Consider the following 43,614-nt stretch of genomic DNA (forward strand, 5'->3'; position numbering starts at 1 on the left):
CTGGCAAGATGAGCATCGAGAGGTTCTGCGTCAGGCTGCAGCAGGCCACCCACCAGGCGATTCACGGTGGTGGAAACTGGAAGCTGGGACGCGAATGGCCCGGTGAATGGAACCGGATGACCATGGAGGCGCTGTTCGAGGCTGAGGCCGAAGCTGGCCGGATGTTGACGCGGAACACGATCCTGGAGATCGTCGCGGCGCGTATGAGGTTCTACGACATCCCGATGAACTTCGTCCGCTGTCGAGGGAAGTGAGCGATGACCGACGGACGATCCTGGGAGGGTCACTGGAGGGTGCGCTTGTACGAGCGGGTCCGCGAGCGGGGCTACGACTCGCTCACCGCCTTCGCCGAGGCACGCCCCACCGCTTCGCTGGTGGCGCTGGCCGAGGAACTGGGGCCGGACGACATCGCGGGCGTGCAGGTGTTCGGCGGACTGCTGGCCGAAGCGGAGCGGCGCAAGCAGGTCACGCGCCTGGTGCGCGGCCTGCTCGTGCGCGAACTGGCTGAGGCACTCCCCAACGGCTGGCCGGCCGTGCTGGACGACGACAAGCGCCTCAAGGTTGCCGTCGCGCTCGGCACGTGGACCGCCTACACGCCAGAAACGCATAAGGGGCGCGTCAAGCAGGCCCGGGCAGCGCTCCGCGCTGCGCCACCGCCGCCCGGCTGGCTCCCACGTGGCCCTGACGATGAGCTGCTGCTGACGCTCCTGCCCGACGAAGAAGCCTGAGCTTCACCCCCAGAGAGGACCATGACCGACGGACGTGCCTGGCAGGGCAACGCCCGCGCAGGGCGGCTCGCTCAGTGCCAGCGATGGACGGCGAGCGCCGGCAGCGTCCGGCCCGGAATGACGGCGCCGTCCTTGGAACCGTGCGTGCGCACGAGACTCACGACGGCACGGCGTTGTACCCGGCATCCCCGTAGGGGCGCAGCCGATCCAACCAGAGGGACAGCAACACCTGCAAATCCTCCTTGGGGTCCGTGCCCGGCTCCTTCGGAGGAGGCAGGACGTCGAGCACCTCGAAGGAGAAGCTGTCGGCGCCGTACCGGTCCCAGTCCTCCTGCAGCGCGGGGTACGTGCGGTGGATGCGGGTGGTCAGCTCGAAGCGGGTGCGATTGAGCATCCCATCGAGGTTGAGGCTCGAGCCCATCAGCACCTTGCCATTGGCGCGGTTGCGCACCACGAACACTCCCATGGGAGGAGGGTTCTCCTTGTAGGCCTGCTTCAACTCCGAGCGGCGCGAGGACATGTGTGTCGTCTCCTGGTCGTGAAACGTGAAGGAAGAGCGAGCGCGTCAGCCCGTGTAGCCGAGCGCGATGAGCTTCCGCTCGAGCCGATCCCGTGCGGCCGGGTCGATCGGCTCCACCCAGTCGAAGCCCATCCGCGCCCAGTCGGAATCGGACGGGTCCACCCCGAGCGCGGCGAGGAAGCCCGCGTCGGTGATGAAGAACTGCTCGCGGAAGGGGAACAGGTAGCCCCCTCTCTCCCGGAGCGAGGCGAGCGCTTCCTCGTACGAGGCGAACCAGCGGTTGAGGAAGGCGCCCCGGTTCCTCGCGAAGAAGGCCTCCGTGTCGAGCCTCGGAGGTGCCTCCTCGCCCCGTGCCTGCTTGAGCTCCGCCCAGGAGCCATGGCCCTGCTCGTGGGCGATGACGGCCAGCGCGTGCTTGCGTTGCACCGAGTCCCGGCGGGCGAGCAGCTCGCCGGGAGACAGACGCGAGAAGGCGGGCAGGGCACGCAGCCGCTCGGCGGCCCTCGTGGCGCGTGCCGGCTCGGAGGACTCCAGGTCCTTGAGCAGGAGGGATGCCCGGACCTTGCACTCGCGGAGGTGGGGAGGCGTCACAGCGCGGGGCTCGGTTCCCATGACAAATCCCTCATCGGCGGCCGCTCCCCGTTCATGGGCCGTGGAAGGAACTCATCGAGAACATGTCGAACCGCGGGGACAAACGAGGGTGACGTCGTCTTTTCGGGCAGGCGCCCCTCGGCACCTGAAGCAAGAAATAAACGCCTGGAGGCCCGCTGGCAAGGTCCTGTCGACAGACCTGCCTTCAACTGCTAGCCGGGGCCGCATGCGCTCGAGCTCCCAGGCCCTCCTCTTCCTGCCCGCCCTCATGCTCTCCACGGGCTGCGTGACCTCCCAGGCCGCCCGCTCCACCGACACCTATGTCCAGGCCGTCCTGGAGAAGAACCATGTCCCCGGCGCGGCCGTGGCCGTCGTCCGCGACGGACACCTCGAGCAGCTCTCCACGTACGGCCTCGCGGACCTGGAAGACGGGGCGAGGAGTGAACCGGACACCGCGTTCCAGATCGCCTCCGCCACGAAGGTCTTCACCGGCACGCTGGTGATGCTGCTGGTGCAGGAGGGGAAGCTCGGCCTGGACGAGCCGCTCTCGAAGTACCTGCCCGACGCACCCGAGACGTGGAAGGACATCACCGTGCGGCACCTCGCCGCCCACACGTCGGGCGTGACCTCGGGCCTGAAGGAAGGCTCCGAGGAGCAGACGAACAGCAACGCCTCGGTCGCCGAGCGGTACGAAGCCGCCCGGAAGGGGCCCCTCGAGTACACGCCCGGTGAGCGCAGCGCGTATGGCCTCACGGACTTCGTCGTGCTCACCCATGTCCTGGAGAAGGTGACGGGCCAGGGCTTCGAGGAGCTGCTGCGCAGCCGCCTCTTCGAGCCGCTCGGCTTCACGTGCACGCGCTACGAGCACGCGCGGCAGCAGGGGGCGGTCCGCATCGCCGATGTCATCCCGCGCCGGGCCACCACCTACCGTTACGTGGACGGAACGCATCGTCGCGCCTGGTTCCTCTACCCGCCCCACACCTATTCCGCGGGCGGAGTGTTCTCCTGTGTGAAGGATCTCACCCGCTGGGCAGTGGCCATGGATCAAGGCACGCTGCTGAGCCCCGAGTCGCAGCACGAGGCCGCCACGGCCTTCAAGCTGAACGACGGCGGCGAGGGCGGCTTCGGCGTGGCCTTCACCCACGGCACGCTGCGGGGATTGAAGATGTTCGGGCATTCCGGGGGCGGTGCGTTGGGAGACGTGCTGCGCGTTCCGGAGAAGAAGCTGACGGTCATCGTCCTGACGAACGCGATGGGATTGCTGCCCATGCTGGCGCCCGTCGTCGCGAGCCACTACCTGCCGCCGCTGCCGGAGCTGGACGCACCGGGCATCCCGGACGCGGAGCCGGCCCTGACGGCGGTGCACCGCGGCGCCATGGAAGGCCTGTTCAACGGCACGCTCGACGCCGCCGCCTTCGCGCCGAGCGCCCAGCAGGAGCTGCTGCCCATCCTCCAGGGCTTCGGAAGCCCGGGCAACGCGCTCCTGCCGCCGCTGCGCCGATTGACGCTGCTCGAGGACCAGAAGGACGGCGACGAGCGCAAGCGCGTCTATCGCGCGGTGTACGGCACGGATGTCTCGCTGAAGTGGACCTTCCGCCTGGAGCCGGCGGGGAAGATTCTCGACCTGGAGTACGCGTGGGAATGACGGACGGCCGCGTCACTTCCCGCGCAACGGCTTCAACGCCCCACCCCAGGCGATGACCTGGTCGAGCATGGCCTGGACGGACTTCTCGTGGTGGGGCGCGGGCGTGAAGGTGGTGTAGTTCTCGAAGTCGGTGCGCAGCGAGAGCATGACCTGGGCGCGCACGTCGGCGACCTGTAGCTCGCCCATGACCAGGCGCAGCTGCTCCACGGCGCGCGTGCCCCCGGCGCTGCCGTAGCTGACGAAGCCGGCCGCCTTGTTGTTCCACTCGCGGTACAGGAAGTCGATGGCGTTCTTGAGCGCGCCGGACGTGCCGTGGTTGTACTCGGGGGTCACGAAGACGTAGGCGTCGAAGGAGTCGATCTTCGCGGCCCACGCCAGGGTGTGCGACTTCGAGTACTGCCCCAGGGAGGGCGGTACCGGCTCGTCGAGCAGCGGCAGGTGGAAGTCCTGGATGTCCACGAGCTCGAAGCCGGCGTCGGTGCGCTTCCGCGCGAGCTCGAGGACCCAGCGGGCCACGGCCTCGGCCTTGCGGCCCGGCCGCGTGCTTCCAACGATGATGGCCACCTTGAGCATGGTTCGCTGTCCTCCTGGAGAAGGTTGGGTTCAGCGCGTCCCCGGGTGCATACACCGCCGCGGGAGACGGGACGAAATCCACCCGGTGACGGGACCGATGAGTTTGTGTGCTTGCGCACGTCTCATGCTCGAAACCGCCGATGGACCACCTTTTCGGAGGAGCATCGGCCCTTTCGCACGGAGGCAGTGCTCCATGAATCGACCCATCCTGAAATCATTCGCTCTGCTGCTGACGCTGCTCGGAGCCGCCGCGACGGGCTCCCCCGCCTGGGCGGCGGAAGAAGCCAAGGGCGCCGCGGGCCCCCTTCCCACCCGGAGCGGACATCTGCCCATCCATGGCCTCCAGCTCTACTACGAGGTCCATGGAGAGCTCGGGAAGGGGAAGACCCCGCCCCTCCTGCTGATCCCCGGGGCCTTCGGCTCGACCGAGGCCATGAAGCCCCTGGTGGCGGAGTTCGTGAAGAAACGGCCAGTCATCGTGTTCGACCAGCAGGGCCACGGCCGCACGGCGGACACCTCCCGGAAGATGTCCTACGAACAGTTCGGAGACGACGCGGCGGCCCTCTTGCGTGCGCTCAAGGTCGAACGGGCGGACGTGCTGGGCTACTCCCAGGGCGGCGGCGCCGCGCTTCAGCTCGCCATCCGCCACCCGAAGCTCGTCAACAAGCTCGTCTCGCTCGCCGCCACGTACCGCAAGGAGGGGTGGTACCCCTCGGTGTTCAAGGCAATCGAGAGCCTCGACGCGAAGATGTTCGCTGGTTCCCCCATCGAGGCGGCGTTCAAGAAGATGAATCCCGACCCGAAGGCCTTCGAGGCCTACATCGAGAAGATGAAGACCTTGAACATCAATGACCAGAACATCAGCGACGCCCAGATGCGTGCGATTCCCGCCAGGACGATGGTCATCATCGGCGACGCCGACGGAGTGAAGCCCGAGCACGCGGTGGCGATGTTCAAGCTGCGCGGCGGAGGCAGTGAGGAGGCCGCCGCGTCGGGCCAGCTGACGACGCTCCCCAACGCGCGCCTCGCCATCCTCCCCGCGACGTCTCACCTCGCGGTGGCCGCGGACCCCACGCTCCTGTCCTCCCTCGTCACGCCGTTTCTCGACGACGTACCGCCCCTCCAGCCGGCCTGGTAGCCTGTCTGACAATCATTGATTGGCGCCACGGGAAGGCCTGAGTCCCTCGCGCCCTCCCCGGCCCGGGGGAGTGTCCGTACCGTGGACGCAAGCCCTGCCCTCGAGTTCAGCCCGCCTCCCGGGCGCGCTCTTCACGAACTTGTCCGACTGTTGGACAACTTTGGCGAGACCGTGCCCGGAGGGCTCCCTCTTGCTCTCGAGCTGAGGGCAGACCCTCGCGGCGTCAACGCACGCCCAGCATGACGGAGCGGGACTCCTCGAAGCACTCGGCGAGGAAGCCCATCAACGCGCGCACCCGTGGCACCTTCCGGGCCTCACGCGAGGCCACCAACCACACGTCCTCCAGGGGCAGTTCCACCTCTGGGAGCACGGGCCTCAACTCCGGATGGAGGCTGGCCAGCGCGCACGGCAGCGCCGCCACACCCTGGTGGGCCGCCACCGCGCCCGCGACGGCCATGGCCGCGTTGCTGCGAAAGACGAAGCGTCCCGCGCCCCACTCCTCCAGCGCGCGGAACTGCGGCATGCGCGAGAGCATCGCGTCGAAGCCCACCAGCGCATGTCCCGCCAGGTCCCCCGCCGAGCGCAGGGGCACGGCACGCTCCAGGTAGCGGGCGCTGGCGTAGAGCCTCCAGGCGAGCTGCCCCACCTTGCGCGCCACCAGCGAGTCCCCCTTGGGACGCACCGTCCGCACGCCCAGGTCCGCCTCCTGGCGCGCCAGGTCCAACACCCGCGCCTCGGAGGACAGCTCCACGCGCACCCCCGGGTGCCGCTCCCGGAAGCGCGCCAGCCAGGGATTGAGGAACGCGACGAAACCGTCCCCCGCCGTCACACGCACCGGGCCCTCGAGCTCCCCCTCCTCCCGCTTCAGCCCACGCTCGGCGCTGTGGAGCTGGGACTCGATGGCCGCGGCGGTGCGCACCAACGCACGGCCCTCGGGCGTCAGCCGGACTCCCTCGGGAACCCGGGCGAGCAGCCGCGTGCCCAGGCGCCGCTCCAGCGCCGTCATCCTCCGGCCCACCGTGGACGTGACGACGCCCAGCGCCCGCGCCGCCGCGGACAGCGAGCCGGAGCGCTCCACGGTGAGCAGATAGCGGAGGTCATCCCAGTTCATTCGAGGCCCCTTGCATGGATGCAACACCACTTTGCCCGGGTGGCGTCTGATGCAACAGGGGGTGCATACCCGGAGAGTCAACGCGGGCGGCCCCCTCCGGCTTCCCGCATGCTCGGAGGTACCTCTCATGAAGACCGCATTCGTCACCGGCTCCACCGGACTGCTCGGCAACAACCTCGTCCGCCTGCTCACGTCCCGCGGCGTGCGCGTGAAGGCCCTGGTCCGCTCACCCGAGCGGGCCCGGAAGCTGCTGGCCGGTGTGTCCGTGGAGCTCGTCCAGGGCGACCTGGAGAACGTGGCGTCCTTCGCTCCCGCCCTGCGCGACGCCGATGTGCTCTTCCACTCCGCCGCCTATTTCCGGGACAGCTACAAGGGCGGCAGCCACGCCTCGGGGCTCCTGCGCATCAACGTGGAGGGCACGCGCGACCTGCTGGAAGCGGCGTACCAGCAGGGCGTGCGGCGGGTGGTCCACACCAGCTCCATCGCCGTGCTGGCTCCCCGCCCCGGCCACCCGCTCACCGATGAGACCATGCGGCGTGACGCGGAGGGCGAGCCGGACGCCTACTACCGCTCGAAGATCCTCGCGGACCGCGAGGTGGACGCCGCCCTGGCGCGCCACCCGGACCTGCATGCCTCGCTGGTGCTCCCGGGCTTCATGAATGGGCCGGGAGACTCGGGCCCCACGACGGCGGGACAGCTCGTCCTGGACTTCCTGCACGGCCGGCTGCCCGGTGTCATCGACACACGCTTCGCCTACGTGGACGCGCGGGACGTGGCCGCCACGCTGGTGGCCGCCGCCGACAAGGGCCTGCGCGGCGAGCGCTACCTGGCCGCGGGAAGGGACCTGCACGTGGGCGAGGCCCTCGCGGTGCTCTCGTCGGTGACGGGCCTGCCCGCACCGAAGCGGCGGGTACCGGACGCGCTGCTGGGAACGCTCGCGCTGCTGAACGAGGCCTGGGCCCGGCTCTCCCGGCGCCCCGTGCTGGTGAGCTGGCAGGGCTTCCGCACCCTGCGCCGCGAGCGCACGAACACCGCCTTCGACTCGTCCAAGGCCGAGCGGATGCTGGGCCTCCGCTTCCGGCCCTTCGAGGAGACCTTCCGGGATGCGGTGGAATGGTTCGCCACGCACGGGTACGTGGACCGGGCGCGCCTTCCTCGGACCGGGGGGACCCTGTCCGCCCCGCCCATGCCCCGGGTGTCTTGAGAGGACACCTGGATCTCCTGAGCCCACCGAAGCCGCCACTGGATATGCTGTGAGCCACTCATGGAAAGAGCGGCGGAAGCCCCGGTGTCCAGGGAGCGCACAGTGGCGGGGTGGACCTTGCTGGGAACCCTGCTCCTGACGGCCATCCTGGTGCCCTTCTTCCTCTGGGAAGAGCGCCTCCTCGCGGCCACCACGGCCTTCCTCCAGATGCCCCACTCACGGGGGTTGAGTGCCGTGGCCCTGGCGGGGCTGCTGGCCGCGGACATCGTGCTGCCAGTGCCCTCCAGCCTCGTCAACCTGGCCGCGGGCAGCCTGCTCGGGTCTTGGGTTGGCACGGCGGTGTCGTGGACGGGCCTGATGGTGAGCGCCGTGGTGGGCTACCTCCTCGGCCAGGGCGCCAGCGCCACCGCGCTCCGGCGGCTGGTGGGGAACAGCGAGGGGCGAGCCGCCGCGGTCATCGCGACCCATGGCCATTGGGGGCTGATGGTGTGCCGGGGCGTGCCCGTCCTCGCGGAGGCCTCGGTGGTGCTCGCTGGCTTCCATCGCATGCCCTTCCGGCGATTCCTCGCCGTCTGCGCGCTGTCGAATCTGGGCATCGCCACCGCGTACTCGGCCCTCGGGGCATACGCGGTGGATACCGGCTCGTTCCTCGTGGCCTTCGCCGGCGCCGTCTGCGTGCCCGCCCTGGGTCTGTTCCTCACCCGGAAGCTCCGGGCCGAGCGTTAGAAGCCTCCGCCCACCGTCAGGCTCACCGCCGGCTGGAACTCCGCCTGCGGTGTCGCCAGCAGCGGTGCGTACCGCAACCACGCCATGCTGAAACTCAGCTCGCCCACCAGCTCGAAGCCCCCGATGACCGGATAGAGCCCCCGGATGCCGAGCGACGCCTCCGGCCCCGCCGTCTCCATCCCCCGTGGCCCCACCCCCAAGAACTGGAAGCCCGGGTCGTCCCGGCCCAGTTGCAACTCGGTGAAGCCCAGGCCGACTCGCGGCTGGAGCCAGCCAATCTCCGTCCTCCAATTCGCCAGCGTGTACTTGCCCCGGAAATGGGCCAGCTCGGGCGAGTCCGCGCGATGCAGGATTTCGCTCCCGGTGCCACACGCCTCCAGCGCCCAGGCCTCCAGCGGGGAGACCTCCAGGCACATCTCCATTCGATTGGTGCCGGTGCTCGCCCCAAAGCGGAGATTGATGAAGTCCCGGGTGGGAATGTCCCCGGCTCGCGCCGTCACCTCTTGGTCGGTGGACCAGGCCACCGTGGACCCGAGCACCCATGACACCCCCACGAGCGCGGCGATTCGCCTTCCCTGAAGTCTTCCCGGCTGACCCATGTGGCCCTCCTCGGCTGGCCTCGCTCGCTAGGCTACGCAGGTGTCAGATGATTCGTCGGGCACTGCGCAGGGACCTGTCCGGTTCTCTCCAACTCGGGGAACCCTGAACGCATGGCAGACCCTCACCCCAGCCCTCTCCCAGAGGGAGAGGGGGCATGCACGGGTTCAACCTGGGAAACGTGGCACCCTCACCCCGTCCCTCTCCCGGTGGGCGAGGGGAGATTGGCTCAGTGGCCCACCGGTCTCGTGGTGGCTGGACGTTTCGGCTCCAGTTCTTCGTTGATTCCGTTCGGTCTCGCCATCTGGATCCGTGTCATCGCCTCCAGCAACGACAAGCCCAGCAGCAACCCCAGGAACAGCGCCGATACCGGGAGCACGACACGCCTCGTTCCCCGCTGCTCCACCAGGTGCATGAAGAACATCGCCACCAGCACCGTCTTCACCACCGCGATTCCCATCGACGCCGGCAACGAGTACGGGCCCAGTTTCAGCTTCGTCCCCAGTACCCACGTCACCACCGTCAACACCACCAACACCACCCAGACGCCCACGTATCCCCAAGTGGATTTCTTCTTCGCCATCTCGCTCCCCCCTTCACTCCACCAGGTACAGCAGCGGATAGATGAACAGCCAGAAGACATCCACCAGGTGCCAGTACAGCCCTCCCACCTCCACCGGGATGTGGTACTCGGCCGTGTATTTCCCAGACACCGCCCCCCATACCAGCCACCCCAACAGCCCCAACGCCACCAGCATGTGCACCGCGTGCAACCCCGTGAGCAGGAAATAGAGCGTGAAGAACAGGCTCCCTCCCCTCACCGGTAGCTCTTCCAGCCGGTAGTACTCCCCGGGCAGCGCGCCCTCCGTCCAGTGCTTCCAGTACTCCCACCCCTTGATGCCCAGGAACCCCAACCCCATCCCCATCCCCACCAGCAACACCAGCGCCGTCAGGAATTGTCTCCCCTGCCGGATGTAATGCACCGCCAACGCCACGAAGAGGCTGCTCGTCACCAGCAGCAGCGTCTGCACCGTCGCCCACCCCGCCTCCAGGTGCTTGCTCCCCTCCACGAAGATGTCCGGGTAGTAGTAGCGGTACACGCCGTACCCCACGAACAGGTTCGTGAAGAGCAACACCTCCGAGCCCAGGAAGATCCACATCCCCAGCTGCGCCGCCTTGTTCTGGTTCTCGCGGCTCCCGAAGTGCTCCTCCCACGGACTCGTTTCAGTAGACACGGGGCGCCTCGGGCACGGTGTAGTCGTGGACCTCGCGCTCGAAGCGCGGGGCTTCCGTGAAGTTGTGCGGCGCCGGCGGTGAACCGCTGTACCACTCGTATCCGCTCGAGCCCCATGGGTTCGCCGTGCTCACCCGCCCGTACCTCAGCGACCACAGCAGATACACCCCGATCAGCGTGAACCCGAACGCCAACAGCGACGCTCCCGCCGTGCTCAAGACGTTCAGCCACTGCAGCTCCGCCGGGTATTGGTAGTACCGCCTCGGCATCCCCAGGTTCCCCAACAGGAACTGCGGCAGGAACGTCACGATGAAACCAAAGATGATCGTGCTCGCCGCCAGGAACGACCAGCGCTCCGGGTACACACGCCCGAACATCTTCGGCCACCAGTAGTGCAGCGCCGCCAGGAACGCCATCAGCACCGCCCCCACCATGATGTAGTGGAAGTGCGCCACGATGAAGTACGTGTCGTGCCAGTGCACGTCCAGCGACGTCGTCGCCACCGCCACCCCCGTCATCCCCCCGAACACCAACAGGAAGATGAACCCCAACACGTAGAGCAACGGCACCCTCAGGTCGATGCTCCCCCCATACATCGTCGCCACCCAGTTGAAGATCTTGATGGCCGTGAAGATGGCCACCAGCATGCTCAACACCCCGAACACCCCCGAGCCGAACGTCGACTGCCCCGACACGAACATGTGGTGTCCCCACGAGAAGAACCCCACGAACGCAATCCCAAACGTCGACGCGGCGATCATCTTGTAGCCGAAGATGTTCTTCCGGCTGAACGCACACACCACCTCCGTAATCACCCCCATCGCCGGCAACACCATGATGTAGACCGCCGGGTGCGAGTAGAACCAGAACATGTGCTGGAACAGCACCGGGTCTCCTCCCCTCGCCGGGTCGAAGAGCCCCACTCCGAATACCCGCTCGAAGAACACCAGCAGCAGCACCATCCCCAGCACCGGCGTGGCCACCACCTGGATCACCGACGTCCCGTAGAGCGCCCACACGAACAGCGGAATGCGGCTCCAGTGCATCCCCGGCGCTCGCAGCGTGTGCACCGTGGTGATGAAGTTCAGCCCCGTGATGATGGTGGAGAACCCGATGATGAATACCCCCAGCAGGATGGGCGCCACCGCCGTCGGCGAGGTCGTGCTGTACGGCGTGTAGAACGTCCACCCCGTGTCCGCCCCGCTCCACAGCATCCCGAACAGCGTCAGCCCCGCCCCCGCCACGTAGATGTACACCGATGCCAGGTTCAGCCTCGGGAATGCCACGTCCTTCGCCCCCAACATGATCGGCAACACGAAGTTCCCGAACGCCGACGGAATCGCCGGAATCATGAACAGCCACACCATCGTCACCCCGTGCAGGGTGAACATCCGGTTGTACGTCATCGCGCTGATGATCGTCGGCCCCGGCGTCAGCAGCTCGATTCGCAGCACCATCGCGAACACGCCCCCCAAGAGCAGCGCCAGGATGACCAGCACCAGGAACATCACCCCGATGCGTTTGTGGTCTCGCGTCAGCAGCCACGAGCCCACCGTCGTCTCGTGGTTCAGATACGTGATGGCCGGCTGACTACTTCCCGCCGATGGGTTCATACACGGGCCCCTCCGACCGGATGGTCTCCAGCCGCGCACCGCGCAGCGTCTTGATGTACTCCACCAACGCCGCCACCTCCGCCGCCTCCAGCTCCCCCAGGTACGACGGCATCACCGGCTCGAAGCCCTCTACCAGCCTCGCCCCCGGCTTCATCATCGACTCCGTCAGGTACGCCTCGTCCGCCACCACCGTCTCGCCCGTCGTCAGCCGCTCCCGCCTCCCGTACAGCCCCAGCCACGTCGGCCCGATGTGCGCCGTCCCATCCACCGTGTGGCACTTCAGGCATCCCCTCTCCGCCGCCACCCGCTCGCCCCGCTCCGCCAACGTCCCCCGCTCGCCGTACATCACCTCGCCGTGCGGATTCTGTGCGTCGTAGCTCGCCGCCTGTCTCGCGGGTTTGTGGGGCTCCTCCCGCTCGGGGGCACTCGGGCTCGCGTCCCGGCGGGAGACGAGCCCACGGCGCTGCTCCTGCATCCACGCCTCGTAGTCCTCCGGTGAGAGCGCCTGGACCTCCGCCCACATCTCCGAGTGCTTCAGCCCGCAGTACTCCGCGCACATCACCCGGTAGCTCCCCGGCTTCGTCACCTCGAACCACGTCTGCGTATAGGCCCCCGGCAACGCGTCCTGCTTGATGCGGAACGCCGGCACATAGAACGAATGGATGACGTCCCGGCTCGTCAGCAGCAGCCGCACGGGCTTGCCCACTGGCACCCGGAGCACGCCTATCGAGTTGGGGCCCTCGGGATGCGTGAACTGCCACATCCACTGCTTGCCCACCACGTACACGTCCATCGCGTCCGGCGGCGGCGTCTGCATCCGGATGAAGTCGTGGTACCCCACGAAGAACCACACCAGGAACGTGCTCAGCGGCACCCCCACGAAGAGCACCTCCCAGACGAGCGTCCCCTCCACCCTCCTCGTCACCTCCGTCTCCGAGCGCCTCCGGAACCGGATGAGGAAGTACGCCGCCGTCCCGAAGATGACCGTCGCCGCCACCATCGCCGTCGTGATGATGACGTAGTGCAGATGGTCCACGTCCTTCGCCACCGTCGACGCCTGCTCCGGTAGGAACAGCACCCGCCGGAACAGCTCCTCCACCGTCCCCGCGAGCGAGTCTTCTCCGGGTGTCATCGCCCGCCTCCGTCCCGCCGCTGCTCCACCACCCGCTCGATGGCCCGCTCGATGGGGATGTGCACCACCCCCGCGTCACGGTCCACCCAGCCGTATCCGTGCAGCCGTTTCCGCTGCTCCGCCTTCTCGTCCTCCGCCCGGGTGTCCAGCTCGATGAGCCCCGTGTTGACGATGTTGATCTCCGCCTTGCCCAACTCTCGTGGCTGCGTGGACCCCGCGGGGCTCAGGTTCTTCTCGCGCCGCTGGAGCTGCGCCCACGTGCCCACCACGAAGAACGTGAAGATGATCAGCGCCCCCGCGAGCACCCCGCTCACACGCCACCCACTCACCGGCCGCTGCTCGCGCTCGGGCGTCTTCCACTCCACCTTGGACCCGTCCTCGCCGCTCATCCGCCGTACCTCAGCGACTCGCGCAGATACGGGTCTCCCACCGGCACCGTCGCGTGCCCCCTCAGCCTCCACAGCGTGAAGGCCACCGCCGCTCCTCCCACTCCCAGGAACGCCGATACGTCCGCCCAGTGCACCCTCGGCCCCTCCGGACTCACCACCGGCACCACCAGCCACCACGTGTCCACCACGTGCGCCAGCAGCAGCCACCCCGCCGTCACCGCCAGCGTCCTCCGGTGCTCCTTGAAGGGCCTCGACAGCAGCACGAAGAACGGCAGCAGGAAGCGCGCGTTCACGATGAACAGCGCCACCGGCTCCCATGCGCCTTTCGCTCGCAGCACGTACCAGGGCACCTCGTGCGGCAGGTTCGCTATCCAGATGAGGAAGAACTGGCTGAACGCCATGTAGGCCCAGAAAACGCTGAAGGCGAACAGGAACTTGCCCAGGCTCGCCCGGTGCGAGTCATTCACCAGCTCGCCATACAGGTTCGGCCCCCGCGCCAGCGTCGTCGCCAGCGTCAGCATCGCCAGCGCCCCCACGAACGCCCCCGAGAACCAATACAGCCCGTACACCGTCGAGACGAACAGCGGCTCCAGCGACATCAGCCAGTCCAGCGACGCGAAGGACATCGCCAGCCCCACCAGCGGCAGCGCTCCCGCTCCCAGCCACCACTGCCATTGGGTGAGTTTGAGTTCTCCCGTGTCGTCCTGTCTGCGGGACCAGCGCAGCAGGAATTCGCCCACCCCGCTCCACACCGCGAAGTACAGCACCGAGCGCACCACCCAGAAGGGTTGGTTCAGCCAGGCCCGCTTGTGCTCGAGCTTCTTCAAGTCCTTCTCGGACAGCGGCGGGGGTTCTCCGAGCCAGGGGTACAGGTGGCTCGCTCCCACGAGGATCGGCAGGAAGAGCAGCGCGAACAGGGGCAGTGTCGCAGCCATCGTCTCCAGCATGCGCCTCAGCACCACCGGCCAGCGCGCCCTCGAGGCGTGCCACGCCCCCAACAGCAGCAGCGACGCCACCGCGATTCCCGCCCAGTACGCGAAGGCGAACAGGTACCCGAAGAGCGCTCGCCTCGTGTCCACCGCGAAGCCCACCGCCGTCACGCCCAGCCCCACCGCGCCCACCGCCGCGGCGGCCAGCATCGGCCCTCGCCCTCCCGTGAAACGCTCCATCACCTTCATGGGGGGCCCTCCTTCATGAGTTGCGGCCGAGCCTCGGGCGGCACGTCCTCCAGTCCCGCTCGCTGGCTCTCCTGGAGCGCTCGCACGTACGCCACCACCGCCCAGCGCTGCTCGGGCGTCAGTTTTTCCGCGTACGCCGGCATCAGCCCGTACCCCTGGGTAATCACGTCGTAGTAGTAGCCGTCCGGGTACTCGGGCAGGTCCACCAGCGACGGCGGCTCGCGCAACCCCATGTTCCTCGCCACCCGCGACACCCCGTCCCCCAGCACCCCGTGGCACGCCGCGCAGTAGATCTCGAAGGACTTCCCCCCGCTCTCGACCACCTCTCTCGTCAGCGTGAGAGGGATTGACTCCACGTACCCGCCATCCGGCGTGTCCTTCCCCGTGAGGAAGAAACGGTCCTGGCCTCGCCTGCTTCTCGGCACCGTGCCCGCCGGGGGCTGGCGCATGACCCGCTCGTCCGCGAAGAAGGTGCTCTCCCGGTAGGGCAGCGCCTTGGGCTGCTGCTTCATCCCTCCCCATCCCTGGAAGTCCACCGGGCAGCCGGCCAGCAGCCACGCCATCGGCAGGAGGAGCAGGTGTCTCATTCCTTCTCCTCCACCACCGCCGTGTTCCTCGCCGCCAACCCACGCAGGTGGGCCAGTACCGGCTCCGCCTCCTCCCGCCGCTTCGTCGTGACGCTCACCCAGAAGCCTCCCGTCGACGCCGTGCGGAAGGACTCCAGCTCGAACAGCGGATGGTGCGGCCTCGGGAAGCGCAGCAGCCACATGAGCCCGAAGAAGAGCGTCAGCGCCGCGAACAGCACCAGCGTCTCGAACGTGATGGGCACGAACGCCGGACCCGCGTGCGGCGGGCGATTGCCCACGTTCAGCGGGTAGTCCACCGCGTTCGTCCACCACTGCAGCGCGTACGCCCCCGCCGCCCCCGTCAGCCCCGCCACGAAGGCCCATCCCCTCAGCGGCGAGGGCTTCAACGCCAACACCTCCTCGAGCCCCTCCACCGGGTACGGCGAGAAGGCATCCAGTGTGTCCTTCGCGTAGCCGAGCTCGCCCAGCCGCCGCAGGGCCGCCTTCACCTCTTCCCCCGAGCCGAACTCCCCCACCACCCAGTAGCGCATGGCTCAGGCCTCCTTCTCGCGCAGGGCGTGGTCCAGCTCGTGGTGCAATTCCTTCACCTCGCTGATGGGCACCGGCGGGATGAACTTCAGGAAGAGCAGGAACAGGAGGCCGAAGAACCCCATCGAGCCGAACAGCAGCCCGAAGTCCACCCACGTGGGCGAGTAGTGCTCCCAGCTCTTCGGCAGGAAGTCATGCGCCAGCGATGGCACGATGATGGTGAAGCGCTCCAGCCACATGCCCATGTCCACCGCCAGCGCCGCGAACCACACCACCACCCCGTTTCCGCGCAGCTTCGGGAACCAGAAGAGCTGTGGCACCAGCACGTTCGTGCACATCTGAATCCAGAAGAGCCACCCCCACGTGCCCGTGCGCTTGAAGGCATACGCGGCCAGCTCGTACTCGTCGCCGCTGTACCAGGCGAAGAAGTGCTCCTGCAGATAGCCGTACGAGACCATCAGCCCCGTGGCCAGCAGCAGCTTCGTCAGGATGTCCACGTGCTTGTTCGTGATGACGTGGTGCAGTCCCAGCGGCCCGCGCACCGGCAACAGCAGCGTCAGCACCAGCGCCAGCCCCGAGAAGATGGCCCCCGCCACGAAGTACGGCGGGAAGATGGTCGAGTGCCACCCCGGCACCTGGGCAATCGCGAAGTCGAAGCTGACGATCGTGTGCACACTGAGCACCAGCGGTGTGGCCAGCCCCGCCAGCAGCAGGTACGCCGTGCGCCAGTGGTGCCAGTGTCTCGCCGAGCCCGTCCACCCCAGCGAGAACAGCCCGTACCAGAACTGTCTCCGTGGTGTCTTCGCCCTGTCTCGCGCCGATGCCAGGTCCGGCAACAGCCCCAGGTACCAGAACAGCAGCGACACCAGGAAGTACGTGGTGATGGCCACCATGTCCCACGGCAGCGCGCTCTTGAACTGCGGCCATATGTCCATGGTGCTCGGGTAGGGCACCAGCCAGTAGAAGAGCCATGGCCTCCCCAGGTGCAGCAGGGGGAAGAGCCCCGCCTGCATCACCGCGAAGAGCGTCATCGCCTCGGCGAAGCGGTTCACCGACGCCCGCCACTTCTGCTGGAAGAGCACCAGGATGGCGGAGATCAACGTCCCCGCGTGCCCGAAGCCAATCCACCACACGAAGTCGATGATGCCGAACGCCCACCCCACCGGGATGTTGTTGCCCCACGCCCCGATTCCCCTCACCAGCGTCACCGCGATGGCCAGCCCGAAGAGACCCGTCCCTCCCAACGTCAGGAAGAACAGCGCCCACCACACCCGGCCCGCCTTCCGCTCGATGGGGGCCAGCAGCGAGCCCGTCAGGCTCTCCGCGCTCTGCGCCCCCTCGATGAGCGGCAGGGGGGACAGTGCGTCCCTCGTGGGTGTCTCCGAAACCCGCCCCTCAGCCATGCTCGAGCTCCGGGTTCGGGTTCTTGATGCGCGCCAGGTACGCCGTGCGCGGTTTCGTCCCCAGCTCGTGCAGCACCGCGTAGTGCCTCGGGTCCGCGTGGCGCCGGGCCACCTCCGAGTCCTTCTCGTGCAACGAGCCGAAGACAATCGCTTCCGTGGGGCACACCTGCTCGCACGCGGACTGGAGCGCCTCCGTGTCGATGGGCCTCCGCTCCTTGCGTGACTCGATGCGGGCCCGCTCAATCCGTTGCACGCAGTACGTGCACTTCTCCATCACCCCCCGCATCCGCACCGTGACGTCCGGGTTGAACCCCAGCTTCTCCACCTCCGTCACCTTCGGCCGATAGTCGAGGTAGTTGAACCGGCGCACCTTGTACGGGCAGTTGTTGCTGCAATACCGCGTGCCGATGCACCGGTTGTAGACCATCTCGTTCAGGCCCTCGTCCGAGTGCACCGTCGCGTTCACCGGGCACACGTACTCGCAGGGCGCCTTCTCGCAGTGCTGGCACATCATCGGTTGGGGAATGGCCCGTGGTTCGTCTGGCGAGCCCTCGAAGTACCGGTCCACCCTCAGCCAGTACATCTCCCGCCCCCGCTCCACCTGCTCCCGCCCCACCACCGGAATGTTGTTCTCCGCCTGGCACGCCACCACGCACGCCCCACACCCGATGCACCGGCTCAGATCCACCGCCATCGCCCACTGGTAGCCCTCCTCGTACTTGAAGGGCTCGTAGAGTTCCTCCACCGGGCCCTTCAGGTGCTTCAGGTACTCGGGCCGTTTCTTCTCGAAGGCCCCCAGCGTGTCCTGGATGGCCACCTCGCGGCCCTCCATCGCCCAGTGGTCCTGCGAGGTCGCGTACCGTCCGCGCTCGTCTAACTTCTCCACCTGGAGGCCATCCGCGAACCACGGCGCATCCGCGTGCCGCAGCAGGTACGCGTTGACTCCCAGCACCTCGGGCGCGTCCGCGTCCCCACTCCACTCGCGCCCCCAACCGAGCTCCAGCGACACCGTGTCGTCCGCGTGCCCGGGCAGTACGTACACCGGCGCTTCCACCCAGCGCCCCCGGAACGTCAGCTTCACCTTGTCTCGCGGCTTCAATGACAGACGCTCGGCCGTGGCCGGACTGAGCAGCGCCGCGTTGCTCCAGGAGAGCATCGTCAACGGGTCCGGCATCTCCTGCAGCCATGCGTTGTGGAAGTACCGCCCGTCCCTCATCTTGTAACCGGGCAGCAGGTTCAGCTCGAGCCCCTGTGAGGGTTCGCGCGCGAAGTTGCGTACGCTCGACTCCACCGCGCTCGCGTCCACCGTGGCCCGCGTGCCCTGCGTCTGGGTTCCGGGAATCGTCCCCACCGCCAGCCACTGGTCCCACGTGTCATCGAAGGCCGCGCCCGATGCCCCCGTCTGGCGCTGCCAGTGGGATTTCACCAGTTGGTAGGGCGTTTGAGCCGCCACTCCCGCGAACGGGGAGAGGACGTCCAGCTCCGTCAGCCCCTGGAAGAGGGGCTCGATGAGCGGCTGGAGGATGCTCGCCGTCCCGTCCACCGCCCGCGTGTCTCCCCAGCTCTCCATCACGTGCGCCGCCGGGAGCACCCACGTGCTGTGCTTCGACGTCTCGTCCTCTCGGAACGCCAGGTACACCGCGTTCGGCACCGCGCTCAGCGCCGCTCCCAGCGTCACCCCCACCGGCGCCGTGTACACCGGGTTGAAGGCCGTCATCACCAGCGTGTCCACCCGGCCCGCGCTCGCCGCCTCGGAGAGTTCGCGCAGGACCTCCGGGCCGCTTCGCACGGCTTCGACTCCGGGCTCGTACAGGGTGATGAGCCGATTCTGGCTCCCGAGCACGGCGTTGAGCAGGTGCGCCACCGCGTGGACTCTCGGCGGTTGCCGCTCGCCCGCGACCACCACCGCGCGCTCCCCGTTCCTCGCCAGATCTCCCGCCACCGCTCGCACCTCGCGCGCCTTCTCCGGCCACGCGAGCTCCAGCTCCCGGTAGCGCTCGAGTCCCCCCAGGCCGTGCGTCTTCGCCAGCTCGCCCAGCACCGCCAACACGAAGCGCTCCACCTCCGAGGGCTTCATCCTCAGATGGTGGTCCGCGTTCATTCCCGTCACGCCGTGGTGCGCCTCCACCACGTACAGCCGGCTCATCGCCCCCCGCTCGGGCAACCTCGCGCGGGAGAACTCGCGGGCCTCGCGCAACGCGTCGGGCCCCTGCGTGAGGAAGTCCGCGTCCAGCGCCAGCACCGCTCGCGCCTCGTCGTAGCGCACCCGCGTCTCCAGCGGCCTCCCGAACGCGAGCCTCGCTCCCTCGTACACGTTGTCCCGCGACAGCGCGTGGTACGTCTCCACCCGCGCCCTCGGGAATCGCTGGCGGATGCGCTCCACCAGCTCGCGCCTCGTGGGTGAGGCCGAGGGCTCCAACAGCAGCCACAATCCCTCGCCCCCGTTCGCCTCCAGCCGGCTCGCCCGCTCCGTCTGCTCCTGGAGGTACCCCTTGAAGGCGCGCGGCGTGCCTCGCTGTTTCACTCCGCGCACCCGCGTCGTGTCGTAGAGGTCCACCAGCAGCGCCTGCGCTACGTGGTTCGTGGCCCCGAGGCTCGCGGGATGGTCCGGGTTGCCCTCCACCTTCGTCGGCCGGCCTTCCCAGCTCGTCACCACCAGTCCCGCCGCGTAGCCCTCCGGCTCCCAGGCCGTCGCGTAGGCGTTGGGAATGCCCGGCTTCACGTCCGGCGGCTGGACCGTGTACGGCATCACCTTCTCCGCCGGCTTCCTGCACGCCGCCAGCCCCGCCAACGCCGCCGTCGTCCCCGCCAGTTGCAGGAAGCGGCGCCGATCCAGGCCTCGGGGGGGCTCGGCCGCTCCCGGTGGGAATTCCCGCTCGGCCGCCCTCGCCAGCTCCGGCGAGCCCTGGAGCTCCTCCAGGCTGCGCCACGTGCGCGGACGCTCGCCTCCCGCACCCGGCGGGTCCTGGAGCACGGGCAGTGGGTAGCGGTCGGTCAGCGGTGGCATGTCGTGCAATGGGTTCGGGGTTGGACGTCGTAGCGCCGCGCCAGCTCCTCCGGCCGCGGGTCTCCCGGGCCCGGCCGCCAGCGCATCGAGGTGATGGCTTCCAGGGGGCGCAGGTTCGGCGCCGGATTCCGGTGGCAGTCCAGGCACCACCCCATGGACAACGGCTGCGCCTGCTGGATGGACGGCATCAGGTCCACCCTCCCGTGGCACGTCACGCACCCCACGCCCTTGCTCACGTGGATGGCGTGGTTGAAGTAGACGAAGTCCGGCAGGTCGTGGACCCGGCTCCACGGAATGGGCCGGTCCGCGAAATAGGCCTGCCGTACGGGTTCGAGCAGCGGGCTCTGGTTCCAGACCTGCGCGTGGCACCCGAGGCACGTGGCCTGCGACGGGTAGCCCGCACTCGAGGAGACCTCGACCGTGCTGTGGCAGTAGCGGCAGTCGATGGCCTCGTCTCCCGCGTGGTGCCGGTGATCGAACTGCACCGGCTGCGGCACCGGCTGCCGCAGGTTCTGGGCCAGTGGACTCCGGGCGTAGGCCCAGAGTCCCAGCACTCCGAGCGCCGGTGTGGTCAACAGCCCCGCCGCGACGACCCGGGCCACCGTGTTCGCACGAGGTGTGAAGATCCAGGCCATAGGCGCCCTGGATGACGGCACTCGGAGGCCCGGCTCCCAGGGCTTTCGACCCTAGAGAGCACCGGCGGGTGCAACAATCACCCCGTTCCGTGCGCTTCCAGTTGTGAACCGTGGGTGCACGGGAACTGTCTGGAATCGCGCGGGGTACGGCTCGGACGCGCTACTCCAGGAGCCGCTCCGCGAGCCAGGCGCGCACCTCGGAGATGAAGCCAGGAACCGACCGGGCCAGTCCCTCGAGGAGCTGGTCCAACGAGAGGGGCGGGTTCTTCTTGTCCGCCGCCTGCTGCGTGAGGACACGCACCAGCGTCTCCGGGCTCAAGTCGAACAGTCCTTGAAGGAAGGCATCCGCGCCCTGCGCCTCCATGCCCTCCGGCAGCGTGCGGAAATCGGCCAGGTTGTTGGTGACGATGACCTGCGCGCCCACCACCTGGGCCGCCGCCACCACATGCCGGTCTTTCGGGTGATTCGGCATGGAGGGGATGAGGTGCCGGTAGTCGCGTGCCTCCGCCGACGGAAAGGCCACACGCATCGCCTGGATGAGGCGCGCCGCGCCACGGGCGTCGTAACGCCCCGAGCGCACCAGATTGCGCTCGAGCTCCATCAGCACGTCCTCGCTCCAGTACACCTGCACGAGCCCCGTCTCCGCGGCTCGCAGCAGCGTGTCACGCAGGGCGGATGGGAACAGGACGTTGGTGTCCAGGAAGATGCGGAAGATGGCCGGGAACACGCAACACCGTCACTCGTCGTGCTCGTCCAGCCGCTCGAAACCCCCGGGAGCGTCACCGAAATAGTCGCCCGCGTCCTCGCTCAGGTGCGTCAGCTCGCGCAGGGCCACGCGCCGCTCGCCGTCCCTCCGCTTCTTGTAGGCGAGCACGTCCGCCGCCAGCACCCGCCGGTGCTTGCCCCGGCCCGGCCGCGTGAAAGGGATTTCCCCCGCTTCCAGCAACTCGACCAGATGCTGGCGCGACACGTTGAGCAGATCCGCCGCCTCCTGGGTGGTCATCTCTCGATGCAGCGGTACGACACTGACGGGCTCGCCTCTCGCCAGCGCCGCGGTGATGTCCCGCAGCAACAGCAAGAGCTCCGCGGGGAGTTCGATCTCCTCTCCGTTGGGCAGCGTCAGCCGAGGCTTGCGGCCCGTCCCTCGCGATGGATCCAGGAGCCGAGCGCTGATCCGCTCGGCCACACCGCGTTTCTCCACGGGCAGGTCCACCGGATCGTTGAGTTGGAACGGCAGCATCGTCACCCTTATCTATGCGCCATTCGCTAAATTCGCAACCCGGCCCGTATGGCCTCCATGCCGGATGGGTGGGCTTTCCCTCTGGGAGCATGCTCGAACAGGAGTCTGGATGGCAGACTCCCACCAGATGGGCTTATCTCGTCGACAAGGCATCTCCACCGTGGGGAGATTCGCTCCGGGAAATGGCTCCGTTCACCCGTAGGGTCGCCGGCACTTCCCTCGCAGGCCTTCCCCCTCACCCCGCTCTTCCCCCGGCCAGCCAGGAAACCCATGCCCGCCTGCCTGCCTCTCCACGGGCTCGCACTGTCTTCTGTTCCCGACTCCTGACGCTGGCTCGTGGCACCCCGGCACCTTCGTCCCCAGCTTGGCCGCCCAGGAGGAGGCCAGAGCCATGTCTCTCCGGGGTTTGTCCCTCCTTGCCCTGCTGTGCCTCACCGCATGCACCTCCACGCCCGTCCAGGAGGAGCCTCCCGCTGTGGCGGCTGTACGCCGGGCCAGGCCTGCTCTCCGCGCACCTGTGCGGACCTCCCCGCCCACTGCGGCGAACTGCCCGACGGCCGTGGCGGCACGCTCCGCTGTGACTCCTGCCCCTCCGGGCAGACTTGTGGCGAGGAGCGTCACGCTCGAGGGCGCCGCTCCCTCCCTGTTCGATTCCCGGGGTCAGCTCCTCTGGGCCCGCTCCGGAGTCTCACCGCGCATCCGGATGCATGGGCTCTCCGTGGCCCCCCTCCGGCGAACTGCTGGCCTGAGGCTGGGATGATGGGGAGTCGGGCCCCGGCGGTGCCATCGCCTATCGGTTCGACGCCCTGGGCCTCCACCCCACCATCATCGGCCGGTGTGGAGACGAGTGCAGCGTGGGCCCCTACCTCGAGGACACGGCCGGCAACCTGCTCGTCTACAGCATCAGCTCCGCGGGCTCGCGCATCGGCTACCGCGGCGCCGAGGGACAGGACTGGTCCCTCATGCATTCCTATTCCCCGGGGCCCTTGCCTCCGGAATTCCCCCAAACTCCCTTCGATTATGGGTCCGCCATCTTCGACTCCCAGGGAGAGGCGCTCGTGTCGGCCACCCTCGAGGGACAGGCCACCTTCCAGGGCCAGTCGTTCGGCGCGGACACCCAGCCTTCCCTTTGACGGGCCTGGACTGGGCCGGTGAGGAGTTGGTGCTCGCCGGCACGTTCCGCGGCGTGGTCGACTTCGGCACCGGTGTCCGGCAAGGCCCCACCGGAACGGACACGCCCGCGGGCTTCGTCCTCAAGCTCCGGCGCCCCTGAGCCCTGTCGTCCCGAGGAGCCCGCCGGGCGCGTTGTTCCCAGACTTGTCCAGCAGTCGGACAAGTTCGTGACGAGCGCGCCCGGAGTGCTTCCTGTCTGGCCCCACCCACCTACCATGGCCCTTCCCCCCCTGCGGCCCTCGGGCCTGGAGGTATCGACCCATGGTTCCCACGACGTGGCGCTTCACCCTTTGTCTCGCCGTGCTCTCCGCGAGCGGATGCGCGCACCAGCAACCGGAAGGGGGCCGCGCTCCGGAACCCTCGCTCTCCCGGTGCTCCAATCCCGCCGGCCGGTACTCGATTGCCCACCCCTCCGCGTGGAAGACGAACACCGGCAACGGCGTGGAGCCCTGCCGCTTCTTCCACCCCACCCCCTTCGAGGTTCAGCCCCACAGCGAGGAACCGCTCGTTGCCGTCTCCGTGAAGCGCGAGCCCATGCCGCTCGATACCTTCGTCCAGGGCAACACGGGCTCCAGCAATGAGGTCCTCCAGCAGGAGAAACTCACCCTCGCCGGCCGCCCCGCCGTGCGTCTGGAGCTGCGTGCCACGCAGGAGTCTCCGCTGCTCCCCCCGGGCACCCGCGAGTACCTCTACGCCATCGGTGATGGGGACTCCGTCGTCCGCCTCAGCACCCTCGCCGTGAGAGGACTCGACTACGCGGGCAACCGCGCCGTCCTGGATGAGATGGTGCGCACGCTCGAGCTGCGCTGAGTCCTCGCGTGCTCTGTCCACGAACACGGACGGGCTTCTTTGCCTCCACAACCGGGAACGAACAAAGAGCCCACGTTCGTATCCTTCTCTGAGTGGATGCAGATGCTAGAAGGTGGGAGAAGCGAGGAGCGAACCCGGGCGATGGAAACGGGTCGAGCGGAGCACCACGATGCTATTGAAGAGTCTCTCCTTCGAGGACAAGCAGACCGGCTGGAAGCTGGAGAACCTGCGATTGGATCGCTTCAACCTCCTCGTGGGTGCGTCGGGGGTGGGGAAGACACGAATCCTGCGGGCGATTCGCACGGTACATCGTATCGGGAGAGGGCTCTTCCTCCGGAACTTCAACCAAGGTGTCTCCTTCGACATTCACTTCGAACATGAGGGGCAGACCTATAGGTGGCAGTTTGACAGCGCCGCCCACAGTCCAGGATCGGGAGATGATGAGGAGAGCGCTGCAGCCCTAGCGGATGACCGTCCCATCGTTGTCGCAGAGAGCCTGCACAGCGATGTGGATGGCCTGCTCGTCAAACGAGAGCAATCTCAGTTCCTGTTCAGAAACAAGGAACTCCCGATGCTCAATCGACACTCGAGTGCGCTTCAACTCCTGGATGAACCATCCATCAACCAACTGAAACAAGCATTCGCGAAGTCATTTCTCGAGGCCCTGGATTCCCAAAGCACGACACATCGCATCATCGATGCACAGGATTGGGCCGCGCGAAAATTCCCATCGCTCGATTCGCTGCGGAGCTATACGGATAGGCCTCCCGTAGTCAAAGCGTTCGTACTCCAGGAAAGATTCGCCGCACAGTTCGACAAACTCAAACAGCTTTTCATTGATATCTTTCCCACCGTTGTAGATGTAGCAGTCGCTCGCCGGGAATCGGGAACAATGCAGGGCAGAGCCATGGAGCATCTATCCTTCAAGCTCAAGGAGCATGGCGTTCCCAAATGGATCAGGGCTGAAGACATCTCCTCCGGAATGGCTCGCACGCTCAACCATCTCGTGGATCTGATGCTCGCCCCAGCTGGGACCGTGGTGCTGATCGATGAGTTCGAGAACAGCCTCGGGGTGAACTGCATGGGCCCGCTGACCGACTTCATCCTGTCGCGCGCCAACGACCTGCAATTCGTCATCACCAGCCACCACCCCTACATCATCAACAACATCCCCAAGAGCCATTGGAAGCTCGTGCGCCGCAAGGGGAGCACCGTGCGTGTCACGCCCGCCTCGGAGATTCCCGCGCTGCAAGGTCCCTCCGCCCAGGACGACTTCATCCGGCTCATCAACTCTCCCGAGTTCGAGGAGGGCATGGAGTGAAGCTCTACTTCCTCGTCGAGGGCCGGCGCACCGAGAAGAAGCTCTACAAGGCCTGGTTGGGTCACTGCTTCCCCCAGCTCCGTGAAGTCGCCCAGGCCGCGGACCTCTCGGCGGACTCCTTCTTCATCCTCGCCGGCATGGGCTACCCCTCCTACCTCCAGCGCATCCCCAGCGCGCTCGAGGACTCCGCCCGCTACGGCGTCGACCATCTCTTCGTCTGCATCGACGCCGAGGAACGTTCCTACAACGAGCGACGGCAGGAAGTGTCGAGCCTCCTGGAGAGCGCCGCCCTGTCTCTGAGGAACCAGGGCCTCCCGTTCTCCGGGCAGGTCCACGTCATCGTCGCGGACTGCTGCATCGAGAGCTGGTTGCTCGGACACCGCCGGCTCGTCCCCCGGCAGCCCGCTGACACAGCCCTCGCCGAGCTCAAACGCTTCTACGACGTCTCCCGCGATGACCCGGAGCGGATGAGCTGCCCCTCGGACCATGCGCTCGAACGCGCGAGGTTCCACTACGAGTACCTCCGCCAAGTCTTCTGGCACCACGGACAGTCCTACACCAAGGAGCGCCCGGGCATCGCCACGGAAGCCAACTACCTCGCTGCACTCCGAGATCGATGCCTCGACCCGGCTCACGTCCCGGCGCACCTCGCGAGCTTCCGCCTGCTCTGGGACACGTGGCGCACCCTGGGCGGGCGCTTCGACGTGGAGGCTGGACTCTCAAGCGCTTGAGGCCTTCCTCGCGCCCCTCACAGCACGACGATCGTGCTCAGCAGCGCCAGGCAGTACCAATACGTGAACAGCAGGTACGTCCGGTGGTCCGCCGCCCGCGTCCTCCACCCCACCACCCGCGCCGCAATCACCCAGCTCACCACCGCCAGCCCCACGTCGCACGCCACCACCGCCGCCGTCAGCCCCAGCGGCTTCATCAACACCTCGTGGATGATCAGCGGCAGCAGCCCGAACAGCGTCCCCAGCACGTACCTCGTCCCCTTCTCCCCGAACACCAACGGGAACGTCTTCCGTCCGCTCGCCCGGTCTCCCTCCAGGTCCCTCAGGTCCTGCAACGACACCAACAGGAACACCACGCTCGCCAACACCCCGATCCACCGCCACGTCACCTCCGTCAGCGGCCCCACCAGCTCCCACGCCGCCGCCAGCTGCGTCACCACCCCCAGCGCGATCAGCAGGTTCTTCGCCCACCAGCGCTTCGCTCCCCCCACCTCGTTGTGCACCACGATGATCACCTGCCACATCAACGCCCACTCCCAGACCCCGAACGCCCACCCCACCAGCGTCAGCAGCGTCATGCACGCCACCCACCTCCAGCGCGTCCCTCGCTGCGACACCTCTCCCCGCACCAGCGGCCGGTGCGGCTTGTTCACCCGATCCTCCTCCACCCCCACCAGCTGGTTCGACAGCCCAAAGGCATACGCGAACAGCCAGAAGTACAGCAGCCCCCGGCCCAGCGCTCCCAACACCTCGCCCACTCCCAGCCCGTGATGGCCGCTCGCCGCTCCGATGAACAGCAGCGGCGGCACCACCGCCGATGACACGTCTCCTCCCACGAACCTCCAGCTCACCCACAGCTCGCGCAGGATGAACCGCAGCCACGCCATCGGCTCCGCCGGATTCGTCTCCGCAGACAGGGTCCGCATCGTCATTCTCGGCTGCATGGTCTCCACCCCCGCTCGCCCCGCACGCGAGCTTTTCCCAATCCTATCTCAGGCAGGAGAGCCCTGTACTTCATGTCCACCCGGCCGCTCACGCATTCAGCGCCGCTGGGACTTTGCACACATCCTGGTGTCGCACTCGCAGTCCTCTTCCACCCCGCTGCAAGTGCACACCCTGACTGCCGCCATCGCGCCAGTCATCGCACACACGCGCAGCGCGTCGGACTCCGCGCCTCCTCCCCTCAGGGCCTCGGTCCCGACAGCGGGCCCTGGATGCGAACCCCGTGGGTGGACGTCGGATAGCGCGCCCGGAAGCGCGCCCTCCCCCGGCCGCTTCGAACCGATTCTTCCCGTGTCGGATCGCGAGGTTGCACCTCCGCCGGGGTTGTCCGGCCGCGAGCCAACACTTCAACCCCCCTGAATCCCCCCATCCAGCAACGTCAGACACCTCCCGTATTGTGTTCCTCATCAAGCTGGTGGATCACGAGGTGCGGCATGAGCTGGATCATCTATCTGATGGGCGCTGCGGGCTTCGATTCGGTGAGGGATTTCCCCGAAGGCTGGTCGCCCCCGCCGCTCGGTCCTCGCGAGGCCGTCATCCGCAAGCTGCGCGAGGTGCTCCCCAGCATCTTCTTCCCCACCCCCGCCGAGGGCTCCTTCCACGGCGACGGCTTCTCCATCACCTTCGAGCTCGGCCCCTGGGAGCCGACGCCCCGGGTGAAGCTCATCGTCCACGGCACCGGCGACGAGGTGCTCGATCTCATCGGCAAGGTGGCCGAGGCGCTGGACGCGCGCGCGCTCGACACCGGGCTGGGCGACTTCATGCGCTTCCACAAGGACCCGGACAGCGGCCGCCACGTCTGGCGCGACGCGCCCCAGCCCGGCCAGTGGATGGCTCCCGCCTGAGCGAGCCACCCGGCAGGCCCCGCTCCCCCGCTCGCTTCCGCACCCGCTCGTGCGCCCTCCAGGAGGACGGCCCCGGCCCGCGTTGCCCCTCGCCGGGATGAGCCCCACGGTTCTCCGGAGGAGATGGTGCCCCGGCGCCCGGCGGCACCCATTCGTGGCTCCCCCTCGCGGGGCACCCACCAAGGAGCGGCCATGGCCAAGAGCATTCGTGAAGTGATGTCGAGCGACGTGGAGGTCATCAACCCCAATGACACCCTCCGCGATGCGGCCGAGAAGATGCGCAGCCTCAACGTGGGCCCGCTGCCCGTCTGCGACGGCCAGCGCATCCTGGGGATGATCACCGACCGCGACATCGTCGTACGCGCCATCGCCCTGGGCAGGGACCCGAACAGCACCCAGGTGGCGGATGCGATGAGCTCCGGCATCGAGTACTGCTTCGACGACGACAACGTGGATGACGTGCTGCGCACCATGAAGACGAAGCAGATCCGCCGGATGATCGTCGTGGACCGGAACAAGAAGCTGGTGGGCATCGTCGCGCTGGGCGACCTCACCGGCGAGGCCGGCGAGCAGAAGGTGGCCGAGACGCTCGAGGGCATCTCCGAGCCCTCCAGCCCCATCTGAAGCACGCTCCGGGCCCGGTGCTCGGCAACCCACGGCCGCCTCCCCGCTCTCCAGCCGGGGGGCGGCCCTTCGTCTCTCCGGTGGATGGTTCTGTGCCGGACGGTCCCCACCTTTCTCCGAGCGAGGTGTCACCGTGCGCGGAGCCATCCAGATCGCCACCCTGCGGGGCATTCCCATCCGGGTGCACTACTCCTTCCTGCTGGTGCTGCCCTTCATGGCGTGGCTCTTCGGGCTCGCCATGGCGGGAGGCATCGGCGCCGAGCGGCTCCGGGGCCACCCGCTGGTGTGGGGCACGGGCCTGGCGGTGGCCCTCTTCCTCTCCGTGCTCGTCCATGAGCTGGCCCACTCCGTCTACGCCCTGCGCAAGGGCGGCCAGGTCTCCGACATCACCCTGCTCATGATTGGCGGCGTGTCCCGCATCACCCGCATGCCCGAGGGCGCGCGGCACGAGGCGTTGATGGCGCTCGCGGGCCCCGCCACCAGCCTGGTGCTGGGCGTGCTCCTGCGGGTGGGCTCCGTGCCACTCGCGGCCGCGGGCGCCGAGGAGCTGGCCTTCGCCACCGCCTTCCTGGGCCGCCTCAACGTCTTCCTCGGCCTCTTCAACCTGCTGCCCGCCTTCCCCATGGACGGAGGCCGCGTCGTGCGCGCGCTCCTCACCGGGTGGCTCGGCCGGGTGCGCGCCACGCAGGCGGCCGCGTTGCTCGGCAAGGGCTTCGCCCTGCTCTTCGGCCTGGTGGGCCTCTTCGGGCTGCCGGGACTGTGGCCCGGTGGAAACCCCTTCCTGCTCCTCATCGCCGTCTTCGTCTTCATGGGCGCCGCGGGCGAGTCGCGCGAGGTCCTCCTGCAGACGCTGCTCTCCGGCCTGCGCGTGCGGGAGCTGATGACACCGCGCACGTCCGCGGTGGGCGCGGAGGACTCGCTCGAGGAGGTGGACACGCGCCTGCGGGCCGAGCGGCGGCGGGCCCTGCCGGTGGTGGAGGAGGGGCGCGTGGTGGGGCTGGTGACGCAGGAGGCCGTGCTGCGGGTGCCGGCGCCGCGGCGCGGACAGACGCGGGCGCGCGAGGTGGCCCTGCCCGTGCCCGAGCTCACCCCGGAAACCCAGGCCTGGGACGCCTTGCGTGAAATGGGCCAGCGTCAACTGCCCCAACTGCCCGTGGTGCAGGACGGCCTGTTGGTGGGCACCCTCACCCAGGAGGACCTGGTGCGCGGCATCCAGCGGCGCGAGCTGGAGGGGAACCAGCGCAACGGCCCGTGGGGCGTGGGCCCTCGCGAGTCACACACCTGAAGCCGGACGCCCGGGCTCCACGGGCCCCAGCGTCTCCACCAGCGACTCGAGCGCCAGCCGCTCCTCCCCGCGCAACCGGCCCAGCACCCGGCCCGCCAGCCCGTTGGAGGCCCTCGCCACCCGGGTGCCCACCTCCAGGAGGCACTCGTGGAAGCGCGTGGCCTCGCCCAGGCCCAGCCGCTGCGCCACGCGCGCCACCAGCGGACGCAGGGGCTCCAGGTCCGGCGCCTCCCACAGCCACTCCGGCCCCCACCCGCCGAGCTGGCGCAAGGACTCGCCGCAGATGCGGCCCACCAGCGGGCTGCGCGAGGACAGCCCCGCCTCCAGCACCCTCCGGCAGGCCATGAGCTGCCCCGGCACCACCGGGCCATCCGCCGTGGCCACCCACGCGAAGGCCCTCAGCGGCGCGTCCTTCAGCGCCTCCCACTCCTCCTCCGAGAAGCCACACCGGTGGAAGGCCCGCTCCACCGTCCGCGCCGTCTCGCACGCCTCCTGCCGGGCGAGGAAGGCCCACCCGCCCCCCGGCTCCCCCCGGACACACCAGACCCGATGGTCCATGCGCTCTCCCCATACCTGTCTGGGTTTCCCCGCCCACGCCGTCCGCCGCCGGGAAACGACTCCCCCCTCACTTCCGGGCGTGCATGGTAGGGACGCGCCCGGGCCCGACAAATCGGCCCCCCCTCCACACGCCACAAACCCGACACACCCGCGCCACGCGTGTGCAATGCCTGTCATCCGCGCGCACCCGGGGGCGGGTTGCTTCCACTGTCAGCGTATTCCGTCCGGAATCCTCTCGGACTCCGAGACAGGCGAGCGCCTGGAAATGGACACCCGCTGGTAGGCTCCGCCCCCCATGCGAAGGCTCCTCTTCTCCGTCAGTGCGTCGCTGCTGTGCCTCGGCCTCGGCCCCGGTTGCGCCACCACCCCCGCGCCGAAGTCCGAGGCCCGGACGCCGCCCGCCTCCTCTCCCACCGCCACCGGACGCGGCGGCGCCGCCGCCACCGTGGACGTGCGCGCCACCTCCGCCGCCCTCGAGGTGCTGCGCTCCGGAGGCAACGCCATCGACGCCGCCGTGGCCGCCGCCAGCGTGCTCGGCGTCACCGACCCGTACTCCTGTGGCATCGGCGGCGGCGGCTTCCTCGTCGCCTGGCTCGCCCGGGATGGGCGCGTCGTCACCCTGGACCACCGCGAGACGGCTCCCGCGGGCCTCGAGCGCGCGCGCCTGTATGAGAAGGGCGCGCCCCTGCCCTTCGAGGAGCTCGTCACCAGCGGCCTGTCCGTGGGCGTCCCCGGCTCCCTCATGGGCTGGAGCGAGGCCCTGCGCCTGTATGGCTCGCGCTCGCTCGCCGAGGTGCTCCAGCCCGCCATCCGCGTCGCCGAGCAGGGCTTCCCCGTGGACGCCACCTTCCACGAGCAGACGCGGCACAACGTCGAGCGCTTCCGCGACTTCACCAGCTCCGCCGCCCTCTTCCTCGGGCCGGATGGGCAGCCCTGGCCCGTGGGCACCACCTTCCAGAATCCCGGGCTCGCGAAGACGTACCGGCTCGTCGCCCAGGGGGGTGCCTCCGCCTTCTACCGGGGCGAGCTTGCCCAGGCCATCGTCTCCACCGTCACCCGGCCGCCGCTCGCCGCGGGCGCCTCGCGCCCCGTGCGCCCCGGCGTGATGCGGTTGGAGGACCTCGAGCGCTACGAGGCCGTCGTCCGTCCCCCCGTGACGAGCACCTACCGCGGCTACACGTTGTACGGCATGGGCGCGCCCGGCAGCGGCGGTGTCACGCTCGCGCTGACGTTGAACCTGCTCGAGCCCCAGGCGCCGGCCTCGATGTCCCGCGCGCGATTCCTCCACCGGTACCTGGAGGCCTCGCGGCTCGCCTTCGCCGACCGCAATGCCTTCCTCGGAGACCCCGCCTTCGTCTCCGTCCCCGAGGCCGGGCTCCTGTCCCGTGAGTACGCCGCGCGGCGGGGCGCGAGGCTCGAGGGGACGCGGGCCTCCACCACCACCGCGCTGCCCGGCAATCCCTTCCCCTACCAGGGTCCGGCCCGCGCCGTGCTCCCGCGCGTGCCCGAGGTGGCCCGCCCCGCCGCCGAGGAGCTGGTGCCCAACAAGGAGACCACGCACATCACCACCTCGGATGCCGAGGGCAACCTCGTCGCATACACGTGCACCATCGAGGGCGAGGGCGGCAACGGCATGGTCGTCCCCGGCTACGGCTTCCTGCTCAACAACGAGCTGACGGACTTCGACCTGCCCGCCTCCGTGGACGCGCACCACCCCAACGCGCCGGCTCCCGGCAAGCGGCCGCGCAGCAGCATGAGCCCCCTGCTCGTGCTCAAGGACGGAAGGCCCGTGCTCGCGCTCGGCAGCCCCGGTGGCTCCACCATCATCACCACCGTGGGACAGACACTCGTGAATCACCTCGACTTCGGCATGCCCATCGAGCAGGCCCTGGCCGCGCCTCGCGTGTCCCAGCGCAACTCGCCCGATAACAGGAGCCAGGCCGAGCCCGCGTTCATCGCCTCGCCCGAGGCCGCGGAGCTCGGTGAGATGGGACATGGATTCACGAATGTGGGGCCCCTGGGCGCGCTCACCGCCATCCGCGTCCACGAGGACGGCACCGTCACCGCCGCCGCCGAGCCCTCCCGCCGCGGTGGCGGCAGCGCCATGGTCGTCGAGCCCGTGAAGTGAGAAGGGGCGGGAGCGGCCCGGGCCTCACGGCCCTCGGGACTTGAGCCGCTCCAGCTCGGACTGGAGCTCCGCCCGCCGGCGCTCCGCCTCCTCGCGCCGGCGGGCCTCTTCCTCGAGCCGATGCTCCGTTTCGTCGAGCCAGCGAACCTGCTCGGCGCTCGCTCGCCGCTGCTCCATGCGGCCCAGCATTTCCCTCAACCGCTCGTTCCGCTCCTCCATGTCCAGAAGCAGGGCATTGCCCGCCCAGAACCGCAGCCGTTCTCCGTCCAGTTGGAGTTCCAGCCCCAGCACTTCCGAGAAGTACCAGCCCTGCTCCGGCTCCATCCGCACGTACTCCCTCGCATCCGGTGAAGGCAGCCGATATGCCTCCAGCCGTTCTCTCGCCCGGTCGTAGATGAAGTATTCGGGAATCCCCAGCCGGGCATAGCGCCGCACGTTGTCCTCGGCGTCCTTCTTGCGGTCGCCGCCCACGTGCACCTCCATCACCCAGTCCAATCCCTTGCCCTCGTGGCTCACCAGCCACTTGCCCCGCAGGTGCGGCTCCACGTCCAACACCACCAGCAGGTCCGGCGCGAAGCGCCTCTCCCCGGGGTAGTAGATGGGAAGCGCCACGCTCACGTACGCCCGGCGCCGCGGCGGTTTGAAGTAGTCCTGGAGTGCATCCTGTGCCCGCCACCTCGCCTCGGTGTGCAGGTCCCCCTCCGGCATCGGCATCTCCTCCCACGTCACCTCCGCGGGAAGAGCCTCCACGACCCGCGCCCTCTCCTCGCCGCTCATCGCCTCCCATTCCGCTTGTGTGGGAGCTCGGGGAAAGGCGTCCACATCATGCTGTCGCTCATGCGTCATCCCCTGGTAGGGTGTGGCAGTTGACCTCCGAGGTCAACCGCGCACGAGTTCAACGTCCATGAGCGGAGATTCCGCTCTTCCCCCACCCACCCCGCAGCCAGCTGGAGCGGGCTTCAACCCAGGCTGTGCATGCTCACAGCGTATTCGATGACAACCGGCGGGCCCGCGCTCAGGGGAGCCCAACCCGCCGCGAGGGCCCATTCCACCATCTCGGACTCCTGTCCTGGGCCGCCGGGAGCGCGTGGACCCCGCTACCCCGTCCGCTTCCTCGGGCTCGCGTAGGGCGCCAGCAGCTCCGGCCGATCCACCAGGCAGCGCAACGCCTTGCCCGCGTAGCCCTCCAGCCGATCGATGAACGCGAAGTCGTGCTCGTCCCCGACCTCGTGCGCCAGCTCGTGCAGGATGATGCCCAGCGTGCGCGGCTCCAACGGGTCGTCCAGCCGCACCCGCCCCTTCATGTTCACCCGCAGCACCCGCCGCTTGCTGTCGTACTCCGCTTCCACGTGCGCGCGCTCGTCTCTCACCTCGCGCTCGAAGAACTCCACCCCCACCTCCCTCCCCGTCAGCTCCTTCGACAGGCATCGCACCACCCCCACCAGCCGCTCCGCCCTCGCCCCCGGCCGCACCACCACGTCCCTCGGCGGGCCCTCCATCCGCTCCACGTACGCGTCCGCCCCCTCCACCACCGTCTCCAACTGCTCCAGCGCCGTCTGGGGCATCCCCCTCAGGTCCACCACCTTCGCCCCCAGCTGCCTCGCCCGGTCATCCACCCTCGGGCCCGCGGACAGCACCGCCCTCGCCGGCAACACCTTGTCCACGTACGCCCCCAACGCCTCCTCCCCCAACGTGAAGTGCGCCAGCACCTCCGTCACCCACGCCCCCGACAGCTCCTGCCGGCTCAGCTCCGGCGCCAGTGACTCCAGGATGATCGCCGCCAGCGTCCGCTTGTACGGGTCCCTCGCCGCGTCGCGCTCGGCCGCCAGCGGAATGCGCTGCTGCACGTCCACGTGCCACGGCAGGTGGTGCGGCTCCACCGGCAACCCCAGCTCGTACAGGTGCGGCGTCTCGCCCGGCCTCGGGTAGTACAGGTCCACCCGCGCGCCCCGCTCCACGTACCGCTCCACCCCCCGGTGCAGCTCCACCGTCTCCAGCGGGCAGTCCTCCAGCGAGTCCTTCGCCCTCGGCGGACGCACGGCGCGCCCGTTGATGAGCAGCTCCACCCCCGGCGGCGGAAGGGTGAGGCGCAACAGCCGCACGGCCTCGTCGCGCTCGCGCGCGCTCGTGCGGCGGAAGAGCCGCAGGCACGTGCCCACCCGCCGCGTGTTCGCCTTCACGTTCCGCCCCGTGTCGTCGAAGACGAGCGTGCGCCCCACCGTCTCCACCTCGGCGCGGTCGCTCGCGGCGATCATCTCCTTGAGGCCCCGCCCCTTGCGCCCCCGCCACGTGGGCGGCGTGTCCTTCTCCCCGAGGAACACCGTGAAGGCGAACTCGTCCCGCGCCAGGCCCGCCGGCGCGTCGTCCTCGATGCGGACCTCGTCCTCCTCCAGGCGCACCTTCACCCGGCGCGCCCGCTGGTCGAACGCGTTCTGCAACGCCTCGCGCACCAGCTGGCCGAGCGGCCTCGCCCGGTTGGAGCGCCTCCAGCCTTCCTCCGACAACTCGAACCACTCCGAACGGCCGTTCCGGGCCTGGCTCATCGAAAGTCTCCCCGCTCCGGACCCCCGCGGGCGCCATGCGCCGCCGCCAGGCTTCCGGGCAACAGGGCAGAACACTCCAGGCACAGCGGCTCTTCCCCCGCGCGCCTGTCCGGGCAGCGGGCTGGGAGGCCCGTGTTCCGGGTGCTCAGAGGAACTCTCTCCTCGCCTCGGAGACCTGTCCCGCGCTCGACACCCTCACCCCAACCCTCTCCCAGAAGGAGAGGGGGCTTTACACAGTCCCAACCCGGGACCCGGGTACCCTCACCCCTCGGGAGAGGGGTTGTAGGGCTCCCGACATCCCAAGTCCCCGTCTCCCGGTGCGCTCGCGTCGCTCCCTCCTGGCGCATCCTCCCTCCCGGCGTACGCTGTCTCACGGCGGGCTCGCGCCACGGCACGGGGACACTCCCCCCACCACCCGCCGCTCCCTACCTTTGGAGGCACGATGCACAGCCCCCTCGAGGCCCTCCGGGACATGGGCCAGCATGAGCTTCGTCCCTGGAAGTCAGCCGCCGTCGCCGCGCTCTCCGCCGCCCGCTCGCGCCTGCTGCGCATGCTCGAGGGCCTCCCCGAGGACGCCCTCACCCTCCAGCACTCACCCCTCATGTCCCCCATCGTCTGGGACGTGGCCCACCTGGCCAACTACGAGGAGCAGTGGTTGCTGCGCGCCCTCGGCGCCCCCGCCCTCACCGACTCCGCCTTCGACTCGCTCTACGACGCCTTCCGCCACCCGCGCTCCTCGCGCTCCCAACTGCCCCTGCTCACCCCCGCCCAGGCCTTCGCCTACGCCTCCCGCGTCCGCGAGGCCACGCTCGAGTGGCTCCACCACCTCCACGAGGACTCGCCCGTCCCCCTGCTGCGCGGCGGCTTCGTCTTCGGCATGGTGGTCCAGCACGAGCAACAGCACCTGGAGACGCTCGCCGCCACGCTGCAGCTCATGACGAGCCACGTGTACCGGCCCGCCGCGCTCCCCCGCCCGCGGCCCGCTCGCGCCGCGCAATACGAGGTCTTCATCCCCGGCGGCCCCGCGCGCCTGGGCAGCGACGCGCCCTGGGCCTACGACAACGAGCGTCCCGCCCACACCGTGCACGTGCCGGACTTCCTCCTGGACTCGCACCCCGTCACCAACGGGGACTACGTCGTCTTCGTCGAGTCCGGCGGCTACACCGACAGCCGCTGGTGGGACCCCCAGGGCTTCGAGTGGCTTCACGCCCAGGGCATCCGCCACCCGCTCTTCTGGCTCCCCCAGGAGGGGGGCGCCTGGCTGCGGCGGCGCTACGGCCACGTGGAGCCCCTTCCCAAGGACGAGCCCGTACAGCACGTGTCCTGGTACGAGGCGGACGCCTACGCGCGCTGGGCCGGCAAACGGCTGCCCACCGAGGCCGAGTGGGAGAAGGCCGCGACGGGCTCGGACGGCCAGCCCCGCGTGTACCCCTGGGGGGACGCGGCACCGGACTCCTCCCACGCCAACCTCGGCGGGGACTCCTGGGGCCCCTCCCCCATTGGCAGCTACCCCGCGGGCCAGAGCGCGGACGGCGTCTGGGGTCTCCTCGGAGATGTCTGGGAGTGGACCTCCAGCACCTTCGATGGATACTTTGGGTTCAAATCATTTCCCTACCGTGAATACTCCGAGGTGTTCTTCGGCGCGGAGTACCGGGTGTTGAGGGGTGGAGCGTGGGCGAGCGCGCCGGTGGCGGTGCGCAACAGCTTCCGCAACTGGGACTACCCCATCCGCCGGCAGATCTTCGCCGGCTTCAGGTGCGCGCGAGACGCGAGGTGAGACATGAGACAGGGCGGAGGGATGGGCGAGACGGGGCTGGGGCTGGGGCGGCGGCGCGAGTCCGAGGTGACGGTGGAGGTGCACGTGCGGCCAGGGGACGCGCAGCGGGCGCTGCGCTCGGAGGTGCTGGCCGGGCTGTGCGGAGACACCACGCCGCGGGAGCTGTCCCCCAAGTGGCTCTATGACGAGCGGGGCAGCCAGCTCTTCGACGAAATCACCCGGTTGCCGGAGTACTACCCCACGCGGCGCGAGCGGGAAATCCTCGTGGCGCACGCGGGGGACATCGCCCGGGCGAGCGGGGCGGACACGCTGATCGAGCTGGGCAGCGGGAGCAGCGAGAAGACACGGCTGCTGCTGGACGCGCTGCGGAGCACGGGGCAGCTGAGGCGCTTCGTCCCCTTCGACGTGAGCGAGGCCTTCCTGAGGCAGGCGGCGCGGGCGGTGGCCGGCGAGTACCCGGGGCTGCGGGTGCACGCGGTGGTGGGGGACTTCGAGCGGCACCTGGAGCGGTTGCCGAGGGGAGGCCGCCGGCTGGTGGCCTTCCTGGGCGGGACGATTGGCAACCTGAAGCCGGCCGAGCGCGCGCGCTTCTACGGGCAGCTGGCGTCGGGGATGGAGCCGGGCGAGGGGCTGCTGTTGGGGACGGACCTGCTCAAGTGCCGCGAGCGGCTGTTCGCGGCGTACAACGACAGCGCGGGGGTGACGGCGGCCTTCAACCGCAACGTGCTGCACGTGCTCAACCGCGAGCTGGACGCGGACTTCGAGCCCGAGGCCTTCGAGCACCTGGCGCCCTTCGACGAGGAGAACGGGTGGGTGGAGATGCGGCTCATCTCCTCGCGGGCGCAGGCGGTGAAGCTGTCGGCGCTGAAGCGGTACGTGAACTTCGCCGAGGGCGAGGTGCTGCGCACGGAGGTGAGCTGCAAGTTCCGTCCGGAGCAGGTGGAGGCGGAGCTCGCGGCCGCGGGGCTGTACCTGGCCGAGCGCTGGACGGACGCCGCGGGCGACTTCGCCCTCTCGCTGGCCCTCAAGCGCTGAGCGCGGGCCGGGACCCCCGGGGGAGCACCCTCCGGGCGCGCTCTCGCGCAACTGGTCCGACTGTTGGACCAGTTGGCGCACGTCGCCCCCGGGAGGGAGCCTCGCCTCGAAGCCCCTGGGCTCCAGGAGCCATGCCGCGGATTCCATGTCCCTGAGTTGGACATGCATCCCGGTCCAGCGACGGACGCGAAGCGTTCCTCGCGGGAGGGAGACTCCGTGCCGTGCGTGGCCCAGCTGGTGCAGAGCCACCCGCCGGGAGGCGGACATGGAGCACCTGTTGCCAACGAAGCTCGTCTCGCGCATCGAGCAGGACCTTGAGCGCATGATCTCGCAGGAAAGACTGCCCAGCAGTGGAAGGCTTCCCTCGGAAAGGATGCTCGCCCAGCACTACGGAGTCGCGCGAGGAACGATCCGGGAAGCGCTGTTGCGTCTTGCCGCGCGGGGGCTGCTCTCGCGGCACCCGGGGCGGCAGGCTCGTGCGGTGGCTGTCGAGCACGCCGTGACACTCGAGAGCCTGGGCGTAACGCTCCATCCCCTGGAGCGCGCGCGGCCGGGACGACAGCGCCTGCTGGAGGGGTATTTCGAGCTCAAGCGGGAGACGGCCGTCACGTTGCTGGTGCGCACCTGCGAGCACGCATCCGAAAAGGAGCTCGAGCAGGTTTCAACCGCCTGCTTCGCGCTCCGTGATGGCGCGCGCTGGGATGATGGCTCCAGACGCTGGGTGGAGCAGGAGTTCGCGCTGCTCCGGATGGCCGCGGACGCGGCGGATTCCCCGGGGCACTTCCTCCTCGTCCAGTCGCTGGAACGGGCCTTCTGGGGAATGGCTGGAGTCCTACGGACGCTCCTCTCGTCCGAAGCGGTCCGCCACTGGTCCGAGCAGACGCTGAGCTGGCTGTATGACCGGGACGCGCAGGCGCTGAGGCGAGACCTCCCCCCGCTGCTCCTCGTCTCCGATGAGCACGTTCTCCGAAGGCTCGGAGCCATGTCCGGGGGAGAAGGCCTCGACAGCGCCCGCCCCGAGGGTGGCCGGACACCGGACGCGCTTGCGTACCACCCTGGCGAGGACCCCCGATGAACCCACCTCACGAGCCCCTGCGCGAGACGGCCTCCCGGCCGCGCTCTTCACCGACTGGTCCAACAGTCGGACCAGTTGGTCGCCGCCGGGCCCGGCGGGCTCCCTGGACACACCTCCCATTCCAGCGCCGTCGAGCCATCCACTGGAGACCTCACGGTGCGAGCAGGGCCAGCACATCAACCCTGGAGAGGCCCGACTCCGGCGGAGCCATCACGAGGGAGGGTGGGGCTGCTCGACAGCTCCCGCGAGTCCGCGCGCAGGCCCTCCAGGCAGGCGGCCCTGCCTTCGCCCGGGCTCGTGACGGCCCCCTCCGGGGTGCCCAGCTTCCGGGAAACTCCTTCACGGGCGAGGTGGGAACATGGAGCGGAAGAACCCCGAAGAGAAGACGGTGCCCCGGCAGGGCGCGGGCCAGGACGAGCGCATCCACCACGAGGGCGAGGACCGCTCCACTCCCGAGGAGAAGAAGTCCGGCCCCCAGCCCGATGGCAACGGCGCCACCGGCGAGCCCGCGGCCTTCCCACCGCATCACTGAGAGCGGCGTGTGAACGACACACCCCGGGGCATGGACTGGCTCCAGCTGCGCATCGACATCCCCGCGCGCGTGCGGCACGGCATCCGGCCCGACGCCCAGGACGACTCGCCCACGTCCGCGCCCTGACACGCCACGAGACCCGAGAGACCCCGGAGACCCATCCATGAAGATGCTGCTTCACGAGCTGCACCCCGCCGTCGTCCACACTCCCCTCACCCTGCTCCCCACCGCCACGGTGGCCGATGTCATCGCCGTCACCACCGGAGACCGCACCTGGGCCCGGGTGGGCCGGCGGCTGTGGGTCGCGGGGACATTGAGCGCCCTCTTCTCGGGGCTCGCCGGACTGGCCGCCTCGCAGGAGGTGAAGCTCGAGGAGCCTCGTGCTCGCGACATGGTGTTCCTCCACGGCCTCGGCAATGCCGTCATCACCCTGGGCGCCGTGGGCGTGACGCTGTGGCGGCTCGGCCGGCCTCCGTCGGTGGTGCAGTGCGCGCTCGGGATCGCCGCCAACGTGGCCGCCATCTACACCGCCACCCTCGGCGGCAAGATGGTCTACGAGCTCGGCGTGGGCATCAACCCGATGCCCGTGGAGGGCTCGGTGGGGACGCTCAAGGGTCCTCCGCTGCTCTCCCGCGAGGCACCCCGGGCGCTCATCCGCGATGCCGTGCTCGGCGTGCGCTGGCTGCTCGACCGGGCGCGCGGCATCTTCTCGGGAGCCGTGCCGCTGGCCTCCGGCGCCAAGGGCTTCGGTGAAGGCACCCAGGTGCCCGCGGTGACGAGCGAGCCCCTCGTGGATGACGCCACCCTCTCGCCCTCGCCACGGCCGCTCTACTGAGGGAGCGGCGTTCTTCGTCAGGCTGGCAGGTGTGGATATCCCCTCTCCCAGAGGGAGAGGGAGCGCGCCCACACGCGGTGTGCGGAATTCGCGGGGCCTCAACCGAAGCCCACCCGACACTCCAGGAGCGGAACTCCGCGGCGAGCGTCCGCGGGCACACACACCTGTCGACGGCGCCCCCACGGGCCAAACCTCCGCGAGACACTCAGTCGTCCACCACTCGTGGGAGCCACGAAACACGGGCACCCACCAGAGCGCCGGCCGTCCGGGGGGAAGGGCCGGTTCCCTGGTGCGAGGGGGGGATGCATCGGGCGCGCCTCCGGAGAACAGGACTCCGGGTGGTCGCGCCCGATGTCTTTGCGGGCCCCGCTCAGCGCGGCGGCTGGAACTCGATGCCCTTGCAGGCGTCCGAGGCCTGGAGCACCTCGTCGGCGCCAACCCCCGGGAAGGTGGCGCACAGGAACAGGTCCTTCTCCACGCGCCGCGCCCCGAAGAGCGCCGGGTAGCTCGCGCCCGAGCCCCCATCCTCCAGCTTCGGCGTGAGCCTCACCCGCACCAGCGAGAAGTCCTCGCCCCCGGCCTGCTGCTCCAGCGTGTGCTCGAAACCCGCGAAGGACTCCTCCACCGACTGGAGGAGCGCCTCGGGAGCGGGCAGCGTGGCCCCCTGGCCGGGGCGCAAGTCCACGCGCAACACCGGGCGCCCGGGCGGGCCGAACTGGAAGCTCCCATCCGAGGCCACCTGGGCCGTCCACCCCGGCGGCATGGGCACCTTCACGCCCACGCGCCGCTGGGGGACGGGCCGCTGCTCCGGGGCGGCGGGCTCCGGAGTCGCGGGCGCCTCGTCCTGCTCGCAACCACCGCAGCCGGCGGCCAGCCAGCACAACGCCACCAGGGCGGCGCGCACCGACTGGCTCCCGGCGCGGCGCACTACTTCTTGTCTCCACCCGGAGGCGGCGGCGAGCCTCCACCCTTGCCGAGGTTCTCCATCTTCGTGGTGCCCTCGAAGATGACGCCCCGGTCCATGGTGAGCGCCGGGCTCTCCAGACTGCCCTTCACGCGCGCGGGAGCGTGCAGCTCGATCAACTGCGCGGCGCGCACGTTGCCCTCCACGGTGCCATTGATGATGACGGTGCCGGCGTTGATCTCCGCCGTGACGCGGGCCCCATCCCCAATGACGAGCACGTCCTTGGTGATGATCTGCCCGCTGAACTTCCCGTCGATACGAACCTGTCCCTCGAAGGTGAGCTTCCCCTCGAACTCGCTGCCCTTGCCGAGCAGCGTGTGCACCTCACCCGGACGCGTTGCCACGGATTCATCCTCCCGTCTGCCGCCTAGAAGCGGTACGTTGGTCTTCTCTTCCTTCTTGCCGAGGAGCGCCACGCGCTACTCCTTCCTGAGTACCTTCAGGATGCGATCGAGGTCATCGTACGAGAAGTAATCGACCTCGATGGTGCCTTTTCCACCGGTCTTCTCCACCAGACGCACTTTCGTGCCCAGAATCCGCTGGAGCTCCTCGGTGAGCGCCTTCACCTGCGGGCTCACCTTGGCCGGCTTGCCCGAGTCCTTCGCCTTGCCACCCTTGGACTGCTGAACGAGCTTCTCGGTGTCGCGCACGCTCAACTTGCGCGCGGCCACCTGCTGGGCCAGCTCGGTCATCTCGGGGATGCGGGGCACACCGAGCAGCGCGCGGGCATGGCCGGCGCTCAGGTTGCCCTCGGCCACCATGTTCTTCACCTCGGGAGGCAGGCCGAGCAGCCGCAGGGCATTGGCCACCGTGGAGCGCTCCTTGCCCACGCGCTGGGCCACCTGATCCTGCGTGAGGCCGAACTCCTCGACGAGCCGGTGATAGCCCTCGGCCTCTTCCATGGGGTTGAGGTCCGCGCGCTGGAGGTTCTCCACCAGGGCGAGCTCGAAGGCCTCGACCTCCGTCACCTCGCGCACGATGGCGGGAATCTCATGCAGGCCCGCGAGCTGCGAGGCCCGCCAGCGGCGCTCGCCGGCGATGATCTTGTAGCCCTCGCCGTCCTTGCGCACGAGCACGGGCATGAGGACGCCCTGGGCCTTGATGGACTCGGTGAGCTCGCGGAGCTTCTCCTCGTCGAAGTGGCGGCGGGGCTGGAGGGTGTCGCGGTGGATGGCCTCGATGGGGAGCTTGAGGACGCTGCCCTTGGGGGGAGGGGGAGGCTCGGGAAGAACAGCCACCGCCGCCGCGGCGGCCGCGGCGGGAGGAGGAGCGGCCTGGGGGATGAGGGCGGAGAGGCCACGGCCCAACGCCCGCTTCTGCTTGTCACCGTTCAGCACTGCTTGGTCTCCACCGGGAGGGCCCGGCATTACCGGCCCGGGAGCACCCGGGCGGCCACGTCCCTGGACGGCAGCACCTCGGCCGGGGGGACGCGGGAGCCCGGCGGGGCGAGCGGAGCGAGGGAGCGCTCCAGCCCGATTCAGCGGTGGGGGGGCCCGCCTCACTCCCGCCTATATAAGGATGCGGGCGGGAGGCGGACCGGAGGCTACGCGACCTTGCGAGCGGGGGGCGGATTGGGCTCGCGCTGCATGATCTCACGGCCGAGCGCCAGGTAGCTCTCACAGCCCTTGGACTTGATGTCGTAGAGCAGGATGGGCTTGCCGAAGGACGGGCACTCGGACAGGCGCACGTTGCGCGGGACGACGGACGTGAAGACCTGCTCCTTGAAGTACTCGCGCACGTCGGCGACGACCTGGTTGGCGATGTTCGCGCGCGAGTCGAACATGGTGAGGAGGATGCCCTCCATCTTCAGCCCGGGGTTGAAGGCCTGCTTGACCAGGTCGATGGTGTGGTTGAGCTGGGAGAGGCCCTCGAGCGCGTAGTACTCGCACTGGAGCGGGATGAGGACGGAGTCCGCGGCGATCAGCGAGTTGAGGGTGAGGAGGCCGAGCGAGGGCGGGCAGTCGATGAGGATGTAGTCGTACTGCTCGGCCATGGGCCGGAGGGCATCGCGGAGGCGGTACTCGCGACGCTCCTGGTTGACGAGCTCGACCTCGGCGCCGGTGAGGTCCGGGGTGGCGGGGACCACCTGGAGGAAGCGCAGCTCGGTGGGGTGGAGGAGCTCGCCCATGGGGCGGCCACCGAGGAGGGCGTCATAGACGGTGCCCTGGAGATTCTCGCGCTTGAGGCCGAGGCCGCTGCCGGCATTGCCCTGGGGGTCCATGTCGACGAGGAGCACCTTGCGCTCGGCGGCGGCGAGGCTGGCGGCGAGGTTGATGGCGGTGGTCGTCTTGCCGACGCCGCCCTTCTGATTGGAGATGCAGATGATTCGACCCACGTGGCCCATCCTTGCGACGCCCCGGGGATGCCGGGGGCTCTGCGGGGGAGGCATGTACCGACTGCGTATTGATCCATCAAATCGACGGCTGATCCAGTCCACGACCGGATCAGACTTCTAGCTCGCCTGCCTGACATCCGCCCGTCGAACACCATGAGCCGAATCACCCTCTCCCCCCGGGAGAGGGACGGGGTGAGGGTGCCCGGACCCCGGGTTGGAGCCGCGACGAGCCCCCTCTCCCCCTGGGAGAGGGCTGGGGTGA

The 43,614-nt window shown here is 69.1% G+C and carries 45 protein-coding genes and 1 pseudogene; 20 read left to right on the forward strand and 26 right to left on the reverse strand.

Annotation, left to right across the window (positions count from 1 at the left end):
* Both Q664_RS25230 and Q664_RS25235 read left to right on the forward strand, forming a co-directional pair.
* Positions 1–254 (forward strand): annotated as a pseudogene (locus tag Q664_RS25230) (DUF2380 domain-containing protein); the annotation flags it as partial.
* 3 nt (positions 255–257) lie between these two features.
* The gene (locus tag Q664_RS25235; protein ID WP_043400865.1) at positions 258–728 is read left to right on the forward strand and encodes a hypothetical protein; all 471 of its coding nucleotides are present in this window, start codon (positions 258–260) and stop codon (positions 726–728) included.
* A 157-nt stretch (positions 729–885) separates the two neighbouring features.
* On the opposite strand, the gene Q664_RS60135 is transcribed toward Q664_RS25235, so the two are convergent.
* Positions 886–1,248: a GIY-YIG nuclease family protein gene (locus Q664_RS60135; RefSeq protein WP_043400868.1), complete on the reverse strand. Its 363-nt coding sequence runs from the start codon at positions 1,246–1,248 to the stop codon at positions 886–888.
* Between the two features lie 45 nt (positions 1,249–1,293).
* On the reverse strand, positions 1,294–1,860 hold the full coding sequence (locus tag Q664_RS60140) for a hypothetical protein (protein WP_043400870.1): 567 nt from the start codon (positions 1,858–1,860) through the stop codon (positions 1,294–1,296).
* Positions 1,861–2,065: 205 nt separating this feature from the next.
* Between Q664_RS60140 and Q664_RS25250 the strand changes: the two genes are divergently transcribed.
* Positions 2,066–3,484 (forward strand): serine hydrolase domain-containing protein, encoded by a 1,419-nt coding sequence (locus Q664_RS25250; RefSeq protein WP_043400873.1) that lies wholly within the window; start codon positions 2,066–2,068, stop codon positions 3,482–3,484.
* A gap of 12 nt (positions 3,485–3,496) precedes the next feature.
* Here Q664_RS25250 and Q664_RS25255 read toward each other — a convergent pair whose 3' ends face one another.
* Positions 3,497–4,057, reverse strand: coding sequence for an NADPH-dependent FMN reductase (locus Q664_RS25255; protein WP_043400876.1), 561 nt, complete (start codon positions 4,055–4,057; stop codon positions 3,497–3,499).
* 193 nt (positions 4,058–4,250) lie between these two features.
* Between Q664_RS25255 and Q664_RS25260 the strand changes: the two genes are divergently transcribed.
* The gene (locus Q664_RS25260; RefSeq protein ID WP_084610360.1) at positions 4,251–5,195 is read left to right on the forward strand and encodes an alpha/beta fold hydrolase; all 945 of its coding nucleotides are present in this window, start codon (positions 4,251–4,253) and stop codon (positions 5,193–5,195) included.
* Positions 5,196–5,418: 223 nt separating this feature from the next.
* Here Q664_RS25260 and Q664_RS25265 read toward each other — a convergent pair whose 3' ends face one another.
* Positions 5,419–6,306, reverse strand: a complete 888-nt coding sequence (locus tag Q664_RS25265) for a LysR family transcriptional regulator (RefSeq protein WP_052518645.1) — start codon at positions 6,304–6,306, stop codon at positions 5,419–5,421.
* Between the two features lie 127 nt (positions 6,307–6,433).
* On the opposite strand from Q664_RS25265, the gene Q664_RS25270 reads away from it, so the two are divergent.
* Positions 6,434–7,510 (forward strand): SDR family oxidoreductase, encoded by a 1,077-nt coding sequence (locus tag Q664_RS25270; RefSeq protein ID WP_043400879.1) that lies wholly within the window; start codon positions 6,434–6,436, stop codon positions 7,508–7,510.
* A gap of 102 nt (positions 7,511–7,612) precedes the next feature.
* Positions 7,613–8,236, forward strand: coding sequence for a TVP38/TMEM64 family protein (locus Q664_RS25275; RefSeq protein ID WP_160174494.1), 624 nt, complete (start codon positions 7,613–7,615; stop codon positions 8,234–8,236).
* On the opposite strand, the gene Q664_RS25280 is transcribed toward Q664_RS25275, so the two are convergent.
* The 14 genes from Q664_RS25280 to Q664_RS25345 form a co-directional block, all read right to left on the reverse strand.
* Entirely contained in the window at positions 8,233–8,835 is a 603-nt protein-coding gene (locus tag Q664_RS25280) for a hypothetical protein (RefSeq protein ID WP_235216868.1), read from the reverse strand. The two genes, Q664_RS25275 and Q664_RS25280, sit on opposite strands and share 4 nt — an antisense overlap.
* A gap of 227 nt (positions 8,836–9,062) precedes the next feature.
* On the reverse strand, positions 9,063–9,416 hold the full coding sequence (locus Q664_RS25285) for a cytochrome C oxidase subunit IV family protein (RefSeq protein WP_052518648.1): 354 nt from the start codon (positions 9,414–9,416) through the stop codon (positions 9,063–9,065).
* A 13-nt stretch (positions 9,417–9,429) separates the two neighbouring features.
* Positions 9,430–10,068 carry a cytochrome c oxidase subunit 3 gene (locus tag Q664_RS25290; RefSeq protein WP_043400885.1) on the reverse strand — a complete coding sequence of 213 codons (639 nt, stop codon included), beginning with the start codon at positions 10,066–10,068 and terminating at the stop codon, positions 9,430–9,432.
* Positions 10,058–11,680 carry a cbb3-type cytochrome c oxidase subunit I gene (locus Q664_RS25295; RefSeq protein ID WP_043400887.1) on the reverse strand — a complete coding sequence of 541 codons (1,623 nt, stop codon included), beginning with the start codon at positions 11,678–11,680 and terminating at the stop codon, positions 10,058–10,060. Before Q664_RS25295 ends, Q664_RS25290 begins: the two co-directional genes overlap by 11 nt.
* The gene (coxB, locus tag Q664_RS25300; RefSeq protein WP_043400961.1) at positions 11,658–12,779 is read right to left on the reverse strand and encodes a cytochrome c oxidase subunit II; all 1,122 of its coding nucleotides are present in this window, start codon (positions 12,777–12,779) and stop codon (positions 11,658–11,660) included. Before coxB ends, Q664_RS25295 begins: the two co-directional genes overlap by 23 nt.
* Positions 12,780–12,808: 29 nt before the next feature.
* Positions 12,809–13,201 carry a hypothetical protein gene (locus Q664_RS25305; protein WP_052518649.1) on the reverse strand — a complete coding sequence of 131 codons (393 nt, stop codon included), beginning with the start codon at positions 13,199–13,201 and terminating at the stop codon, positions 12,809–12,811.
* Entirely contained in the window at positions 13,198–14,379 is a 1,182-nt protein-coding gene (locus Q664_RS25310) for a hypothetical protein (protein ID WP_043400888.1), read from the reverse strand. Before Q664_RS25310 ends, Q664_RS25305 begins: the two co-directional genes overlap by 4 nt.
* The gene (locus Q664_RS25315) at positions 14,376–14,966 is read right to left on the reverse strand and encodes a c-type cytochrome (RefSeq protein WP_043400892.1); all 591 of its coding nucleotides are present in this window, start codon (positions 14,964–14,966) and stop codon (positions 14,376–14,378) included. The genes Q664_RS25310 and Q664_RS25315 overlap by 4 nt, the downstream gene beginning before the upstream one ends.
* On the reverse strand, positions 14,963–15,496 hold the full coding sequence (locus tag Q664_RS25320) for a DUF3341 domain-containing protein (RefSeq protein ID WP_043400895.1): 534 nt from the start codon (positions 15,494–15,496) through the stop codon (positions 14,963–14,965). Before Q664_RS25320 ends, Q664_RS25315 begins: the two co-directional genes overlap by 4 nt.
* Positions 15,497–15,499: 3 nt before the next feature.
* Complete coding sequence (gene nrfD / locus Q664_RS25325; protein ID WP_043400899.1) at positions 15,500–16,897, reverse strand: NrfD/PsrC family molybdoenzyme membrane anchor subunit; 1,398 nt, start codon at positions 16,895–16,897, stop codon at positions 15,500–15,502.
* Entirely contained in the window at positions 16,890–19,904 is a 3,015-nt protein-coding gene (locus tag Q664_RS25330) for a TAT-variant-translocated molybdopterin oxidoreductase (RefSeq protein WP_043400966.1), read from the reverse strand. Before Q664_RS25330 ends, nrfD begins: the two co-directional genes overlap by 8 nt.
* Entirely contained in the window at positions 19,892–20,539 is a 648-nt protein-coding gene (locus tag Q664_RS25335; protein ID WP_043400902.1) for a cytochrome c3 family protein, read from the reverse strand. The genes Q664_RS25330 and Q664_RS25335 overlap by 13 nt, the downstream gene beginning before the upstream one ends.
* Positions 20,540–20,699: 160 nt before the next feature.
* Positions 20,700–21,266 (reverse strand): PIN domain-containing protein, encoded by a 567-nt coding sequence (locus tag Q664_RS25340; RefSeq protein ID WP_052518650.1) that lies wholly within the window; start codon positions 21,264–21,266, stop codon positions 20,700–20,702.
* Positions 21,267–21,275: 9 nt separating this feature from the next.
* On the reverse strand, positions 21,276–21,779 hold the full coding sequence (locus Q664_RS25345) for a helix-turn-helix domain-containing protein (RefSeq protein ID WP_063934756.1): 504 nt from the start codon (positions 21,777–21,779) through the stop codon (positions 21,276–21,278).
* Between the two features lie 854 nt (positions 21,780–22,633).
* Between Q664_RS25345 and Q664_RS25350 the strand changes: the two genes are divergently transcribed.
* From Q664_RS25350 to Q664_RS25365, 5 genes are all read left to right on the forward strand, one after another.
* Positions 22,634–22,912 (forward strand): hypothetical protein, encoded by a 279-nt coding sequence (locus tag Q664_RS25350; RefSeq protein WP_043400905.1) that lies wholly within the window; start codon positions 22,634–22,636, stop codon positions 22,910–22,912.
* Positions 22,909–23,052 carry a hypothetical protein gene (locus Q664_RS59305; protein WP_160174495.1) on the forward strand — a complete coding sequence of 48 codons (144 nt, stop codon included), beginning with the start codon at positions 22,909–22,911 and terminating at the stop codon, positions 23,050–23,052. The genes Q664_RS25350 and Q664_RS59305 overlap by 4 nt, the downstream gene beginning before the upstream one ends.
* 161 nt (positions 23,053–23,213) lie before the next feature.
* Entirely contained in the window at positions 23,214–23,762 is a 549-nt protein-coding gene (locus Q664_RS25355; protein WP_043400908.1) for a hypothetical protein, read from the forward strand.
* 169 nt (positions 23,763–23,931) lie between these two features.
* Positions 23,932–25,083, forward strand: a complete 1,152-nt coding sequence (locus Q664_RS55115) for an AAA family ATPase (protein WP_075207507.1) — start codon at positions 23,932–23,934, stop codon at positions 25,081–25,083.
* On the forward strand, positions 25,080–25,814 hold the full coding sequence (locus tag Q664_RS25365) for a hypothetical protein (RefSeq protein WP_043400914.1): 735 nt from the start codon (positions 25,080–25,082) through the stop codon (positions 25,812–25,814). The genes Q664_RS55115 and Q664_RS25365 overlap by 4 nt, the downstream gene beginning before the upstream one ends.
* Positions 25,815–25,831: 17 nt before the next feature.
* Here Q664_RS25365 and Q664_RS25370 read toward each other — a convergent pair whose 3' ends face one another.
* The gene (locus Q664_RS25370; RefSeq protein WP_052518651.1) at positions 25,832–26,746 is read right to left on the reverse strand and encodes a UbiA family prenyltransferase; all 915 of its coding nucleotides are present in this window, start codon (positions 26,744–26,746) and stop codon (positions 25,832–25,834) included.
* A gap of 504 nt (positions 26,747–27,250) precedes the next feature.
* Here Q664_RS25370 and Q664_RS25375 point away from each other — a divergent pair.
* The 3 genes from Q664_RS25375 to Q664_RS25385 all read left to right on the forward strand — a co-directional run bounded on the left by Q664_RS25375 (position 27,251) and on the right by Q664_RS25385 (position 29,570).
* Positions 27,251–27,661, forward strand: a complete 411-nt coding sequence (locus Q664_RS25375) for a hypothetical protein (RefSeq protein ID WP_043400916.1) — start codon at positions 27,251–27,253, stop codon at positions 27,659–27,661.
* A gap of 192 nt (positions 27,662–27,853) precedes the next feature.
* Positions 27,854–28,285, forward strand: coding sequence for a CBS domain-containing protein (locus tag Q664_RS25380; RefSeq protein ID WP_043400919.1), 432 nt, complete (start codon positions 27,854–27,856; stop codon positions 28,283–28,285).
* A 133-nt stretch (positions 28,286–28,418) separates the two neighbouring features.
* Complete coding sequence (locus tag Q664_RS25385) at positions 28,419–29,570, forward strand: site-2 protease family protein (RefSeq protein ID WP_043400922.1); 1,152 nt, start codon at positions 28,419–28,421, stop codon at positions 29,568–29,570.
* On the opposite strand, the gene Q664_RS25390 is transcribed toward Q664_RS25385, so the two are convergent.
* Positions 29,559–30,128 (reverse strand): hypothetical protein, encoded by a 570-nt coding sequence (locus tag Q664_RS25390; protein ID WP_043400925.1) that lies wholly within the window; start codon positions 30,126–30,128, stop codon positions 29,559–29,561. The genes Q664_RS25385 and Q664_RS25390 overlap by 12 nt on opposite strands.
* Positions 30,129–30,423: 295 nt before the next feature.
* On the opposite strand from Q664_RS25390, the gene ggt reads away from it, so the two are divergent.
* Entirely contained in the window at positions 30,424–32,256 is a 1,833-nt protein-coding gene (gene ggt / locus Q664_RS25395) for a gamma-glutamyltransferase (protein ID WP_052518652.1), read from the forward strand.
* 24 nt (positions 32,257–32,280) lie between these two features.
* On the opposite strand, the gene Q664_RS25400 is transcribed toward ggt, so the two are convergent.
* Together Q664_RS25400 and Q664_RS25405 are read right to left on the reverse strand one after the other, a co-directional pair.
* On the reverse strand, positions 32,281–33,102 hold the full coding sequence (locus Q664_RS25400; RefSeq protein ID WP_043400927.1) for a Uma2 family endonuclease: 822 nt from the start codon (positions 33,100–33,102) through the stop codon (positions 32,281–32,283).
* Positions 33,103–33,353: 251 nt separating this feature from the next.
* A complete protein-coding gene (locus Q664_RS25405) occupies positions 33,354–34,799 on the reverse strand; it encodes an ATP-binding protein (protein ID WP_043400929.1) in 1,446 nt (481 codons plus the stop codon).
* 442 nt (positions 34,800–35,241) lie between these two features.
* On the opposite strand from Q664_RS25405, the gene egtB reads away from it, so the two are divergent.
* The 5 genes from egtB to Q664_RS25425 all read left to right on the forward strand — a co-directional run bounded on the left by egtB (position 35,242) and on the right by Q664_RS25425 (position 40,053).
* The gene (gene egtB, locus Q664_RS25410) at positions 35,242–36,576 is read left to right on the forward strand and encodes an ergothioneine biosynthesis protein EgtB (protein ID WP_043400932.1); all 1,335 of its coding nucleotides are present in this window, start codon (positions 35,242–35,244) and stop codon (positions 36,574–36,576) included.
* Positions 36,577–36,597: 21 nt separating this feature from the next.
* Positions 36,598–37,611: an L-histidine N(alpha)-methyltransferase gene (gene egtD, locus Q664_RS25415; protein WP_052518653.1), complete on the forward strand. Its 1,014-nt coding sequence runs from the start codon at positions 36,598–36,600 to the stop codon at positions 37,609–37,611.
* Positions 37,612–37,876: 265 nt separating this feature from the next.
* A complete protein-coding gene (locus Q664_RS25420) occupies positions 37,877–38,686 on the forward strand; it encodes a GntR family transcriptional regulator (RefSeq protein ID WP_052518654.1) in 810 nt (269 codons plus the stop codon).
* Positions 38,687–39,044: 358 nt separating this feature from the next.
* Positions 39,045–39,218 (forward strand): hypothetical protein, encoded by a 174-nt coding sequence (locus Q664_RS60145; protein ID WP_200883768.1) that lies wholly within the window; start codon positions 39,045–39,047, stop codon positions 39,216–39,218.
* Between the two features lie 163 nt (positions 39,219–39,381).
* A complete protein-coding gene (locus Q664_RS25425) occupies positions 39,382–40,053 on the forward strand; it encodes a DUF2231 domain-containing protein (protein ID WP_043400936.1) in 672 nt (223 codons plus the stop codon).
* Between the two features lie 370 nt (positions 40,054–40,423).
* On the opposite strand, the gene Q664_RS25430 is transcribed toward Q664_RS25425, so the two are convergent.
* The 4 genes from Q664_RS25430 to Q664_RS25445 form a co-directional block, all read right to left on the reverse strand.
* A complete protein-coding gene (locus Q664_RS25430) occupies positions 40,424–40,981 on the reverse strand; it encodes a hypothetical protein (protein ID WP_043400939.1) in 558 nt (185 codons plus the stop codon).
* Entirely contained in the window at positions 40,981–41,433 is a 453-nt protein-coding gene (gene bacM, locus Q664_RS25435; protein ID WP_043400942.1) for a bactofilin BacM, read from the reverse strand. The genes Q664_RS25430 and bacM overlap by 1 nt, the downstream gene beginning before the upstream one ends.
* Before the next feature lie 3 nt (positions 41,434–41,436).
* Complete coding sequence (locus tag Q664_RS25440; RefSeq protein WP_043400945.1) at positions 41,437–42,354, reverse strand: ParB/RepB/Spo0J family partition protein; 918 nt, start codon at positions 42,352–42,354, stop codon at positions 41,437–41,439.
* Positions 42,355–42,560: 206 nt separating this feature from the next.
* Positions 42,561–43,352 carry a ParA family protein gene (locus Q664_RS25445; protein WP_043400949.1) on the reverse strand — a complete coding sequence of 264 codons (792 nt, stop codon included), beginning with the start codon at positions 43,350–43,352 and terminating at the stop codon, positions 42,561–42,563.
* Positions 43,353–43,614 lie beyond the last annotated feature (262 nt).

Origin of the sequence: Archangium violaceum Cb vi76 (genome assembly GCF_000733295.1) — a bacterium.
GTDB lineage: Bacteria > Myxococcota > Myxococcia > Myxococcales > Myxococcaceae > Archangium > Archangium violaceum.

What these genes read in the sequence shown, in the direction of transcription:
- Q664_RS25250 (WP_043400873.1), top strand. Translation starts at nt 2,066, where the DNA reads ATGCGCTCGAGCTCCCAGGCCCTCCTCTTCCTGCCCGCCCTCATGCTC.
- Q664_RS25315 (WP_043400892.1), bottom strand. Translation starts at nt 14,966, where the DNA reads ATGAGACACCTGCTCCTCCTGCCGATGGCGTGGCTGCTGGCCGGCTGC.
- Q664_RS25265 (WP_052518645.1), bottom strand. Translation starts at nt 6,306, where the DNA reads ATGAACTGGGATGACCTCCGCTATCTGCTCACCGTGGAGCGCTCCGGC.
- egtD (WP_052518653.1), top strand. Translation starts at nt 36,598, where the DNA reads ATGGGCGAGACGGGGCTGGGGCTGGGGCGGCGGCGCGAGTCCGAGGTG.
- Q664_RS25345 (WP_063934756.1), bottom strand. Translation starts at nt 21,779, where the DNA reads ATGCTGCCGTTCCAACTCAACGATCCGGTGGACCTGCCCGTGGAGAAA.
- Q664_RS25305 (WP_052518649.1), bottom strand. Translation starts at nt 13,201, where the DNA reads ATGAGCGGCGAGGACGGGTCCAAGGTGGAGTGGAAGACGCCCGAGCGC.
- Q664_RS25425 (WP_043400936.1), top strand. Translation starts at nt 39,382, where the DNA reads ATGAAGATGCTGCTTCACGAGCTGCACCCCGCCGTCGTCCACACTCCC.
- Q664_RS25285 (WP_052518648.1), bottom strand. Translation starts at nt 9,416, where the DNA reads ATGGCGAAGAAGAAATCCACTTGGGGATACGTGGGCGTCTGGGTGGTG.
- Q664_RS25420 (WP_052518654.1), top strand. Translation starts at nt 37,877, where the DNA reads ATGGAGCACCTGTTGCCAACGAAGCTCGTCTCGCGCATCGAGCAGGAC.
- Q664_RS25260 (WP_084610360.1), top strand. Translation starts at nt 4,251, where the DNA reads ATGAATCGACCCATCCTGAAATCATTCGCTCTGCTGCTGACGCTGCTC.
- Q664_RS25320 (WP_043400895.1), bottom strand. Translation starts at nt 15,496, where the DNA reads ATGCGCTACTGGGTGGTGGGGGAGTTCGGCTCGGGGGAAGAGGTGAAG.
- Q664_RS25235 (WP_043400865.1), top strand. Translation starts at nt 258, where the DNA reads ATGACCGACGGACGATCCTGGGAGGGTCACTGGAGGGTGCGCTTGTAC.
- Q664_RS60145 (WP_200883768.1), top strand. Translation starts at nt 39,045, where the DNA reads ATGGAGCGGAAGAACCCCGAAGAGAAGACGGTGCCCCGGCAGGGCGCG.
- Q664_RS25380 (WP_043400919.1), top strand. Translation starts at nt 27,854, where the DNA reads ATGGCCAAGAGCATTCGTGAAGTGATGTCGAGCGACGTGGAGGTCATC.
- Q664_RS25355 (WP_043400908.1), top strand. Translation starts at nt 23,214, where the DNA reads ATGGTTCCCACGACGTGGCGCTTCACCCTTTGTCTCGCCGTGCTCTCC.
- Q664_RS25370 (WP_052518651.1), bottom strand. Translation starts at nt 26,746, where the DNA reads ATGACGATGCGGACCCTGTCTGCGGAGACGAATCCGGCGGAGCCGATG.
- Q664_RS25255 (WP_043400876.1), bottom strand. Translation starts at nt 4,057, where the DNA reads ATGCTCAAGGTGGCCATCATCGTTGGAAGCACGCGGCCGGGCCGCAAG.
- Q664_RS55115 (WP_075207507.1), top strand. Translation starts at nt 23,932, where the DNA reads ATGCTATTGAAGAGTCTCTCCTTCGAGGACAAGCAGACCGGCTGGAAG.
- Q664_RS25330 (WP_043400966.1), bottom strand. Translation starts at nt 19,904, where the DNA reads ATGCCACCGCTGACCGACCGCTACCCACTGCCCGTGCTCCAGGACCCG.
- Q664_RS25310 (WP_043400888.1), bottom strand. Translation starts at nt 14,379, where the DNA reads ATGAAGGTGATGGAGCGTTTCACGGGAGGGCGAGGGCCGATGCTGGCC.
- Q664_RS25390 (WP_043400925.1), bottom strand. Translation starts at nt 30,128, where the DNA reads ATGGACCATCGGGTCTGGTGTGTCCGGGGGGAGCCGGGGGGCGGGTGG.
- Q664_RS60140 (WP_043400870.1), bottom strand. Translation starts at nt 1,860, where the DNA reads ATGGGAACCGAGCCCCGCGCTGTGACGCCTCCCCACCTCCGCGAGTGC.
- Q664_RS25405 (WP_043400929.1), bottom strand. Translation starts at nt 34,799, where the DNA reads ATGAGCCAGGCCCGGAACGGCCGTTCGGAGTGGTTCGAGTTGTCGGAG.
- Q664_RS25335 (WP_043400902.1), bottom strand. Translation starts at nt 20,539, where the DNA reads ATGGCCTGGATCTTCACACCTCGTGCGAACACGGTGGCCCGGGTCGTC.
- Q664_RS60135 (WP_043400868.1), bottom strand. Translation starts at nt 1,248, where the DNA reads ATGTCCTCGCGCCGCTCGGAGTTGAAGCAGGCCTACAAGGAGAACCCT.
- Q664_RS25400 (WP_043400927.1), bottom strand. Translation starts at nt 33,102, where the DNA reads ATGACGCATGAGCGACAGCATGATGTGGACGCCTTTCCCCGAGCTCCC.
- nrfD (WP_043400899.1), bottom strand. Translation starts at nt 16,897, where the DNA reads ATGGCTGAGGGGCGGGTTTCGGAGACACCCACGAGGGACGCACTGTCC.
- egtB (WP_043400932.1), top strand. Translation starts at nt 35,242, where the DNA reads ATGCACAGCCCCCTCGAGGCCCTCCGGGACATGGGCCAGCATGAGCTT.
- Q664_RS25270 (WP_043400879.1), top strand. Translation starts at nt 6,434, where the DNA reads ATGAAGACCGCATTCGTCACCGGCTCCACCGGACTGCTCGGCAACAAC.
- Q664_RS25280 (WP_235216868.1), bottom strand. Translation starts at nt 8,835, where the DNA reads ATGGGTCAGCCGGGAAGACTTCAGGGAAGGCGAATCGCCGCGCTCGTG.
- Q664_RS25375 (WP_043400916.1), top strand. Translation starts at nt 27,251, where the DNA reads ATGAGCTGGATCATCTATCTGATGGGCGCTGCGGGCTTCGATTCGGTG.
- Q664_RS25295 (WP_043400887.1), bottom strand. Translation starts at nt 11,680, where the DNA reads ATGAACCCATCGGCGGGAAGTAGTCAGCCGGCCATCACGTATCTGAAC.
- ggt (WP_052518652.1), top strand. Translation starts at nt 30,424, where the DNA reads ATGCGAAGGCTCCTCTTCTCCGTCAGTGCGTCGCTGCTGTGCCTCGGC.